This is a genomic window from Carboxydothermus pertinax (assembly GCF_001950255.1).
Classification (GTDB): domain Bacteria; phylum Bacillota; class Z-2901; order Carboxydothermales; family Carboxydothermaceae; genus Carboxydothermus; species Carboxydothermus pertinax.
In genome coordinates, this window is record NZ_BDJK01000020.1 from 92,520 (window position 1) to 142,665 (window position 50,146).

At 41.2% G+C, this 50,146-nt stretch carries 53 protein-coding genes and 1 pseudogene (1 of these 54 running past the window's edge); 7 read left to right on the forward strand and 47 right to left on the reverse strand.

The window, feature by feature from the left end; genetic code table 11:
- The 5 genes in view from cpu_RS07175 to cpu_RS07195 are tightly spaced (at most 15 nt apart) and all read right to left on the reverse strand, a layout consistent with a single transcriptional unit that may run on beyond the window.
- Positions 1–192, reverse strand: the 5' end (the start) of a protein-coding gene (locus cpu_RS07175) for a response regulator transcription factor (protein ID WP_075859343.1). It extends 522 nt beyond the left edge of the window; only the first 192 of its 714 coding nucleotides appear in the window; it begins with the start codon at positions 190–192; the stop codon falls past the left edge of the window.
- Complete coding sequence (locus tag cpu_RS07180) at positions 189–1,646, reverse strand: sensor histidine kinase (protein WP_075859344.1); 1,458 nt, start codon at positions 1,644–1,646, stop codon at positions 189–191. The genes cpu_RS07175 and cpu_RS07180 overlap by 4 nt, the downstream gene beginning before the upstream one ends.
- Before the next feature lie 15 nt (positions 1,647–1,661).
- Entirely contained in the window at positions 1,662–2,864 is a 1,203-nt protein-coding gene (locus cpu_RS07185; protein ID WP_077177230.1) for an ABC transporter permease, read from the reverse strand.
- A gap of 10 nt (positions 2,865–2,874) precedes the next feature.
- Positions 2,875–3,567 (reverse strand): ABC transporter ATP-binding protein, encoded by a 693-nt coding sequence (locus cpu_RS07190; RefSeq protein ID WP_075859345.1) that lies wholly within the window; start codon positions 3,565–3,567, stop codon positions 2,875–2,877.
- Positions 3,564–4,748, reverse strand: a complete 1,185-nt coding sequence (locus tag cpu_RS07195) for an efflux RND transporter periplasmic adaptor subunit (protein ID WP_075859346.1) — start codon at positions 4,746–4,748, stop codon at positions 3,564–3,566. The genes cpu_RS07190 and cpu_RS07195 overlap by 4 nt, the downstream gene beginning before the upstream one ends.
- Positions 4,749–5,124: 376 nt before the next feature.
- On the opposite strand from cpu_RS07195, the gene cpu_RS07200 reads away from it, so the two are divergent.
- The 3 genes from cpu_RS07200 to cpu_RS07210 all read left to right on the forward strand — a co-directional run bounded on the left by cpu_RS07200 (position 5,125) and on the right by cpu_RS07210 (position 8,289).
- A complete protein-coding gene (locus tag cpu_RS07200) occupies positions 5,125–5,559 on the forward strand; it encodes a 4Fe-4S dicluster domain-containing protein (RefSeq protein ID WP_075859347.1) in 435 nt (144 codons plus the stop codon).
- Between the two features lie 17 nt (positions 5,560–5,576).
- The gene (cooS, locus tag cpu_RS07205; protein WP_075859348.1) at positions 5,577–7,487 is read left to right on the forward strand and encodes an anaerobic carbon-monoxide dehydrogenase catalytic subunit; all 1,911 of its coding nucleotides are present in this window, start codon (positions 5,577–5,579) and stop codon (positions 7,485–7,487) included.
- A 130-nt stretch (positions 7,488–7,617) separates the two neighbouring features.
- A complete protein-coding gene (locus cpu_RS07210; protein WP_075859349.1) occupies positions 7,618–8,289 on the forward strand; it encodes a Crp/Fnr family transcriptional regulator in 672 nt (223 codons plus the stop codon).
- Positions 8,290–8,308: 19 nt separating this feature from the next.
- Here cpu_RS07210 and cpu_RS14330 read toward each other — a convergent pair whose 3' ends face one another.
- The 7 genes from cpu_RS14330 to cpu_RS07245 all read right to left on the reverse strand — a co-directional run bounded on the left by cpu_RS14330 (position 8,309) and on the right by cpu_RS07245 (position 12,863).
- Entirely contained in the window at positions 8,309–8,467 is a 159-nt protein-coding gene (locus cpu_RS14330) for a hypothetical protein (protein ID WP_439951472.1), read from the reverse strand.
- Between the two features lie 159 nt (positions 8,468–8,626).
- Positions 8,627–9,076 carry a universal stress protein gene (locus cpu_RS07220; RefSeq protein WP_075859350.1) on the reverse strand — a complete coding sequence of 150 codons (450 nt, stop codon included), beginning with the start codon at positions 9,074–9,076 and terminating at the stop codon, positions 8,627–8,629.
- Positions 9,077–9,126: 50 nt separating this feature from the next.
- Entirely contained in the window at positions 9,127–9,459 is a 333-nt protein-coding gene (locus cpu_RS07225) for a pyridoxamine 5'-phosphate oxidase family protein (protein ID WP_075859351.1), read from the reverse strand.
- Between the two features lie 8 nt (positions 9,460–9,467).
- On the reverse strand, positions 9,468–10,280 hold the full coding sequence (locus tag cpu_RS07230; RefSeq protein WP_075859352.1) for an amidohydrolase family protein: 813 nt from the start codon (positions 10,278–10,280) through the stop codon (positions 9,468–9,470).
- A gap of 8 nt (positions 10,281–10,288) precedes the next feature.
- Complete coding sequence (locus cpu_RS07235; RefSeq protein ID WP_075859353.1) at positions 10,289–10,747, reverse strand: GyrI-like domain-containing protein; 459 nt, start codon at positions 10,745–10,747, stop codon at positions 10,289–10,291.
- 110 nt (positions 10,748–10,857) lie between these two features.
- Entirely contained in the window at positions 10,858–11,772 is a 915-nt protein-coding gene (locus tag cpu_RS07240; RefSeq protein WP_088775897.1) for a pseudouridine-5'-phosphate glycosidase, read from the reverse strand.
- The gene (locus tag cpu_RS07245; RefSeq protein WP_075859355.1) at positions 11,766–12,863 is read right to left on the reverse strand and encodes a PfkB family carbohydrate kinase; all 1,098 of its coding nucleotides are present in this window, start codon (positions 12,861–12,863) and stop codon (positions 11,766–11,768) included. The genes cpu_RS07240 and cpu_RS07245 overlap by 7 nt, the downstream gene beginning before the upstream one ends.
- 435 nt (positions 12,864–13,298) lie before the next feature.
- On the opposite strand from cpu_RS07245, the gene cpu_RS07250 reads away from it, so the two are divergent.
- Positions 13,299–14,702 (forward strand): amino acid permease, encoded by a 1,404-nt coding sequence (locus cpu_RS07250; RefSeq protein WP_075859356.1) that lies wholly within the window; start codon positions 13,299–13,301, stop codon positions 14,700–14,702.
- Positions 14,703–15,039: 337 nt separating this feature from the next.
- Positions 15,040–15,216, forward strand: a complete 177-nt coding sequence (locus cpu_RS14255) for an integrase core domain-containing protein (RefSeq protein WP_077177231.1) — start codon at positions 15,040–15,042, stop codon at positions 15,214–15,216.
- Between the two features lie 155 nt (positions 15,217–15,371).
- Here cpu_RS14255 and cpu_RS07260 read toward each other — a convergent pair whose 3' ends face one another.
- The 23 genes and pseudogenes from cpu_RS07260 to cpu_RS07370 all read right to left on the reverse strand — a co-directional run bounded on the left by cpu_RS07260 (position 15,372) and on the right by cpu_RS07370 (position 38,046).
- The gene (locus cpu_RS07260; RefSeq protein ID WP_075859357.1) at positions 15,372–16,688 is read right to left on the reverse strand and encodes an ammonium transporter; all 1,317 of its coding nucleotides are present in this window, start codon (positions 16,686–16,688) and stop codon (positions 15,372–15,374) included.
- Entirely contained in the window at positions 16,685–17,047 is a 363-nt protein-coding gene (locus cpu_RS07265; RefSeq protein WP_075859358.1) for a P-II family nitrogen regulator, read from the reverse strand. The genes cpu_RS07260 and cpu_RS07265 overlap by 4 nt, the downstream gene beginning before the upstream one ends.
- A 276-nt stretch (positions 17,048–17,323) precedes the next feature.
- A complete protein-coding gene (locus tag cpu_RS07270) occupies positions 17,324–18,541 on the reverse strand; it encodes a uroporphyrinogen decarboxylase family protein (protein WP_075859359.1) in 1,218 nt (405 codons plus the stop codon).
- A 3-nt stretch (positions 18,542–18,544) separates the two neighbouring features.
- On the reverse strand, positions 18,545–19,177 hold the full coding sequence (locus tag cpu_RS07275; RefSeq protein WP_075859360.1) for a cobalamin B12-binding domain-containing protein: 633 nt from the start codon (positions 19,175–19,177) through the stop codon (positions 18,545–18,547).
- Between the two features lie 13 nt (positions 19,178–19,190).
- Positions 19,191–20,576, reverse strand: a complete 1,386-nt coding sequence (locus cpu_RS07280) for an MFS transporter (RefSeq protein ID WP_077177232.1) — start codon at positions 20,574–20,576, stop codon at positions 19,191–19,193.
- Between the two features lie 448 nt (positions 20,577–21,024).
- On the reverse strand, positions 21,025–22,227 hold the full coding sequence (locus tag cpu_RS07285) for a multidrug effflux MFS transporter (protein ID WP_075859362.1): 1,203 nt from the start codon (positions 22,225–22,227) through the stop codon (positions 21,025–21,027).
- Positions 22,228–22,249: 22 nt separating this feature from the next.
- The gene (locus cpu_RS07290; RefSeq protein ID WP_075859363.1) at positions 22,250–23,110 is read right to left on the reverse strand and encodes a uroporphyrinogen decarboxylase family protein; all 861 of its coding nucleotides are present in this window, start codon (positions 23,108–23,110) and stop codon (positions 22,250–22,252) included.
- A gap of 10 nt (positions 23,111–23,120) precedes the next feature.
- Positions 23,121–24,890, reverse strand: a complete 1,770-nt coding sequence (locus tag cpu_RS07295; RefSeq protein WP_075859364.1) for an ASKHA domain-containing protein — start codon at positions 24,888–24,890, stop codon at positions 23,121–23,123.
- Positions 24,891–25,045: 155 nt separating this feature from the next.
- On the reverse strand, positions 25,046–25,834 hold the full coding sequence (locus cpu_RS07300; RefSeq protein ID WP_075859365.1) for a dihydropteroate synthase: 789 nt from the start codon (positions 25,832–25,834) through the stop codon (positions 25,046–25,048).
- Positions 25,835–25,888: 54 nt separating this feature from the next.
- Positions 25,889–26,521 carry a cobalamin B12-binding domain-containing protein gene (locus cpu_RS07305; protein ID WP_075859366.1) on the reverse strand — a complete coding sequence of 211 codons (633 nt, stop codon included), beginning with the start codon at positions 26,519–26,521 and terminating at the stop codon, positions 25,889–25,891.
- A gap of 26 nt (positions 26,522–26,547) precedes the next feature.
- Positions 26,548–26,730 (reverse strand): hypothetical protein, encoded by a 183-nt coding sequence (locus cpu_RS07310; RefSeq protein ID WP_075859367.1) that lies wholly within the window; start codon positions 26,728–26,730, stop codon positions 26,548–26,550.
- 15 nt (positions 26,731–26,745) lie between these two features.
- On the reverse strand, positions 26,746–27,924 hold the full coding sequence (locus cpu_RS07315; RefSeq protein WP_075859368.1) for a uroporphyrinogen decarboxylase family protein: 1,179 nt from the start codon (positions 27,922–27,924) through the stop codon (positions 26,746–26,748).
- A 150-nt stretch (positions 27,925–28,074) separates the two neighbouring features.
- The gene (locus cpu_RS07320; protein WP_075859369.1) at positions 28,075–28,707 is read right to left on the reverse strand and encodes a cobalamin B12-binding domain-containing protein; all 633 of its coding nucleotides are present in this window, start codon (positions 28,705–28,707) and stop codon (positions 28,075–28,077) included.
- Between the two features lie 20 nt (positions 28,708–28,727).
- Positions 28,728–29,507 (reverse strand): GntR family transcriptional regulator, encoded by a 780-nt coding sequence (locus tag cpu_RS07325; protein WP_075859370.1) that lies wholly within the window; start codon positions 29,505–29,507, stop codon positions 28,728–28,730.
- Positions 29,508–29,569: 62 nt separating this feature from the next.
- A complete protein-coding gene (locus tag cpu_RS07330; RefSeq protein WP_075859371.1) occupies positions 29,570–30,253 on the reverse strand; it encodes a DUF1638 domain-containing protein in 684 nt (227 codons plus the stop codon).
- 10 nt (positions 30,254–30,263) lie between these two features.
- Positions 30,264–30,689, reverse strand: coding sequence for a type VII toxin-antitoxin system HepT family RNase toxin (gene hepT, locus cpu_RS07335; RefSeq protein ID WP_075859372.1), 426 nt, complete (start codon positions 30,687–30,689; stop codon positions 30,264–30,266).
- Positions 30,682–31,134 (reverse strand): type VII toxin-antitoxin system MntA family adenylyltransferase antitoxin, encoded by a 453-nt coding sequence (gene mntA / locus cpu_RS07340; protein ID WP_075859373.1) that lies wholly within the window; start codon positions 31,132–31,134, stop codon positions 30,682–30,684. Before mntA ends, hepT begins: the two co-directional genes overlap by 8 nt.
- 249 nt (positions 31,135–31,383) lie before the next feature.
- Positions 31,384–32,130, reverse strand: coding sequence for a Fic family protein (locus cpu_RS07345; RefSeq protein ID WP_075859374.1), 747 nt, complete (start codon positions 32,128–32,130; stop codon positions 31,384–31,386).
- A gap of 100 nt (positions 32,131–32,230) precedes the next feature.
- On the reverse strand, positions 32,231–33,592 hold the full coding sequence (locus tag cpu_RS07350; protein ID WP_075859375.1) for a sodium-dependent transporter: 1,362 nt from the start codon (positions 33,590–33,592) through the stop codon (positions 32,231–32,233).
- Between the two features lie 101 nt (positions 33,593–33,693).
- Positions 33,694–34,716 (reverse strand): annotated as a pseudogene (dsdA, locus tag cpu_RS07355) (D-serine ammonia-lyase); the annotation flags it as partial.
- Positions 34,717–34,966: 250 nt separating this feature from the next.
- A complete protein-coding gene (locus cpu_RS07360; protein WP_075859376.1) occupies positions 34,967–35,167 on the reverse strand; it encodes a MoaD/ThiS family protein in 201 nt (66 codons plus the stop codon).
- A complete protein-coding gene (locus tag cpu_RS07365; RefSeq protein WP_075859377.1) occupies positions 35,167–36,870 on the reverse strand; it encodes an aldehyde ferredoxin oxidoreductase C-terminal domain-containing protein in 1,704 nt (567 codons plus the stop codon). Before cpu_RS07365 ends, cpu_RS07360 begins: the two co-directional genes overlap by 1 nt.
- 21 nt (positions 36,871–36,891) lie before the next feature.
- Positions 36,892–38,046 carry an iron-containing alcohol dehydrogenase gene (locus tag cpu_RS07370; RefSeq protein ID WP_077177233.1) on the reverse strand — a complete coding sequence of 385 codons (1,155 nt, stop codon included), beginning with the start codon at positions 38,044–38,046 and terminating at the stop codon, positions 36,892–36,894.
- Positions 38,047–38,242: 196 nt separating this feature from the next.
- On the opposite strand from cpu_RS07370, the gene cpu_RS07375 reads away from it, so the two are divergent.
- The gene (locus tag cpu_RS07375; protein ID WP_075859378.1) at positions 38,243–39,751 is read left to right on the forward strand and encodes a PucR family transcriptional regulator; all 1,509 of its coding nucleotides are present in this window, start codon (positions 38,243–38,245) and stop codon (positions 39,749–39,751) included.
- Positions 39,752–39,849: 98 nt separating this feature from the next.
- On the opposite strand, the gene rlmH is transcribed toward cpu_RS07375, so the two are convergent.
- From rlmH to cpu_RS14260, 12 genes are all read right to left on the reverse strand, one after another.
- Positions 39,850–40,329: a 23S rRNA (pseudouridine(1915)-N(3))-methyltransferase RlmH gene (gene rlmH, locus cpu_RS07380; protein WP_075859379.1), complete on the reverse strand. Its 480-nt coding sequence runs from the start codon at positions 40,327–40,329 to the stop codon at positions 39,850–39,852.
- The gene (locus cpu_RS07385) at positions 40,330–40,497 is read right to left on the reverse strand and encodes a CxxH/CxxC protein (protein WP_075859380.1); all 168 of its coding nucleotides are present in this window, start codon (positions 40,495–40,497) and stop codon (positions 40,330–40,332) included.
- Between the two features lies 1 nt (position 40,498).
- On the reverse strand, positions 40,499–41,611 hold the full coding sequence (locus tag cpu_RS07390) for a S1C family serine protease (RefSeq protein ID WP_077177234.1): 1,113 nt from the start codon (positions 41,609–41,611) through the stop codon (positions 40,499–40,501).
- Between the two features lie 118 nt (positions 41,612–41,729).
- Positions 41,730–42,602 carry a BON domain-containing protein gene (locus cpu_RS07395; RefSeq protein ID WP_075859381.1) on the reverse strand — a complete coding sequence of 291 codons (873 nt, stop codon included), beginning with the start codon at positions 42,600–42,602 and terminating at the stop codon, positions 41,730–41,732.
- A 118-nt stretch (positions 42,603–42,720) separates the two neighbouring features.
- Positions 42,721–43,530 carry a 16S rRNA (cytidine(1402)-2'-O)-methyltransferase gene (rsmI, locus tag cpu_RS07400; protein ID WP_075859382.1) on the reverse strand — a complete coding sequence of 270 codons (810 nt, stop codon included), beginning with the start codon at positions 43,528–43,530 and terminating at the stop codon, positions 42,721–42,723.
- On the reverse strand, positions 43,530–44,279 hold the full coding sequence (locus tag cpu_RS07405; RefSeq protein ID WP_075859383.1) for a tRNA1(Val) (adenine(37)-N6)-methyltransferase: 750 nt from the start codon (positions 44,277–44,279) through the stop codon (positions 43,530–43,532). The genes rsmI and cpu_RS07405 overlap by 1 nt, the downstream gene beginning before the upstream one ends.
- The gene (locus tag cpu_RS07410) at positions 44,248–44,604 is read right to left on the reverse strand and encodes an initiation-control protein YabA (protein ID WP_075859384.1); all 357 of its coding nucleotides are present in this window, start codon (positions 44,602–44,604) and stop codon (positions 44,248–44,250) included. The genes cpu_RS07405 and cpu_RS07410 overlap by 32 nt, the downstream gene beginning before the upstream one ends.
- On the reverse strand, positions 44,579–45,427 hold the full coding sequence (locus tag cpu_RS07415) for a PSP1 domain-containing protein (protein WP_075859385.1): 849 nt from the start codon (positions 45,425–45,427) through the stop codon (positions 44,579–44,581). Before cpu_RS07415 ends, cpu_RS07410 begins: the two co-directional genes overlap by 26 nt.
- 55 nt (positions 45,428–45,482) lie before the next feature.
- Positions 45,483–46,286, reverse strand: a complete 804-nt coding sequence (locus cpu_RS07420; RefSeq protein WP_075859386.1) for a DNA polymerase III delta subunit-related protein — start codon at positions 46,284–46,286, stop codon at positions 45,483–45,485.
- Entirely contained in the window at positions 46,279–46,890 is a 612-nt protein-coding gene (tmk, locus tag cpu_RS07425; protein ID WP_075859387.1) for a dTMP kinase, read from the reverse strand. Before tmk ends, cpu_RS07420 begins: the two co-directional genes overlap by 8 nt.
- A complete protein-coding gene (locus cpu_RS07430) occupies positions 46,890–48,218 on the reverse strand; it encodes an aminotransferase class I/II-fold pyridoxal phosphate-dependent enzyme (RefSeq protein ID WP_075859388.1) in 1,329 nt (442 codons plus the stop codon). The genes tmk and cpu_RS07430 overlap by 1 nt, the downstream gene beginning before the upstream one ends.
- Before the next feature lie 45 nt (positions 48,219–48,263).
- A complete protein-coding gene (locus tag cpu_RS14260; protein WP_077177237.1) occupies positions 48,264–48,434 on the reverse strand; it encodes a sigma factor G inhibitor Gin in 171 nt (56 codons plus the stop codon).
- A gap of 98 nt (positions 48,435–48,532) precedes the next feature.
- Between cpu_RS14260 and cpu_RS07440 the strand changes: the two genes are divergently transcribed.
- The gene (locus tag cpu_RS07440; RefSeq protein WP_075859389.1) at positions 48,533–50,038 is read left to right on the forward strand and encodes a S8 family peptidase; all 1,506 of its coding nucleotides are present in this window, start codon (positions 48,533–48,535) and stop codon (positions 50,036–50,038) included.
- Positions 50,039–50,146: the final 108 nt, after the last annotated feature.

A 50,146-nucleotide genomic window follows, 5' to 3' on the forward strand; every position in this document is an offset into this window, starting at 1 on the left:
TAAAACCTCAAAGCCATCTATTCCGGGCAACATTAAGTCCAGTAAAATTAAATGATAATCTTCTTCCAGGGCCTTTTTTTGCCCTTCATCACCTCTTACCGCTATCTCCGCGGAAAATCCAGCCGCTTCTAAGTAGTCCCTTTGCAGCTCAGCGATAGATTTATCGTCTTCTATAATCAACACCTTTTTCATACGCCTTCCCCCAATTTTTTTAAGGTAAAGGTAATGGTAGTCCCTTTCCCTAAAACGCTTCTGGCCCAGATCTCGCCGCCGTGTTCTTCAATAATTTTCTGAGCAATCGATAGCCCCAGACCGGAGCCGGAAGTATTGGTTCTAGCCGGATCCACCCGGTAAAAACGCTCAAAAATCTTTGGCAAAGCCGTATCACTAATCCCCGGGCCGTTATCAGCAATTTCTACCAATGCTCGGTTGTTGTCATCTTTTACATTTATGACCAGTTGAGGCTTATCCTTATCCATATATTTTACCGCATTATCCACAATATTGTTGATAACTCGTTTTAGTTTTTCCCGATCCGCTTGAACAAAAATTTCTTCTTTCGGCAAATTAAGCTTAAGCTCAATTCCCTTCTTACGTAAATCAAACTCCAGTTCTTCAGCAACATCCTCAAAATAGCGATTTAGGTTCACCTTTTCAAAATTAAAGGGTAGTTTTTTTAAATCAAGTTTGGAGAAAAGAAACAGTTCATCAATCAGTCCATCCACTTCCAACACTTTGCGGTAAATGGTGTCAAGGTACCGGGATAGTTTTTCCGGGCTATCGGCTACCCCATCTCGTATCCCTTCCACGTAACCTTTAATTGCCGTAATTGGAGTCTTTAAATCGTGGGAGATGTTAGCTATAAGTTCCTTTCGGTTTTCTTCATACTGCTTTTTTATTTCTTCCGACTCTTTAAGCCTTTTCCGCATTTCCTCAAAAGAGACAAAAAGCTCCCCAATCTCATCTTTGGAGCCGTTTTTTACTGCATAATCGAGATTGCCGTTTTTAATCTGCTCTGCCGCCGTTTTTAATTGGGACAAAGGTTTTAAGATACTACGGGAAACGAAAAAAGTAAGGGTACCATTAGTTGCTACAAGGATAATTAAAAATATCACTAACATAGTAATGCTAAATCTTATCATAATTTTTCGAGCAACATCCATATCGGTAATAAAATATACACTGCCCGAAGTGTGATCCGGAAAATAGAAATCCACCTGTTTTAATAGATACCGTTTCCCATCCGGTCCCTGGATTGCCCCTTCCTCTTCCGGATTACCGAAAGTAGGTAAGCGCTTAAAAAGCTCTTCCTCCCGAACTTTCGGGGAAAGATAGATAAATTCATTTCCCTTTTTAACCGCAAGATAAGTTTGATGTTTTAAAAGCTCTTGCTGTTCTTTTACCCAAAAGCTTTGCTTAAAAGCAATTTCCGGTTCCTTTAAAATTTTCATTTTAATTTCATTTATCTTTTCCTGCCGTTCCTTAAAGACCTCCCGAAAAGCCAGGGGGCGGCGGGGAAGATTAAAAGCTTGACCGGCGTCTCCAATATAAATTATCCCAACTAAATAGCTAACTACACCCGATAACAGCACCGGAATTATTAACATTGCCAAGTAAGATAATATAAGTCTTAGTTTTAAAGACACCGGTCAGCCCTCCTCTTATTCGTAGCGTAGTGATTCAATAGGATCTAACTTGGCTGCTTTCCTTGCCGGGTAAATGCCAAAGAAAATACCCACTGCCGATGAAAAGAGAATTACCCCTAAAGCTGCCGTCCAGGATAGAGCAGGAACAACCCCCATCATGTTGCCGACAATATTAGCCCCAACTATTCCAACAACCATCCCAATTATTCCACCAATTACCGAGATAATAATAGATTCCATTAAAAATTGTACTAAGATATCAGTAGTGGTCGCTCCAATAGCTTTTCTAATCCCGATTTCCTTGGTCCTTTCGGTAACCGACACCAGCATGATGTTCATAACACCAATGCCGCCCACCAAAAGGGAAATGGCTGCCACTGCGCCAATAAAAGCGGTGAAAATTCCCAGCACGTGGTTAATTTGCTCTAATTGCTGCATCACGTTTTCTGCACTGTAGATGTCATTGCCGGCATTGTTATGCCGAGCTTCTAAGATCCGAATAGCTGCATTGCCCGCTTCCTCTACCGCATCTTTGGAAGTAGCCATGATGGTCATGGAATCAAAGACAACTTCTTCCGAGAAAAGTCCTTCCAAAAAAGTCAGCGGTACCGTAACAAATACAGGCATATTATCACCGCCGCCAAAGGGTCCGGTAAAACCTTTGGCAACGCCAATAATAGTTACCTTTTTAGGATTGGCTGGAGGACCAATTTTTAAAGTATTACCTACCGCATCTTCGTAACCAAAAAGAGCCTTGGCGGCGTTATTATCAATTATCGCCACCGGCATTCCTTCGGTAAACTCCCGTTCGTTAAAAAACCGTCCATAAAGGATTTCCACGTTATTAGTATAAAACGAATCCAGCGTTCCTCCCGAAATTACAGCCCGTTTGTTTTTCTGGTCAGTTATTGCCACCCCTTGCTTCTGAACCTCAATAGCGGCATATTTAACCGTTTCTACTTTTTCTTTAATCTTATCTAAATCAGCTAGGGTAAAATAATCGGAAGCACTGGCTTTAGAGGTATCTACCTTAATCTTGACGCTGGCAACACCAATTTTTTCAAACTCCCCGGTAATAGCATTTTGCCCGCCCTGCCCCAGAGAGACAATCGCAATTACCGAGCTAATGCCAATAATTATACCCAGCATAGTTAAAAAAGTTCGCATTTTATTGGCTAAAATACTTTCTAATGCCATTTTTAGGCTTTCAATAATCATAATAGCCCTCCTATAACACAATCCGGTTTAATACCGGTTCATCGGAAATAATCTCGCCATCGCGAAAACGCACTATCCTCTTGGTATGCTGGGCGATATCCGGCTCGTGGGTAACAATAATTATCGTAACCCCTTCATCATTTAACTTTTGAAAGATTTTCATTATTTCTTCCGAAGATTTAGAATCCAAGTTACCTGTTGGTTCATCGGCTAAAATCACCTTGGGCGAATTGATGATTGCCCTGGCAATTGCTACCCGCTGCTTTTCCCCACCGGATATCTCATTGGGATAATGCTTTATCCGGTGGGATAAGCCTACTTTAGAAAGAGCCTCTAAAGCTTTTTCACGCCGGACTTTCCCGGAAATACGGGCATAAACCATGGGCAGCATAACATTGTCTAAAACCGTCATGCGGGGAATTAAATTAAACGCCTGAAAAACAAAGCCTATTTCCCGGTTTCTGATATAAGCTAATTCTCTATCGGATAAAACCGAAACATCTCTACCATCTAAAAAATATTTTCCGGAAGTAGCCCTATCCAGTAGCCCTAAAATGTTCATCATTGTAGATTTGCCCGAACCGGACGGACCCATAATGGCGGTAAACTCTCCCGCCTGAACTTTTAGATTTACCTTTTTTAGCGCCCGAAAGCGCTCTTTGCCTACTTCATATTCCTTAACTACATCGATAAGCTCGATCACCGCATCCGCCTCCCAAGCCCACCGGCAAGGGGAAGCCTTATAGGAGTGCCGTTAGTTATTTTTAAGCTGGGATTTAGGATTACTGTCTCTCCAGCAGATAAACCAGAGACAATTTCCACTTCATTGTCCGACCAAAGACCTGTTGTTACTTCCTTTTCTTTGGCTTGCCCCTGTTCCACTACAAACACCGAACTCCGGTCTTTTTCTTGACGAATTGCTTCTACTGGTATTTTGACTACTCCAGTTTTTCTGCCAATTTGGATATCCGCATCCACATCAAAGCCAACCTTTAGGTCGGTGTTTTTATCAAGAACTTTTATTTCCACCCCGACCGTACTTTCCTGTCCAGAAGCGCTCATGGTAGTAGTGGCCACTGGTTCAATAAATGTTACTTCCCCGCTATAGGTTTTTTTACCGTTTCTTAGTACTACTTTCTGCCCCAGGGAAACTTTAGACGCATCAAACCGGCCAAGCTTTGCTACAGCCTTTAAATTAGAAAGGTCCTGTACGGTCACCGCCGGCTGCATTGAGTTAGCCATTGCTCCCTCCACCACGTTCACCGCTGTCACCACCCCGGAAAAGTCCGCGGTTATCTTGTCTTGGGCCTGGGCTGCTGCTTTTTTGGCATTATCTAAGGAAAGTTTAGCAAGCTTTACCGAGTTTTCCGCTTGCTTGATCTTTTCTTCGGATACCGGCTGGATATTATCCCGCTGTTGTTTTAAGCTTTCCAGTTTGGCCTTATCTTCCGGATTATTGCTTTTTTCTAAACTACTTATTTGGGTATCAAGCTGTTTTATTTTATCTTCGATATCTTTTTTCTGAGCATAAAGCTCATCCCGCTGTAGCACTGCATTTTCATACTGAATTTGGGCCTGTTCGATTGGAAAACTGTAATCCTGGGTTTCAAAGGTAACTAAAACATCACCTTTTTTGACCTTATCTCCTACCTTGACGTAAACTCTCTTTACCTTGGCCTGAGGAGCGTAATAATCTTTTTTGTTTTGGGACTCAATTGTCGCTGAAACCGAAAGATACGCTACCACATCACCTACGGTAGCTTTGGCAGTTTTTACATCTAATTGGCTGTTTTTTCGGACTGTTGCTGCCCGATAGGAATAGAACCCAAAAACTACTGCCGCTAAAACCAAAAGCCCCACTGCAATTTTTAACCCTTTTTTCATGACATACCCTCCGTTTTAAAGTATTTCAGTATTATTCTAACTTCTTTTTCTAAATTACGTCTTAATCCTTTCTTAAAATTTTCTAAATTACCTGCAGAACTAAAAACTAAACATGCTATAAAAAAACGGTTTCGAAAACCACAAAAGTTTAAAAACCAGTGTAAATCAAATAAAAAAATGTAAAATGCTTTACGGAACTAAAAATTTTTCTCAAGTATACTTAAAGTAGTCAAAATCGGAAAGGTGAGGAGGTATTATGAGTGTGGCGTAGGAATTTTGGTATTCGCGAATTATTCAGAAAAGCCAAATTTATTTCACAATATTGTCAATTTAATTGAATTACAGGCCGGTGAGTCCAGCCAGGGAGGAAGGAAAAATGAACAAGGTAATTTTTAATAAAAACCTTTGTGTAGCCTGCCATAGCTGTGAAGTTGGCTGTTCAATCATCCATTCTTCGGAAAAATCACTAATTTCCGCTATAGTAGAGGTTATTAAACCAAGATTACAAATTGTTTATACTTCCGGCGACAAGACAAGTGAAATTACCGTAGAACAATGTAAACATTGCAAAAAAGCCAAATGCATTGAAGCATGTCCTAACGGAGCGCTTTTTTATGACGAAGAAGGCCGAGTAGTTTGTTCGGAAGAAAAGTGCACCGGTTGTGGGCTTTGTGAAAAAGCCTGCCCGTTTCACGCTATCAGGGTTGATGACCGCTGTGTAAAATGCGACTTATGCAAAGATGTCTCCGACTTTCCGGTCTGCGTTACCTCCTGCCCCGTTGGTGCACTAACGGTAAAAGAAATCCAATAAAAAGGAGTGAAGATTTAATGACTAAGCAAAATTTAAAAACTACCGACCGTGCCGTCCAGCAAATGCTGGATAAGGCAGAACGCGAAGGTATCCAAACGGTCTGGGACCGGTATGAGGCTATGAAACCTCAGTGTGGCTTTGGTGAAACTGGTTTATGCTGCCGCCACTGTCTGCAGGGTCCCTGTCGCATCAATCCCTTTGGTGATGAACCCAAAGTAGGTATTTGCGGAGCAACTGCCGAGGTGATAGTAGCCCGGGGATTAGATCGGTCCATTGCTGCTGGAGCAGCAGGACATTCCGGGCACGCTAAACACCTGGCCCATACTTTGAAAAAAGCAGTTCAAGGTAAGGCCGCAAGTTATATGATTAAAGACCGGGCCAAGTTGCACTCCATTGCCAAACGCCTTGGTATTCCCACCGAGGGACAAAAAGATGAAGATATCGCTTTAAAGGTAGCAAATGCCGCTCTGGCTGATTTTCACGAAAAAGATACCCCAGTGTTGTGGACAACTACGACCTTGCCTCCCAGCCGCGTCAAGGTTTTGTCGGACCATGGTCTGATTCCTGCCGGTATCGACCACGAAATAGCTGAAGTCATGCATCGTACGTCCATGGGCTGTGATGCCGATGCTCAAAATTTATTACTGGGCGGTCTGCGTTGTTCCCTTGCCGATTTAGCCGGTAGTTATATGGGTACCGATTTAGCTGATATTCTTTTTGGTACCCCCGCGCCGGTAGTTACCGAGAGCAATCTTGGCGTACTCAAGGCCGATGCGGTCAATGTGGCCGTCCATGGGCATAACCCGGTTCTGTCCGACATCATCGTCACGGTAAGCAAAGAAATGGAAAAAGAAGCGCGCGCAGCTGGCGCTACCGGTATTAACGTGGTGGGTATTTGTTGTACGGGCAACGAAGTTTTGATGCGCCACGGCATCCCCGCCTGCACTCACTCGGTAAGCCAGGAAATGGCTATGGTCACCGGCGCCCTGGATGCCATGATTCTTGATTATCAATGTATTCAACCTTCCGTGGCTACCATAGCCGAATGTACCGGAACCACCGTTATCACCACTATGGAAATGTCAAAAATTACCGGGGCAACACACGTGAATTTTGCCGAAGAAACTGCCGTTGAAAATGCCAAGCAAATCCTTCGCCTGGCCATCGATACTTTTAAACGGCGCAAAGGGAAACCGGTAGAAATTCCCAATATAAAAACTAAGGTAGTTGCAGGATTTTCTACGGAAGCCATCATCAATGCTCTCAGCAAACTGGACGCCAATGACCCGTTGAAACCGTTAATTGATAATGTAGTTAACGGTAATATCCGGGGTGTTTGTCTCTTTGCCGGTTGTAACAACGTCAAAGTTCCCCAAGACCAAAATTTCATCACTATCGCCCGCAAACTTCTCAAAGAGAATGTCCTCGTAGTAGCCACCGGCTGCGGTGCCGGTGCTCTGATGCGTCACGGCTTTATGGACCCGGCAAACGTAGAAGAGCTGTGTGGTAACGGCCTTAAAGCGGTACTGACTGCCATTGGGGAAGCTAACGGTTTAGGTGGCCCTCTGCCCCCGGTCCTCCATATGGGTTCCTGTGTGGACAACTCCCGGGCAGTAGCTTTAGTGGCCGCTTTAGCCAATCGGCTGAGTGTAGATATGGATAGGCTTCCGGTTGTAGCCTCAGCCCCTGAAGCTATGCATGAAAAGGCTGTGGCGATCGGCACCTGGGCCGTAACCATAGGCCTACCTACTCATATCGGTGTGATACCGCCAGTTACAGGCAGTTTACCGGTGACCCAAATCCTTACGAACAGCGTCAAAGAGATAACCGGAGGCTACTTTATTGTCGAACTCGATCCCGAAGCAGCAGCCAATAAGCTCCTTGCAGCTATCAACGAACGCCGGGCCGGCCTGGGATTACCATGCTAGAAATTTTAGAAACGGTTTTGGGCCATAACATTGTTATATCCCTCCGCTAAGGAGGGATTTTTTTGCAAAGCTATACTGAGTACCTAGGAAGTCAAACAGGGTGGTATAATAGCTGCAGGGGGCGATTTTAATGCGCAGTTTTGGTTTAATAACAAATAATAAATTGCTCGGTAAATTATCTATAGACCAGCTTAAGGAGTTTATCCCCAGTTTTAAAGAGATTTACCTTAAGAAAAAAGAAATAGCCTTTTCCCCAGGAATCTATCCCAACGATATTTTTCTAGTTACCAAAGGCCGAATCAAGGTCTTTCTCACTTATCCCGACGGTAAGGAGTTTATCCTAACGATACTGGATACGGGCGATATTTTTTGCGGCCACACCCGTGCTTTTGGCCAGGCTCTTGAGGACTCGGTTATACTGCTGGTACCGTTAGAGGCATTCCAGGAAATGTTGCTAAGGTATCCTGAGCTAATGTACGGGTTGGTCCGGGTATTGGGAGACGCATTAAAACACTCCTTGGATGTAATTGAGCGAATGGTTTTTATGGAAGCCAAAATTCGCTTGGCCAATCTTTTATATCAATGGGCACTCAACCGGGGCGTACACCAGGATGAGGGCATTCTGGTGCCTACCGGTTTGACCAGGGAGGAACTGGCCTACTTGATTGGAACTACCAGGCAAACGCTGGCTACTTTAATAAAAGATTTTGAGGCCCAAAAAATTATTAAAGTAAGCAAAAAGAGCATTTTTGTAAAGGACTTAGAAGCCCTAAAAAAGGTAATTTTTCAAATGAGTTTGTGACCTGCAAAATTTTCAAACGTTAAGTAACGTAAAAAAACGAAACAGTTCTTATTCGTAAAATTGCCATAATGGCCACCCCACTCGCAACCCAAATATCTGTAGGACCCCTTTCTAACGCCATCACCGCGCAAACCCCTGCTGCCTCAGTAATTTTTGCTTGTTCGGGAGTCATATCCATGGTGACGCCACCTTTTAGCATTTCAGTAAGACCTTTTTTAGGGTCCAAGTCCCTTTTTGCGCATTCGTTATTCTATTCTCCCTTTATAAATCAGAGAAGTGGTCACCAAGACCACTTCTCTAAATATACCCTCATAGAACCTCGGTTACTCATTACTAACTACTTTACAATCAAAATCGGACAGCGGGCAAGCTGGGATATTTTATGGCTCACGCTTCCCAGCATCAATTCCTTAACCCCGGAAATTCCCCTACTCCCAACTACTATCAAATCTATTCCCTCCTCCTGGGCAAAACTAGCAATGGCACTGGCTGGCTCCCCTTTTAAAACCTTAATTTGCCCGGTAACTCCCTTTTCCTTTACTTGGTTAAGTCTTTCCTCAAGAGTTTTCTCCGCTTTTTCTTTAATCTCCCGGGTTAAATCCTGCAAAACCGACTCGGGCACATATGCAATCGCCCCCGGAGGAAAAACATTGGGTAAGGTAGGCATGGGCATTACATGAACCAAAAATAGTTCTGCTCCCCACCCCTTAGCAAGCGTTAAAGCAGTATTAAAGGCTTTATCGCCCATCGCCGAGCCGTCAATCCCCACTAAAATTTTTTTAAACATCTTTTTCACCTTCTTGGTGTAAAATTTTTAAAATAAACCCTTTTATTTTTTCAACAATATTTAAACACTCTTCTATTTCTTCCAAACTTACAATCAATAGATCTAAGGCCGGATATCTCCTTTAAAATCACTTTCTGCTTTTTTAAACCATTCCTGATAATTCTTTGTGTCTTTACCCGGGGATTCTCTTTTAAAAGGTCAAGTTTCTGCCCCTCCAAAGCTGAATGAAAATAAATTGCCCCATTTTTATAAACATAATTTAACGGTACCGCATAAGGGTATTCCTTTCCCGCTGTAGCCAAAACCCCGTATTCTCCATCCGTTAATATCAACTCTGCCAGAGCTTCAGGCAAAGCCCGGTCTTTACGCCGTAATTCCCGCATGCTATAACCTACCTCCCCATAAACTCTTCGGCATTTTTATATAAGATTAAATCTTCTTTTTCCTGGCCCAGATTAAAGGAATAAAGCTCCTCTAAAGCGCGCTTGGGAGAATAATCCATAATGGGAAAGTCACTGCCATAAATAATCCTTTCCGCATAATTAAGAAAAACCGTTCGTAAGCCCTTATTATTAAACTTGGGATTTCCCAGCACATAAGCCGTATCCAACCAGAGGTTTTCATATTTATCGACCAATCTCAAATACTCTTTTAAATAATCGGGCAAACCCAGATGAGCTACCATAATTTTCATCCCCGGAAAAGCTTTAAGAAGTTTTTTTACCTGATCCGGATTAACAAATTCCGCTGTTATCGGCATACCGCTGCCATGAAGGACCAACCCCTTTTCTTCTTCCGCTAAAATTTTAAATACCTCAAAAAACCTGGGGTCATCGGCTCCCACTTTTTGCACAAAGCAGTGAACTTTTACCCCTAAAAATCCTTTACTTAAGTATTCTCGAACCATTTTCCCTTTTTCCAGGTCATCCTGGTGGACAGCTAAGTAAGGCCTAATCCAGGGATACTTTTCTTTAGCGTTAAATAACCACTCATTTAAACCCCCGCTCATCCCCGCTTTATGGGCATACCCTAAAGCCATTACCTCAGATATTCCCAATTCTCCTAAGTAGCTAAGGTAACCTTCAAGGTCATAGTGAAAAGGCATTTCCCAGCCCAAATTTTCCTCAAACCACCGGTAAATTGCCCTTAATAATTTATCCGGCAGTAAATGAACATGGCCGTCAATAATTTTTTGCTTACTCATAAGCCTATTTAACCTCTTTTTCCATATTCTATCGGTACATAAAAATATATCAAATCTTTACCGGTATAAAACTCAAAATCATAATTGCCAACAGGTTTAAGACCATGTTTTTTTAAGTGGCGACAGTAAATATCATGAATCAATTTTGGTAACTTCTCCCGCTGGCCCGGCAAGGTAAAGACCGCATATTTAGCTGGGTCTAATGCTGCCACTGCCATGCCCTCAGGCACTTCTTCTATTTTTTCAACTGCCACCGCAGCCAGGTAAGTAAATTCTCCAGTGGCTAAAAATTTTTCACCATAAATATTAAGGCCAAAACGTTCATTATTGCTAACCTTACTTTTTATCTCGGAAATCCGCAAATTAAACTTTTTCCACAATTCTGAAATCTCTTCGTTTTCATTACGCCCCTCATATTTTATTCCCACCAGGTAAAACCCTGGTTTAAAAACTATTTCAGGTATCATTGTATTTTCCCCCTTTTAAGCCTATTATAAAACAAAAACTCCAGGGTAAAAGAGGTAAAAATAGGGACAGTCCCTAAAATTACCGTACAAGGATAATTCGGGGACTGTCCCTAAATTCTACTTAAAGCTACGGCAATTTTTGCAGCCAACCGGGCATTGTTTAACACCAGCTGAATATTAGCTTCCAAGCTTTTACCACCGGTAATGTCTTTGACTCTTGCCAAAAGATAGGGTGTTACTTCCTTACCTTTTACCCCTTTTTCGGCCGCTTCCAAAACTGCACTGTCTATAGCCCGGGAAATCTCCTCATTATCTAAAGAGTATTCTTCGGGAATAGGGTTAGCCACTACCACACCACCCTTTAAGCCTAAGTCCCACTTAACCTTAATAATTCGGGCGAGTTCTTCAGGGGTATCGGCAGTAAAATTTACTTTATAACCACTTTTCCTGGTATAAAAAGCCGGAAACTCATCGGTTCCAAAACCAATCACCGGTACCCCGTAGGTTTCCAAATATTCAAGGGTAAGACCAATATCCAAGATTGACTTTACCCCCGCTGAAACTACAGCAACGTTAGTCTTAGACAACTCCTGCAGGTCCGCCGAGATATCAAAGCTTTGTTCTCCTCCCCGGTGCACCCCACCTATTCCTCCAGTAGCAAAAACTTTAATTCCACTCATTTCAGCAATTATCATGGTAGAAGCAACTGTGGTTGCCCCATCTAAGCCTTTTGCTACCACATAGGGAAGATCTCGACGGCTTACCTTTAAAACTTCCTGTCCTTTTTTGCCAAGATATTCGATTTCCCTGGCGGTAAGCCCTGCTTTAAGGCAACCACCAATTACCCCAATGGTCGCCGGCACAGCTCCATTTTCCCGAATTATTTTTTCCACCGTCAACGCCGTTTCAACATTTTCCGGATAAGGCATACCGTGGGAAATAATTGTAGACTCTAAGGCAACTACTGCCTGCCCATTATTTAAGGCATCCTGAACTTCCTTACTTATTTCAAGATATTTTAACATAATCCCAACACCTCCATTTTATTTATTATTTTTTCTTCCGCTATTTCTGGATTTACCGCCTCTTCTGCCATTAAAGTTAATACAGCCATTGCCGCAGCAAACTTCGCTGTTCTATCTATATCAAAACCACGTAAATAACTGTAAACCAAAGCGGCAGTAAAGGCATCCCCTGCTCCGGTAGCATTTACCGGCTCTACCTGTGGTAAAACTACCTTTTCCTGGCTTTCCCCATTGCTGTAAAACACCCCTTCAGCCCCAAGGGTAAAAAAGACTTGCTTAACCCCTTTTCGTAAAAAATAGTTTGCTGCCTTTCTAAGTCCCGCATCACGATCTAAATCTTCTCCGGTAACCTCAGCTGCTTCTATTTTATTTAGTTTTACGGCAAAATACTCTCCTCTTAGCTCCTTAAGTTTCACCGCCTTGGCCGCAGACACACCATCTACAAAAAAAGCTGTTCCGCGGACATTTTCTAGTAAATACTCCAGGGTTTTAAGAGGAAGATTAGTATCAACCACACAAACTTTCGATGACCCTATAATGGGTAGCTTCTTTTTAAAATAATCTAAAGTTAAATGCTCCAAAATTTCCATCCCGGCTACCGCTACTGCCATATCCCCCTGCCCATCCATGACAGAAAGATAAACCGAAGAGTTTTCCCCTGCGATGATTAAAATTTCGTCGGTATTTAACCCCACTTCCCGGCATTTTTCCAGGATGTACTTTCCGTAAAAATCACCGCCTACGGCAGTAATTAATCTTGTAGTCACGCCAAGACGGGCAAGGTTTTCCGCAATATTTCGCCCTACACCCCCCAAACTCATTTTTACCAAGCCGGGATTAGAGTCCCGCATTTTAAGTTCTTTAAAAGGGTAACCGCAAATATCTATGTTGGCACCGCCGATTACCGTTACTTCCGGCTCATCGGAGGCTAAGATATAGCCCCGTCCTTTAATTTTACCCTTTTTCATCAAGTTAGCAATATGCACCCCTACACTGGATCGGGCAATTCCTAAACTGCGGGCAATTTCTTCCTGATTGATAAAAGGATTCTCTCGAATCAACGTGAGTATTTCTTCTTCCCGCCTGGTCATAATTCCTCCTAAACTTTTGCTTATAAATTTTAAACATCTACATTATGATTATAAGCAATCAAGCTTATCATTACCACTAATTAACGCTAAATTCCCAAAATATTCTAATTTAATATATTTTTTATTTTCTTAAAATTTAGATAATAATTAAAAAGATTGTTATTGTATGTGCAAAATGAATTTAGAATTACTTAATTTTTAAAAATCCAAACTTTACACAAAATTAAACGCTCATTAAGACATTTTAATTTAAATTTTTAAATAATAATGAATATATTTAAAGTTTTAAAAATTTTATTTTTATGTTAATATTGTGTTAAGTAAATTAAATTTATTTTAAATAACTTACAAAGGAGGTGCTTTACCAAGCATAAAAAATGTTTTTTCGGGAAAGGTTAAGCTTAAACAAAAATTTAGCAAGGGGGAGGAGAGAAAATGGATATTTTTCGCAAAAAAACAATTGAACAAGCAAAAGAACTGGCTGAAGAAGAAAAGTATAGGTTAAATCGTGCCCTTGGTCCATGGGAGCTATTACTGCTGGTTCTTGGGGCTACAATCGGCGCCGGAATTTTCGTTTTACCAGGAGTAACCGCTGCCAAACACGCAGGTCCTGGTGTTATCGTATCATTCTTAATTGGTGGTATTATCTCTATCGCAGTAGGCCTAGCTTACGTTGAATTTGCTTCCCTCGTACCCGTTGCAGGTAGCGCTTATACTTACTCATATGTAGCATTGGGTGAGATTATCGCCTGGATTGTTGGTTGGGACTTATTATTTGAATTTACCGTTGTTACCAGTACGGTTTCTGTTGGTTGGGGTGGGTACGTAACTTCTCTCCTTAAATCTATTGGCATAAATATCCCTACAGCCTTTAGCCAAGACATTGCTCATGGAGGAATAGTTAATATTCCTGCCATAATCGGTATTCTTATTGTTGCAAGCATTGCTTTAAGCGGTATTAAAGCCGTCGGACGTTCGAACGCTTTATTTACCGGAGCCAAAGTCTTGGCAATTATCGTCTTCCTGGCAATCGGTATTTTCCATATTAAACCTGAAAACTGGCATCCTTTCACTCCGTTTGGCTGGGGAGGCGTTTTAACCGGAGCAGCCCTTACCTTTTTTGCTTACACAGGTTTTGACGGGGTAACTACCGTTCTTGAAGAAGTTAAAGACCCACAAAAAAGTATTCCCTTTGCTTTAATAGGTGGTATTGGTGCTATCACCTTCCTTTATATTGCAGTGTCAACTGTCTTAACCGGTATGGTTAGCTTTACCAAACTTGATGTTCCCGATCCTGCCGCCTTTGCCCTTCAACAAGTTGGCGTACAGTGGGGCGGAGCTATGATTTCCGTTGCAGTTATTTTTGGTTTGATTGCTACAATGCTTGGTAATGGTTTAAGTTCGACTCGGATTCTTTTTGCAATGAGCCGGGACGGTCTTTTACCTGAAAAATTTGCTACAGTTCATCCCAAAACTCGGGTTCCAATCGTTTCTTCCATAATAATTTTTGGAACAGCACTGATTTTAGGTGGCGTTTTATCCATCGGCGAATTAGCAGAATTAGCTAACATTGGTGGCTTAACCGCCTTTGCCTTAACAACTTTAAGCGTAATGGTCATGCGCTATACTAAGCCTGATGCCAAGCGCCTCTTCCGCGTTCCGGCCATCTGGATTATTGGACCAATCGGTATTTTGGGCTCATTAGCATTAATTATAAGCTTGCCAAAAATAACAATAATTCGCTTCATTGTTTGGTTAATAATTGGTTTAATAATTTATCTTGGTTATGGCAATAAACATGCTCGCATTAAAAATTTAGAACAAACAGCCAAAAACTAAAAAGCGAGGATTTTGCTTGAACTGGTATAAAGATAGTAGACATAAAAAGTCTACTATCTTTTTTTGTATAATAGCCCAACGAAAGAAGTAAAGCGGTATTATTTTAGCTGCATCAATAAACTAAAAGAAAAATTCTCAGTAGAATGGCTTTGCGAATTATTCGGTGTATCAAGATCAGGCTACTATAAGTGGTTAGGTAGAAAAGATAATTTAAACCGCTACCAACTTCAACAGGCTAGTCTTGATAATCTAGTTAAAGAAATACATAGTAAACACTCATCTTATGGCTATCGACCAGTTAGAGCTGTAATACTCAAATCTAAGAGACAATGCTGTTATGGAAAGTTTTTTTGGGTTGGTTTATATCCTAAAATACGATTTTAATTATTCCCATTCTAATGATTTGCGTAAAACTATAGAAAAAGCTATTAATTTTTATAATACAGAAAGACCTTCGTTTGCCCTAAATTACAAAACCCCCGTTCAATACAAAATTGAACAGGGGTTTGTCTGAGAACTTTTTGTGTCTACTAAGTCTTGACCAGTTCAAAAAGGCGGAGGGATTAAAGGTGTACACCGTAAAAAAAGTATCCCAGATACGCCGCCAAATTAATGTAAAAGGAGATTTGGACGTGTATAAACCCACTGTTTTTGCCTGCCTTTTATTTATTATAAAAACGGCACAGATTTCCCGGAAAAAACCAAATCTTTATACGCATCTTCTCCGTGAACAGTAAGGTCCAAACCCATGCTTTCCACTTCCTCCTTTACCCTAAGCGGCAGGAAAATACCAATTAGCTTTAAAATTATGGCCGTCCCAACTACCGCTAAAGCTATCGCTAATCCTACTCCAGCTAACTGGTTCAATAGTTGACCAAAATTTCCGTAAAGTACTCCATCGGCTCCCGCCGGGTTTACAGCTTTGCTGGCAAAAATGCCAGTTGCAATTGCTCCCCAGATACCTCCAACCCCATGACAACCAAAGGCATCTAAAGAGTCATCATAGCCAAACTTTGTTTTTAAGATACCAACCGCTATATATACTAATACCCCACCAATAAATCCAATTACCACGGAAGATGCTGGAGTGACATAACCCGCTGCCGGAGTTACCGCCACCAGCCCCGCCACTGCCCCGGTGGCGATACCTAATACTGTTACTTTCCGCCGATGGAGCCACTCGGTTAAAGCCCAGGCCAATGCTGCCATTACCGCCGAAGTATTGGTGTTAATAAACGCCAGCGCCGCAAGGTTATTAGCCGCCAGCGCACTTCCCGCATTAAAGCCAAACCAGCCAAACCAGAGAAGCCCTGCTCCTAAAATAGTAAGGGGTAAGTTGTGCGGCATAAGTGGAGCCGTTTCTTTTTCTTTTCTTTTTCCTAGAATGAGAGCAGCTACCAGCCCCGACACTCCCGAACTTATATGCACTACCGTTCCTCCAGCGAAATCCAATGCCGGAAGCTTAAAGAGGATCCCACCACCCCAGACCATGTGGGCAAGGGGGTCATAGACTAATGTCGTCCAGAGAGCAATAAATAAGATCCAGGCAGCAAAGCTCATCCTTTCTACCACCGAACCTGAAATAATAGCTGCGGTTATGATGGCAAACATTAACTGAAACACTGAAAACACATATCCCGGAAGATTAGAAACGGTAATATTCATTACATTTTTTAAGCCAAGGTAAGAAAAATCTCCAATAATTCCTTTTACATCATTCCCAAAAGAAAGGGTATAGCCTATTAAAATCCATTGCAGTGAAACCACCACTATCGCAATAAAGCTCATCGCTACCGTATTTAATACATTTTTCCGGCGTACCATTCCACCATAAAACAGGGCAAGTCCCGGAGTCATTAAAAATACCAATGCCGCTGAAAGTAGTACAAAGGTAACATCCCCGGGGTTATACCCTGGCTCTCCCGCCAAAGATAATCCAGGTAAAAAGATTAGCCCCAAAAGCAAAGTTAAAAATTTTTTCTTCATCTTTCCCCCTCCTTTGGCGAAGTTATAGCAGCAATACCCCGTTCACCCGTTCTTATGCGTACCGAATCTAAAACGTCATAAACAAAAATCTTCCCATCACCAATTTCTCCCGTTCTTGCCACATCGGATATTATGCGTATTATTTCTTCCACCATATTATCTATGGTTACAATTTCAATTTTTACTTTAGGCAGAAGGTTAATCTCGTACTCAAACCCCCGGTAAATTTCCTTCTGCCCTTTTTGTTGCCCGCAGCCTACCACTTCTGTTACCGTCATTCCAGAAATACCCAATTTATTAAGAGCCTCTTTTACTTCATTAAGCTTCTGGGGTCTTATTAAAGCTTCAATTTTTTTCACCAAAACCACCTCCTAAAAAATTTAGCCCCTGATAAAGGGCGGCGCCGGACCCTTCATCAGAGGCTTCACTGCCTGTAAATGCAAAAAAGCCTTTTGGAACACTCTCCAAAAGGCTTCATCGCTCTCGATGCAGCACTGCATCGTTCTTAATTTTTATTTTGCCATGAACAGTTTTTCACGTCAACCGTAATAGATAAGGTATACAATATTCCTTCAAATTGCCCCGCAAGCTGTTTTTAAGGGCACCGACGTTAAATTAAACGGTTCCCCGTCAATTTAACCATATTTTTCTACAGCTTCAATTAATGCCCGAATATTTTCTAAAGGAGTTTCCCGCGGAGCCGTTGCCACGCCTGGCGCTAATATAAAGCCACCTCCGGGCTTAACTTGTTCTAAAAGATTCCGAATATATTCATCAATTGAAGCCGGGGTACCACCAACGATTAAACTTATCGGAATGCCCCCCATTACACAAGTATGCCCTTTTAACAAATTATTTGCTTTAATAATGTCAGTCTTTTCAAAATAAGCAATGCCCCAACCTTTAGGAAGTTCAAGAATCGTTTCTAAATGGGCATCATGACGTCCTTCAAAGAAAACTAACGCCTTCATGCCTGCATCAACAATTCTTAAAATAACTTCTTTAAGAGTCGGCCAGTAAAATTCTTTATAAAGTTTTGGGGAAAGATATTCATTTAAGTGTAAAGGAATTAATAGCAAATTCATGCCAAACTTTTTATGCGCCAATGCATAATTTACAATTGGTTCCACCAGAGCCTCAGTAGCTTTTTTCACCTTATCCGGATATTTCCTAATATCCCGCAAAAGATTTTCCACCCCGCGTAAATAATCACTGATGATATCTAAGGGTGCATAAGCCCCACCTATAGGAATCGATGGGTAGCCCAATTCAGCCGAAATCCCACCAATTCTCATTACCGCATTGAAAAAACGATCAATTTCCACTCCAAATCTAACTAATGCTCCCTTAGCTTTTTCCGGAGTTTCAAGATTTGTGCATGCTCTTGGTAAAACCGTTTCCGCAATAAATTTTACGGGATTTTCAATTAACTTGTCGTATTCACTCTCTTCCATAAAAGTTCCACCAATAAATTGCGGCGAAGAATCTACACTTATTTCTCTTCCAGGATAGCGGTAGTATTTATCTCCTAAGGCATCATGCATTGGCCCGGTAATAAAAGTAGTGTTCACAGTAATGTCTTCAAAATCCGAAAAGGCCACACAAAATGGCCTTCCATCCAAGCCTGGAATCATCGCTAAAGACCAATCAAAGGGGAAATCCCGTAAAAATTTTTCTATGGCCACAGCGGCCTTTTCGTAATCATAACAAAATTCATATTGATTGATACCAGCATATGCCGCAACTACATCTCCTCCAAAACCAACCACCGGAACTTTATCTGGCACTTCAAGATTAATAGCTTTCATAATACGCTCATATCGTTTATTAGCCAATTCCTGTGGATTTTTCATCTCCTATCCCTCCAGCCCCAATAATTCTTTACAAAGCCTTACTCCTTTAGCCGCATCATCAGCCCAAGCATCTGCCCCGGCAAATTCTTTTACTCCCTCATCTACTCTCCCACCGCCGATTATAATTTTAACTTTATCTCTAAGACCTGCTTCCCTTAAAGCATCAACCGTTTTTTTCATGGAACTTACACCCGCAGTTATCAAGCATGACATTCCAACTATATCTGGTTTATGTTCTTTAACTGCTTCGACAAACTTTTCTGGCGGTGTATCAATGCCAATATCTATAACCTCAAAGCCTGACGCTTCTGCAAATACTTTAAAGATGTCCTTACCAATATTGTGTACATCTTCATGCACGGTACCAAGGACCATTTTCCCAACTTTCGTCACTTCTCCTTGTTTTAGCTTGGGTAACGTAAATTCCATAATGCTCTTAAATATGTCTCCAGCAAGAATAAGTTCTGATAAAAAATATTCCCCTTTTTCAAACCTTTGTCCAATTTCTCCCATGGCATTTCCACATGCTTCAAGAAGTTTTTGCGGGTTACCCCCTTCCTCGATATACTTTTTAGCAAGTCCTATCGCTTCATCCTCTTCCAATTCCACAATCAAATTAAATATCTTATCTAACATTTTTACACCCTCCTTATGTTATTTTTTGTAATTTTTGATTTATTTCCTTTTGGAATTGAATTACTTGTTCCTTGGTTAATTTATAGCCCAAAGCCAAAATTAAACCAGCCACCAACGACAATACTCCCGGAATAAATACAAACACATTGATAACAGCATTTTTTAGTTCTAAAGTTGCGGTTGTCGGATCAGTCCCTGCCACAAAACCCGCCGCTCCTAAAACAAACGGTATTACCGTCCCGCGGGAAATAACGGCTGCTTTTAAGGCTAAATTCATTAAACCCATAACAAAGGGCGATGTATCTTCTCCGGTTTTCCACTGAGCATAAACTGAAACTTCCGAATATAAACTTACAATAACTGAATAAACAATCCCCAGGAAGATATTTGCAACCAAAGCAAAGACAAAGAACAAGACCAAATTTAATCCCACAAATTTACAAATTATCAGCCCAATCCCCGCAAAAACTAAACCAAAAATTGAACTTGTTCGTGACGAAAATTTCTGTCCCAGGAAACCGGCTAGATACGAACCAACAGTTTGGGCAATCCCCGCTAATAGTAAGTAAGTTGGTAATAACGACATATTATTGGCCACATAGGTAAAGTAATACGCCGTAGCTGCCGTCGTAATGAAAAGACCCATATTTCTAAGAAAGTCCACAATTAGCAGGACAATAAGAGGCGGGTTTTGTAAAAGGCTATTTAACATACTTTTAAACGAAACTTTTTGAACCGGAACATTACTACTACCCTCATTATCACCAGCTAATTCATAGCCATCGGTAATTTTAAAAACTATCCAATAACCTATCAACATAACCAAAGCCATAATCCCTGCTAATAATGTATACCCCATAATTTGGTTTCCGGTGACTTTACCAAGATAAATTGCCAGCGGAGGCCCTGTATAGGAAAATACAATGCCAGCCATTGCTGTATAAGTAGCCCTACGAGATGCTAGGAGGGCACCTTCATCCGGATTATTGGCTAAAACCGGAATTAACGAAACATTTGCAACCCAGGCAATATTCCAAATAATGTGGCTTAAAATAAACCCTAAACAAACAATTACAGCTGCTGTAGATTCTGGTCCAATTTTTGTAAATTGAAACATATATAGTAAAACTACAATTGGCGGTGCAATTAATAGCCAAGAACGATTGCGCCCCCACTTAAGAGGCTTTGTCCCACTTATTATCGCCCCATAAAAAGGTGATAAGATAGCATCAACAATACTTGTAACCGAGCCAATTAAAGCAACTGTAGATAGTGAAAATTTTGCGACATCCGTTAGAAAGAATACAAAAAGAAAAAGTTCAACACTGGCCATCAATGTAAACCCAAGATCCCCAATCCCATAAAACGTTTTTATCGCTTTACTTAAGGGCTTTTTCACGTTTTCCCCCCTTGGAAATAATGATAAGATTTCAACAAATTTTTGCTTAACTTTTCATTCTCCCCCCCTTTTAATTGATCTTTCAAAAAATTTTAATATTTTCCAAAAAACTTTACTGCCTCAATATTCCGGGGCGCTGCGATACGGAATTACAAAATGTTTCACATTATTTATGTACTTATATATTAATATATATTTGTATATACATCTTAGTATTAAAAATGTACTCTACATGTATAGACATTATTCTTAATTTAAGCATACATTATAAATTTATTTCTGTCAATAAAAAATATTCATAATTTTGCGTAGAATTATCCATAATATTTTTTGTTAAATTAAGAATTAAAAAAGGGGGCATCCCTCGAGTGTTATTAAAGTGGAATTGACTAAAAAGCCTAAAAAGAAGGACACCCACAATTTCTTCTCGCTCTTGGAATTTGTTACCTCATAATTTAGATCTCCGATTTATATGATATAATCCAAGGGAAAAAGTTTCTAAAACCATAATAACTATCGCCATCGAAAAATCCATACGCTTTCCCCCAAGCCCTACCAAAGGAGCAGCCGCAGCCCCAAGGACAAACGCTAATAATCCCAAAAAGGCCGAGGCACTTCCGGCAAGTTCCCCATAATTTTCCAATGCCAGGGCCGAACCCGCAGTACCTACAACACCAACCATACTTACCACAAAAAACAAAGGTAGCAAAACGAAAAATAATTTCGTTTTGATTAAAATCGCAATTAAAAGTCCCATCCCGCCACCAAAAGCCCCATACAGCCCCAGTTTATAAAGTCTTTCCCCGCTTATTTTTCCAGCAAGTCTACCGGCAAGCTGCCCCGCTAAGATTATCCCCAAGCCGTTCGTAGCAAAAATGAGGCTAAAAAACTGCGGCGATGCACCATAAATGTTTTGAATGACAAAGGGAGATCCCGCAATATAAGCAAACATCGCTGCAGAAACCAAACCCTGTGGCAAGGCATAACCGAGAAAACTCCTGTCCTTTAATAGCTTTTGATAAGTTTTTAAAGTAGTTCCCAATCCAGCTTTAAGCCGCCGATCCGGTGGTAAGGTTTCCGGAAGATACCAATAAACCGCCAAAAGCATTAACAAACCAACTAACCCAAGAACCACAAATACACCCCGCCAGGAAGTAAATCTCAAAAGTTCCGCCCCAATAACCGGAGCTGCGATGGGACCAAGACCATTTATCAGCATCAGATTTGCCGTAAACCGCATCATTTCCACTCCGTTGTATAAATCCCGCACCACCGCCCTGGCAATCACTATCCCCGCTGCTCCTGTAAAGCCTTCAACAAAACGTAGAGCTATTAAAAAGTAAACCGAGGTGCTTACGGCACACAAAAAGGAAGAAAGGGTGTAAAAAAACAAACCCCAAATAAGCAAGGGCCGGCGGCCGTAAATATCACTTTGGCTGCCAAAAATAAGCTGCCCTATTGCTAAACCTACCAAACATGCAGTTAAACTTAGCTGCACCAGTGAGGCATGGGTATGAAGATCCCGTGCCAGTGACGGCAGGGATGGAAGGTACATATCTATGGATAAAGGAGCAAACGCCGTAAGGGTCCCAAGAATAAAAATCAGCCCAATATTCCGGAACCTTAATGAGGTTAATTGTTCTGCTTCCATTTTTTTATAACTCCCCCTTTGCCTAAAAACTTCGATAAAGAATTTTAATTCCTTCCAAATCTATCCCATCGTACAAGCCGGTATTTGTACCTAAGATAAATCTTCCTCTATACCCTAATTCATCAATCGAAAACTTTAGCTGCTCTTTTTCCCGGGGGTTTTTAGCTTTAACGATATCTTCAGTTGTAAGGTGGCCCCAGAGACACAGCGCTTCTCCAAACTCCTTTTGGATTTCTTCCGCTTCCATCCCCGCCTGCCGCTCCAAGCAATGAATCCCCGCAAAACCAAGGTTAATTAAATCTGGTAGGATAACCCGGTAATTGCCATCGGAATGAAAAAAGTAAAATAACCCTTCCTTTTTTCCAAATGCTATAATTTTTTCGTAACTTAACCAAAAATATTCCTTTAAATCCTGAGGACTAATTAGAAGCCCCTTATTATAAGCTACATCATCGGCTAAAACAATCCCATCAACTTTCATTTTCCAAAGCTCATGTATTTCCCTTAAAGCTTTTTCTTCCCACCTCCCGATAAAGTCTTTTAATTCTTTCCTTTCTTTTTTAAACATCAAGAAATACCTTTGAAAACCATAGTTCTTTAAACCCGTCTCAAAAGGACCATCAAGAAGGGCAAAAACAAATAAAGAAGTATTAACCCATTTTTTTATTTCCCCTAAAACCATCTCATCCAGATCGCTGGCTACAATAGTTACTAAATCAAGCTCCAGTTCATTAATAAACTTATATCGCTCCTCAAAACCAACTCTATCCTTCCCCAAAAACTTTTTTATAACCCGCTCCTCAATTAGAAGTTCCCCTTTGGGAATTTTATCGGGTACTTCACCTTTAATCGCTTTTGCTACTCGTTCCCGGGAAGTTGTCATCAGAATCCTCCTAAAATCTTAACCTGTGCGCAAAAATCGCTGTAAAATCACTGCGAGCACTAAGCTCAATATATTTAATTTTTTGTCCCAGGGAAACCGCCCGCTGAAACTCTTTTTCCGACAACAGGGCAAGCTTTGCCCCCGCACCAGCAGCATTACCTATTCCCTTAATTTTCGCCTCTAATTCTCGGGGAATTAGCCCTGTACGGCAGGCACTCCGTGGTTTTAAATAGTTGCCAAATGCTCCGGCAAGCTGTACCTCTTCAATATCTTTTACATCGGCACCATACTCCTTTAGCAATATTTCAATTCCTGCCGCTATTGCTCCCTTGGCTAATTGAAGCTCCCGAATGTCTTTCTGGGTAATGTAAATTTTTTCTCCCCGTGGTCCATTTGCAACCACAAAAGCACGTATTCCATTAATTTCAATAATTCGTTCCCGGTATCTTTGCCCGATGGGATCGCTTATTTTCTCCGGCGGTAATAGTCGACCATTTTCGTCAATAATCCCAATATTAAGAAGCTCCGCTACTATGTCTAAAAGTCCAGAACCGCAAATGCCCAGGGGCTCTACCTCCCCTATTACGCTATAAAATAATTCTTCACCTATCGTCAGATGATCAATAGCCCCTTCTGCTCCCCGCATTCCGCAGGCAATCTGGGCACCTTCAAAGGCAGGTCCTGCTGCTGCAGAACAGGCAAAGAGCTTTTCACCGGTTCCTAAAACCATTTCACCGTTGGTTCCGATATCTATTAAGAGAGTAAGTTTCTCTTTTTGATCCATCTCAGCGACAAGGGCCGCTGCCACCGTATCAGCTCCAACAAACCCGGCAATATTGGAGAGTACAAATACCTTTCCTGCCGGATTAATATTAATTTTTAACTCCCCTGCGTCGGCCCTAATCGGTTCCTTTACCACCGGCACATAGGGAGCTTTTGCTAAATTTTCCGGAGGTATTTTTAAAAACAAATGATGCATGGTGGTATTTCCCGCAATAGTAATGGCATAGATATCTTGTGGGGTATGTCCAGCTTGCTCTGTAGCTTTTGCTACTAAATTATTAATTTCATTAATAATTTCCTGGTGTAATTTTTCTAAACCATCTTTTTCCTGTGATGCAAAAGTAATCCGCGAAATAACATCCGCGCCGTATTTGGTTTGCGGGTTTAGAGCGGAAACATGGGCTAACTCCTTACCCGTATTTAAATCCAAAAGATATCCCACTACAGTTGTAGTACCAATATCAAAAGCCATCCCCAGCAATCTATCCGTTGTATCCCCGGGCTCCACCGCTAAAACTTCATCCTCGGTTAAGACAATAGTAGCTTTAAAGTCGCTTTCCCGAAGCTTTTCCGGTAGCTCTTGCAGCAAATTAACCTTGGTTTTTAAATCTGCTCTACCCAGGGTCTCTTTGAGGCGGGTCCAGTCAGGGCGATTATCTTCTAATGTGGGTTTAGGTAATTCCACGTAAATTTTCCTTACCAGAGGCTTTAACTCAATTTGCCGGTTAACCCCTTCGTTTAAAATATGGTGTTTTTGTTCCCGCTGTTGAAGGTTAATTACTAAGTCACTTTCTACCTTTGTTTGACAGGCCAAAACCTCTTCTTCCAAACCGTTATTCTTTAAAATTTTTACCTTGCATTTTTTACATTTCCCCACTCCGCCACAGGGAAAATCAAACTTTATACCATTTTCAATAAAAACATCTTTTAGCGTAGCATTTTCTTCCGCTTGTAGCTCAACATTCTCTGGATAAATTTTAATAGAAAATTTTTTCATTTTCTCACCGCCTGACTTATATTTCGCTTATTCTTGTAAATTTCCTTGTGCCGAAAAATACATGCCCTTAAAAGCAATCCGACCGGACTTAATAAATTTTAGTCCGGTCGTCATTATATGACACTTTTACATATTTTACCGTTCTTAAGACTACCTTACTCCTCCAGAATTCCTTCCCGGTGGGCTTTTAAATATTTCCGGGCAAACCTATCTTTACCCATTAAAAGTTCAGTTGTTAAGATAGCAGTAATTATTTTCTTATCCAGCGGGTCTAAGATTGCGGCATCCATCCCCCGGCTGATACAAACCGTTAGAAAGTGCCGGTTAATTATTTTCCGCTTGGGCAAGGAGTGGGAAACATTACTTAAACCGGATACGGTTTTTAAACCGTATTTTTCTTTAATTTGGGTTAAGCTTTCAAAAAAGATTACTGCATTATTGGTATCGGTAGCTACCGGCAGTACCAGGGGATCAACATAAACTTTGTCTAAATCATAATTATGCTTTTGCAAGATTTCTACCATCCGGTCTAAAATCCTCATCCTATCTTCAACAGTTTTAGGAATCCCGTTATCATCAATGGTTAAGGCAATTACCGGACAACCGGAATCAATTACTATCGGCAAAATGTCCCGGATTCGTGCCGATTCCATATTGATGGAGTTTATCATTGCTTTCCCTTCAGTTAGTTCCAGTGCTTTTTTTACCGCTTCCGGATTGGTACTGTCAATGCATATAGGAACATCCACTACTTCTTTAATTGCTTTAATCATCCATTCCATGTCGTTTACTTCATCTTCTAAGGCTGTGTTAACATCAAGATAATCAGCTCCCGCTTCCACCTGTTTTATTGCTAAATCCTGTATAAAAGCTTTATCTTTATTATGAATGGCTTCTCTAACCTTGGGAATACTGCTGTTTAATTTTTCTCCGATAATCAGCATTATTTTTCCTCCCCCGTTTACTTTTAATATTCTAGGGACCGGGAAGGCCCCGATCTAATTTCTCCTAAATACCTCCTTCGCTGCTCTTACCCCATCACTGGCATTGGTCGTATAAAAGTCAGCACCGCAGTACTCTTTTACCTTTTCATCCATAAACGGTCCGCCAATGATTACTTTCGTACCTAATCCGGCTGCTTTCACTGCCGCTACCGTTTCTTTCATTGATTCCAAAGCTGCAGTAAGAAGCACACTCATTCCTACCAACGGCGCATTATATTCTTTAATTGCTTCCACAAACTTCTCCTTCGGTACATCCACTCCGAGGTCAATTACGTTAAATCCTGCTCCTTTTAAAAGCATAACAACAATATTTTTCCCTAAATCATGCACGTCCCCTCTTACGGTACCAATTACTATATTACCCCGGTATTCACCAGCTCCACCCGCTAAGTGAGGCTCCAAATCAGCCATAACTTCTTTCAGGATTTCCCCGGCCATGATGAGTTCACTTAAATAATACTCTCCGGTTTCAAAAAGTCTTCCTACTTCGGTCATCCCTTCTTGCAGGGTTGCAACAATTTTTAAGGCCGGCACTCCAGATTCCAATCGCGTTCTTACTAACTCCACAACTTTATCCTGATCGAGGTCAACCACCGCTTGAGCCAGTTCATCTTGTAAAGTTACCATTATCCTCACCCCATATTTTTATTTTCTTAACGGTGTACCCAGTACCAAATGTAAAGATAAGTAAACATCTCTAATTTATCCCATTCTTTTTTTATGGTGTTTACATCACCTTTTATTTCCCCAAGGTCTTTAAGTTTTTCTTCCCAGGGAATGCATACCCCTGGTGGTAAATTTTTAAACACATTTTTTTTTGGGCTTTCACCGGTCATCGCCTTTACCCCCTTTTAATATTTTCCATACAAGTACACTGCTTCTATCATTGCCTCAACATTTCTTGGGTTCGAATCCGCCTGAAGTACCGCTGCCGAATCAACAATAAAACCACCATCAGCCGCGTAGGTATCTATTAAACGTTTGACATAATCTTTTACCTCTTCCGGTTTCCCTATAGACAACAGCGAATTGGGAACGTTTCCTTTAAGGCAGAAACGACCACCGAGAATTTTCTTTGCTTTATCCATATCCGTTCGATCTACATGAAAGACAATACTTTTATCCGGAAGTTCGGCAATCTTCTCTAAATAAGGAGTCCAATCACCTTCGGCATAAAAGAGGGTTCTCTTACCTCTTTCCCATAAACCTTCAATAACTCTCTTTAAAGTCGGCCAATAAAATTCATCCCATTGTTTGGGATTTAAAAAGGGAAACGCCCCCCGGTGCAACGGGATAAATACGGGAAACTCCGTATCACCACCGGCCGTTGCCAAGCCGTAATATATATTATGAGGAACCAGTACTTCCATTGCCGCTTTAACTTTTTCAGGTATCCTTCTAATATCCATCATGATTCCCTTTAATCCCCGTAAAGTATCGCCCAAGGTGTCAAAGGGTGCTTTGGAAAGCCCGGTAATTGCAGTGAAGGAGCCGTATTCTTTAGCCCATTTTTCCGCCGCTTGAGCAAGCACTTCAAGTTCCATAGCCCTTGCAATCGCACCTTTAATTAATGCTATGTTTGCTCGATAAGACCCCGGCTCAGTAAATTCTTTGTGAATTCTTGGTAAAAAAGTTGTTAATATCCACTCTGTTGGGTTCTCAATAAACGCATCATAATCCTCGGGAAGCATATACTCTCCTTCTATATATTGAAACTGGGTGTTAACATCCAATTCTCTGCCCGCAAATTTTAAATAAACCGCTCCAACTGCATCATGCAAACCGCCCCACCAAAGCATGGGCGCTCCAAAATGGGCATCAACATCAAACCTTTGTAAAAATGCATCCATTGCTTTAAAATAATTGACTTCAGGATCGTAATAAATGTCTTGTAAAGTAAATCCAGCAAACTTAATTATAAACTCCGCACCTGTTATAACTACCGGCACTCTATCTGGCTTTCCACAATCAAGCGCTTTAAGATATCTTGTTTTCCGTTCTTCATAGAGTTTCAATTTGTCAGTGCTCATCCAAAACCCCCCAAATTTTTAAAACTTTTAAATTGTCCTAATTGGATACTTTTTTAAAAATTTTCCAACTATTCACCTCCCGATATTATTATAATATAATAATGTCTATACATGTTATAGAATAAACTTAATTAAATTCTTCTTTTAACTTTATAATTTCCCCTCAGCAATTCTCTTAATTAACTCCACTGCCTTAACCACATCATTTTCAAAATAGTCCGCCCCGGTATACTCTAAAATTTTCTCATTTACCGGATAACCGCCAATAATAATTTTAACCTTATCCCTCAAACCTGCTTTTTTAATTAAATCCACCGTCTTCTTTACCGAACTAATAGAAAAGGTAAGGAGTACTGAAATCCCAACAATTTTTGCCCCAGTCTTAACTATATTTTCTACAAAAACTTTAGGCTCCACATCGACACCCAAATCAATTACTTCAAAGCCCGCAGACTGCAAAAGGTAAATCACAATGTTTTTCCCCAGATCATGAATATCACCTTCTATGGTACCCATTATGATCTTAGTTCCTTGACTTGGATTTTTTGGGGGAAAATACGGCTTTAGAATTTCCATTACCCCACGCAATATTTCCTCGGACATTATTAAATCCGAAAGATAATAGGTACCATCGTTATAGCGCCGCCCTACAATTTCTACCCCCCGGCGGCAATCCTCCACAATCTCTAAGGGCTTTGCTCCCGCTTTTATTCTCTCTTTAACCAAAAACAAAGTTTTTTCTTCATCAAGCTCCGCCACAGCATTAATTAACTCATTATCCATATTAATCCCCTTTTTCTTCCTTATTCCCCGTATTTCGTCCAGCCAATAAAACTGGTAAATTTAAAGCGGTCCCCACGAAACACCGACTTACCCCAGCCAATCGGCTTTTTATTATTATCGTATAAAGTTTGCTCTACTATAAACACCGGTGTATTTAATTTAACTCCTAAAATTTCTGCTTCTTCTTCCGTAACAATCGAAGCATGGAGTACCATTTTACTCATTACCGGAAAACTCTCACCGTGAGTAGCTACTAAATTTGTAAAGTTAGCCAAAGACGGGTCTTTTAATTCAAATTCCAAGATAGGCTTTTTCTTGGAATAGACAATATACTTGTTTTCGTAAATAAGTGGAGCATCGTTTGCGGAGATAAGAAGACGTAAATAAAGGCAGGTAGTATTCAGCGGTATTTCAAGTTTCTTTGCCAGAAGCTCATCTGCCCGGACAATTTTGGTCCCTAAAAGTTTAATCCCGGGTTTCATCCCCCGCTTTTTGATTTCCTCGTGAAAATCCCCCAGTTCAAACACCATATTTTCCAGTTGGGGTTTAGCAACAAATGTGCCCTTACCTTTCTGTGTGTAAACGAGTCCGGAATTAATAAGCTCTGCAATCGCCCTTCGTACCGTCATCCGGCTAATGCCATAACGGCGCACCAGCTCATTCTCCGGCGGTATCGCATCTCCAGGCTTTAAACGACCTTCAAAGATATCCCTTTCAATTATCCGCGCCAGCTGGTAGTACACTGGTATAACAGAATTTTTATCTATTTGGTTATTATCTCCTGCAAAGTTTATTTTCATCGCCCTCAACCTGTATATACATCTTTAGTTTTTTTTATAGTAACATGAAAATTTAAACCCCGTCAACCGGAAATTTGCAAAAAATTTTGATTTATAAAACCAAACATTTCAAAGGTAATTTTTTCTCCCCGTTCAACCACAATAAAATCTTCATCCCAGGGTCCGGTAAAAAGCTTTTTTAAATACGAAAGTGTCCCAGGTACTACCTGGAAGTCAAGACCCACATTTCCTGCAAAACTTTTAACGTTAGCCTCGATTTCGTTTAAGGAATAAGCATTGGTATCCAGTAAAATAACCTTTCGGTAATGAGCTAAAATTGCCTTAAAAATTTTTTGTCCCCGCACTTCCCCATACTTTTCCAAACAGCGCTTGTGCTCTTTTATAATGTTACTTTCATGAACAAGCCAGCCCCGGGTAAGAAAGTAGCTGTGGGCTTCCCGGGATATCTCCATCCTTTTTTGCACCGAACCCAAAAGTAGAGAAATGCAGTCGTCAATTTTGGGCAGTACCAGCCTTCCCGAGGTAGCTCTAATGCCATTTAAGGCATTCCCGCAATTGCCAAAAACAAGAATAAGGTTTTCAATGTTTGAAATTCGGTCAATCTGCTCTTGAAGTTTTGCTCTAAGTTTATCAGGAAAATTGTGAAGCCCCGAGTCAATCCAAAGCACCGGATACTTTATCCCTGTATCTTTTAAAGCTTTTTCCACTTCATCCCGGAGGGTTTGGCAGGCAATAATGATATTCATAGCTCTTCACCTACTTCTGTATATACTTTAAAACAATTCTTAAAAATTCTTCGATATCCATTAAATTCTTCTGCAGAATATCATAAACCAAAGTATCATCAATTTCCCAATATATATGAACAAGCTTATTCCGAAACTGAGCCATCTTTTTTAATTTATTACCTAAGTTTTCCCCGATTAGGCCGATTTTTTGCAGCTTTTCAAATACCTCGGCATAAGTTTCCGGAGGAGTTAAATCATATTTAAACTGTTCGAGGGAAATAATTCTATTGCCAATATTGATACAGCATTCAATGGCAAGCTGTAAATATCTTTCGGCTGCCCCTCGATAGATAGAGTCAGCTAAATATTCCTGTTTACTCTTTTGAGCTATTTCCTTTAATAAGGTAAGATATTTCTTTAAAAACCTTATCTGGGTTAGTAACTTCTCATCCAAGATAGTCACCTACTTTTTTAATAAACTCCCGGTTAAATTCATCCCGTAGCGGTTTTATATCCAAATACCTTTTAACTACCTCCGTTTCAAAATCCACTAATTTTTCTTTATCGGAATAGTACAAAATCTTTTTATCTTTTAAAACCCCGTACTGCATACTGAGCGGAACATCATTTAAAATAATTAAATCGATCTCCTCCGTCCCAAGAAATTCAATTAAATCATCTAAAAGTTCGATTTGTATTTCCAACCGTTCAGTCTTAGAAAGATTTCTATCCAGCAGTACTGCCAGATCAATATCGCTTAAAGGCCTAATCTCTCCCCGCCTATACGAGCCAAAAACATAAGCTACTACAATTTTAGAGCCATACCTGGCAAAGACATTATTAATATCCGGGAAAACTTTATTTACTTTTTTAAAATCAACTTTTTTATACTTAATCATAATTTCACCAACCTATATCTAAACCTCACCACCAAAAATATCCTTTTCCTTATTTTACCTTACATAAGAAAACCAAGCAATTATAATTATTCCTCATGATATCTTATCTCCAGTTCCACAATTTTAATTAGGGAGCAAAACTACTTAAACAAAGAGTATTTTGCTATCTTTAAAAAGGAATACTTTAACACATTAAATTAATGCAAAATTAAAGGAGAATACCCTCCAAAGGGCATTCTCCTTTTTGGTTTAGTTTTCTTTTACTCCTAACGCATATAAGTAAATGTCTAAACTTCTCTCCACCGCTTTAGCTACGATATTTATAAAGTCTGAAAGGTCGTTTTCAGTACTGGCTTTTTCCAGAGCTTCCATATACTCTTTTCGTTCTTCAAGCTTTATTACGGCCGGGGGATAGCCGTGCCTTAATAAAATTAAATTCATAAGAAGCCTGGCACAGCGACCGTTGCCGTCGACAAAAGGATGGATAAAAGTAAATTTGTGGTGAAATTTTGCTGCTAAGATTATTGGATGCAAGTTATTCTTGTTTTCCTGGTACCACTTTATTAATTCTTCCATCTTTTCCTGAACCAGATAATGCTCCGGTGGTCGATAGCGACTTCCGCTGATTAGGACGTTTATATTTCGGTATTTGCCGGCATTTTTATTGTCTATGGTCTTCAGGATAATGTAATGGAGCTGTTTAATAATTGTTTCATTAATATCAAGGTTTCTATTAACAATGTCCTCTATATAATCAAGAGCTTCTTTATGGTTTATTACCTCTAAATGTTCCTTTAAAGTTTTCCCGTGACCTACGGTAAGTCCATCCTCTAATATTACTTTGGTTTCGGTTAAGGTTAAGGTGTTACCTTCAATAGCGTTGGAGTTGTAGGTTAATTCCAGATCAAAATATTTTTTTAAATTTAAAGCAATTTCCCGGGGAAGGGGTCGATAACGGTCCACTATTGCTTTTTTTCTATCTATTTCTTGAAACATAACATCACCATCCAAGGAAAGTAAACCTGATTTTTTAATTTTTATTTTGATAATTCCATTATATACCAGACAAGTGGACCTGTAAATTTCCCTTTAAAAACTACCCCAAAAGCCCCAGGGAATTTAAAAAGATTACAATAACCAGGATTGGAGTTACGTATCTTACAATAAGATAGAAGACATCGATAATCCGCTGGTTGTTTATTAAGCCAAAGTTACCGAGTTCCTGGTATAAATCTTCTTTTTTTACAAAATAGCCAACAAAAATTGCAATAAATAAGCCACCAAGGGGTAAAAGGATGTTTGAAGATACATAATCAAATAAATCAAAGATGTTTTTACCAAATAATTTAAAGTTGCTTATTACCGGGCTTCCACCCATGGATAAAGTAGCAAATACCCCAAAGACAAAGATTATTGCAGTGGTTAAAAGCACCGCTTTCTTTCTCTCCATACCTTTTTCTTCGGCAAAATAAGCTACCGGCACTTCTACCATGGAGATCATCGCCGTAGTCGCTGCGATTGAAGTTAGGATAAAGAATAAAGTTAAAAGAACAGTTCCCAAAGGTAATTTAGTAAAGACCAAAGGAATAGTGATAAACAAAAGTCCCGGTCCGGCTGCCGGCTCCATATTAAAGGTAAAGACTACCGGAAAGATAGCCAAACCGGCTAAAAGGGATACCAGGGTATCGGAAAAGGCCACTTTTGCCGCTGTGGCAGGCATATTGTTTTCCCTGGTAAAGTAACTGCCGTAAGTGATCATCGTGCCCATACCTATGGACAATTTAAAGAAAGCAAGGCCTAAGGCAATGAGAATACTGTCTCGGGTTATTTTAGAAAAATCCACGTTAATTAAAAAGTTAACCCCTTCCCGGGCACCATCTAAGGTTAATGCCCGGATGTCAATGATTAAAATTAAAAGAAATAAGACCGGCATCAAGGTTTTGGTAACCCGTTCTATTCCTTTTTTCACACCAAAAATTAAGATTATGGCTACAACCAAAAGAACAACAAACTGCCAAAGGATCGGATAAAAAGGATGAGAAATTGTTAGGTTAAAAAGTTCTTTGGATTTTTCAACGGTTATATTGTTAAACTCGCCAATAATACTTTTAAAAACATAAGAATAAACCCATCCTGCTACAGAGCTGTAAAAAAACATAATTAAAAACGAAGCTCCAACTCCCATCAGCCCTATAAATTTAAAGTTGGAATGGTTTAACTTTCTAAAAGCTCCTACAGCGTTACTGCGAGTTTTTCTTCCGATGTAAAATTCACTAATCATGATGGGTATACCCACAAACAAAATACATAAAAAGTAGATTAAAAGAAAGCCGCCGCCACCGTTCATGCCGGTAATGTAGGGAAATCTCCAGATGTTCCCAAGGCCTATGGCGGAACCCAATGTTGCAAAAAAGACCGCAAGGCTTGAAGAAAAAGTTTCCCGTTTTTTCCCTTCCATACTGCTCCTCCTACTGCCATAAATTTTAATAAAAAAGAAAACGCCCATTAATATTTGGGCGGTCAAACCGTGCATAATTCTACATAAAACCTTATAATTTGTCAATACACATCTTTAAGGTAACTCTTACCCCTCATATACATTTCCCGGTAAATCTCTTCCGGAATAAATATTCCTCCGGTTGCCCAGGAAATATGGATCGCATTTGCCCTGCTATTGACTAAAAGCGGCCCTTTTAGCGAGGCTGCTGCCGATGGCTCAACTTTAATGTTTTCGCTGTCTTTTAATAGAGCTAACAACTTAAAAAGTTCCTCATCTTCGATGGTATAAATCCCGTCAATTAAAATATTGGCTATTTCCGCTACGAGCTTGGAAGGAGACCCCACCGCCAGTCCGTCCGCTTCGGTAATGTTATCGAGACCAAAATCCCTTACGTGGATAGCGGAAAATTTCTGGGTAACCAAGCCCAAAAGCATGCAGGGTGAATGGGTGGGCTCCACAAAATAACAGTAAACATCGTCTTTAAAGATGGTTTTTAGCCCAAAGGAAATACCTCCCGGGGCCCCACCTACACCGCAAGGCAGGTAGACAAAAAGGGGGTTTTCTTTATTTACTTCAATGCCAAGCTCCGTTAACTGGTCTTTTAGCCGTAAAGCCGCAACAGAATAGCCCAAAAACAAATCCCGGGAGTTTTCATCATCGATAAAATAGGTGTTCTTCTCCGCCGCCGCTTTTTTCCGGCCTTCTTCTACCGCTTTAGAGTAATCCTCCCGGTATTCGATCACATTTACGTCGCGGTCTCTTAGGATTTTTTTCTTCCACTCTTTAGCATCATGGGACATGTGGACATCTACTTTAAAACCTAAAGCTGCCGCCATGATTCCAATAGATAGCCCCAAATTTCCGGTAGAACCCACCGCTACTTTGTAGTTACTGAAAAATTTTTTAAACCGCTCCTCAGCGACTTTGGAGTAATCATCCTCCAAGGTAATGAGTCCATTTTCTAATAAAAGGGTTTCGGCATGCTTTAACACTTCATATATACCGCCCCGGGCTTTGATAGAACCGGCTACTTTTAAGTAGTTGTCGCATTTTAAGAAAAGACGGCCCTGAATTTCCCCGCCGTAAAAAGGGGCATCAAGTTATTGCCCAAAAAATTTATAACTACGTAAAAGAAAACTACCCCCACTTACTGCGGAAGTAGTTTTTCATTTGACACATAAAACTACAACAATTATAACAAAAGCGTTTGGGAATACCGCTCTTACTACTATCTTTGCCGCTAAGGAGTCTCACCTTACGGGCAACACACTCATACCGGGCGTACATACAAAAAGCCACCCAGATAATTACCATCTAGGTGGCTTTCAAAATTTATCCTCCCGCAAGTACCATCATTAATTTAATTTCATCGCCATCCGCCAATTTGTATAAGTTTAATTCTCCGGGGGTAAGAACCCAACCATTTATTATCACCAGAGTTAACGGATCAACCTCAACTCCGGCTATCTTTAACGCCTCTGCTGCCGTCATTCCTTCTTTAAATTCAATTTTTTTCTTCCCAACCGTAACCATTAGAATTCAAATATCGTATCCAGCTCCACATCATTGGTATCAAATTGCGAACCAGTGGCAGCAGAGCGCTCCTTATAGAAAAACTCTGGTAAACGATCATCGGCAGTCGTCATACCCGCCAGTCGGTTAAACTCTCTCTCGGTAAGTAAGGTTTTAATTCCCAGGGCCGCTAACCTAGAGGCCGAAGCTTCGCCCCCGTACAGTGCTGCCATCATTTCCGCCAGATACGGCAGGCCATTTACCGCATGGGCAAAGGCAAAAATACACATCATACTATCAGCAAAAGCCATCGCTACCTGCAGCTTATTGGAAGCATAAGCTTGAGCAGCCCGGCCGGTATCATCAAAAGCCCGCCCCATTGTCAACCCTGCTGTGTGATCGGCACCCATCGGGCTCGTAGCATAGGTTATTCCTGTTCCCTTTGTATTCCGGGGATCGTAGCCGGGAAGCGATTGGTGTTTCACTACCGGAATGCGCTTGCATCCTAAGTGCTTACCAACCGCTTCGCAACCCTGGCCCAAAAGCTTCCCAAAATCCGTACCCTCAGCCATTTCTTTTAACAATCCCAAAGCCGCCTCTGCATCACCCCACGGTATTTTACCTGCTTCCATGCAAACCGCGATCGTGTTGCCTACCTCAATCGTGTCGACGCCAAGATCATCACAAATGCGGTCCATCGCAGCAATCGCGTCTAAATCAGCTATGTGGCAATTAGGGCCCATAATTGCTACCGTTTCATATTCCAATGCCGAAGTCAGATAGTTGCAATCTTTATCGTTATAAATATTTGAACATTTTACCACGCACCCCGGCTGACAGGCACATTTATTACGGCCATTACGGGATTGTAAATTGGTCATAAACTTATTGGCTCCAACCTCGGTATACTGCGGAAACAATCTCCCGGAAAAATTATCTACAGGTAATATCCCAGTTGCTCCTGTAACTTCAATGGTTGCAATTGTACCAATATTGTGGAAGGGGTCGTTTTGCGCACCTTCGGCAATTAGTTTGTTTAGTTTTGTGCAGGCTTCGTCAAATCTGTTTTTATCAAAATACTCGACTTGATATTTAACCTCCGGTTTCTCAATAACTATTGCTTTTAACTTTTTGCTGCCCATTAAGGCACCAAGACCACCCCGCGCTGCTGCCCTGCTGGGATGCCCAGAAGTAAAGTCCGTAATTTGAATGGAAGCACATTGATAAAGCCGCTCTCCAGCACTGCCAATTGAAATGGTAGCTATATTGTCACCGTATTGCTCCCGCATTTTTTCACTAAACTCATAATTATTTACCCCGCGATATGCCGTTGCATCTTTTAACGTAGCATTGCCCCGAGCGTCAATATAGAGATACCATAACCCATCTTTTTCCGGCAGGTCTTTTACCACAATAAGTTTAATCCCTTGCTCGGCCAGTAAAGTTGCAGCATAGCCTCCGGAATTACTTTCTTTAATTCCTCCCGTTAATGGGCTCTTTCCACCTATGGACAGTCGATGAGCCGTTGTTAACTTGGTCCCTGCAAAAAGGGTAGTACAGACAATTAACTGATTTTCTCTTCCCAGCGGGTCACACTGTGGTGGCACATTTTTTATCATGTACTGAGCAATTAAAGCTCTTCCCCCTAACTCCCGGTACTCTTCTTCAAGGGGTTCCTTTTTGGCCGCTAAATCTCTCATATTTACCGTTATTTTAGACCACATTGTATTTACCTCCCTTCAATTTTACGCATCATAAGCTGACTTAAGCATTTGGGCTACTTTAGCTGCAGAAATCCGATAAGGAACAATGGCAAAACCGTTGTCCGCTACCACCTTGGGTGCTAATTTTAAAACCGCTTCCAGCGGTAATCCTAATTCTTTCATATTGGGAATGTCCAGGGATTTAATAAAGGAACGAATAGCCTGGCGAGCAGTAGTCCCAATTTCCTCCGGTGAAGCATCTTCCTTCAACGGTACGCCCATACTCTCACAAATCATTTTCACCTTTTTATACTCCGTTTTTGCGGTATATTCGATAACTTCTGGTAAAGCAACTGCACAGGCAATCCCGTGCGGGATATGAAAATTAGCCCCGAGAGTATGCGCTATCGAATGACCGAGATGCACAAGGGCATTGGTAAAAGCCATGCCGGCATACGTTGAAGCTAAAAGCATATTTTCTCTGGCTTCTAGGTTTGAACCATCCTTATAGGCTATCGGTAGCCACTTTACAATTAGACGAATGGCCTCCCGGGCCAGAGCATCCGATAAAGGATTTGCCTGTCCTCCCGTTAAAGATTCCACGGCATGAGCAAACGCATCAATTCCCGTTGCGGCGGTCATTTTGGGGGGTAAACCTAAGGTCAAATCCGGGTCTAAGATAGCAAGCTTGGCCACACAAACCGGACTTACTACACTATCCTTTGTCCCTAAGGAGGTGCAAGAGATTACGCACATGTTGGTTACTTCACTACCCGTTCCGCTGGTTGTGGGAATAAAAACCATCGGAACTCCCGGCTTTAAATTTTTCTGGACGCCAAAATATTTTCTAAGGGGTGGTTCGTTATTTATTAAGACGTTTATTCCTTTAGCCGTATCGATCGAGCTTCCCCCTCCAACAGCTACGATCCCGTCAATTTTTTCTTTTCTGGCAATTTCCGCTGCTTCTTCCACCATCGTATCCGGGGGATCGGGCAAAACACCATCAAATAAAACTGTTTCTATCCCGGCATTTTGTAAGTTTTCGATGATTTGATCCGCTATTCCCACCTCTTTTATCCCTTTGTCGTAAACCACCATTACTTTTCTACAACCCAGCTCCCGCACCTTCAGTCCCGTTCTCAGCGAGGAACCGCTTCCCATTAAAAGCGGTACAAAAATATTAAACGAAGTAATCACTATTAGCCCACTCCTTTCTTTATAGTTTTATTTCTTATTTTAACAATTGCTTTTACCTTAAAATTTGTCCTAAAAGCACAAAAAATAAGCATAATTTTTGTGTTATTATTACAATTCAGAATATTACATTTTAATTTATTTAATTGAATCTTCTCAATTTTTTCTTTATTATTAAAATTGTCAGGAGGTAACTTTTATGACCTTTCATGAAGTTGTGGAAATGCTGGCAAAAAAATTTACCATAGAAACTCATTTAAGCGAGACTTCCCCTGAAGTCAAGGATTTTAAACTGGTAAGCGAAACCGAAACTTCCTGGGATGAAAATACCATCTACATTGGAAATCTTAATAAGATAAACAGTTTACCCCCAAACCCCATTATGCTTATTTGTTCTACTGAAAAAATTTCTCTGCCAAAAGGGAGCAACTATATCATCGTTCGAGAGCACGAACTGGCAGAAATTTTCAACGAGGTAAAAAATATAATTTTTGATGATTTAACAGAAGCAAACAAATTAATCGAACTTGCAACTATGGCCTTAAAGGGTAAAAGCCTTCCTTCACTCATTAACTTTGCTGCTTCCCATCTTGGCAACGCTTTGGTTCTTATCGATGCCAGTCAGCGCGTCCTCGCCTATTCAACCAATTTTGAAATTGTTGATCCTTTGTGGAAGCAAAATGTAAGTAGGGGATATTGTTCGTATGAATTTATTCAAAAAGTGCGTGCCAGTAAAGATATGACCGAGTGGAGTAAGTATGGGAGTGACACCCAAATTATCACTTTAGCAGGAGATAAGCAACCAAAACTGGTAACCCGCATCACCCAAGAAGAACATGTGGTTGGCGCCCTGATTATGATTGAACATCACACTCCATTACAAAGCTATCATTTTAAACAACTACCTATTGTCGGTCGAATTTTATTTGATGTTTTTTTCCGAGAATCTGGAGGAGGAACTTTTAATCGTTCCCTTTATAGTACACTTCTTTTTAAACTTTTAGACGAGAGCGATCTCCAGGATACTTATGAACAAATAAATACATTAGATATTCACTTCCCCGCTAAAATGCATATTGTTGTTGCTCGTTTCGTCCAAAACATCAATAACCGCTATTTGAAATACACCTTTAGCCTGGAATTAGAAAGGATTTTCCCCAAAGGGTATGCCGTAATTTATAAAGGTTACATTGGCATCCTGGTGCCGAATGTTGATAAAAACCACCTGCTTGAACTGACCAAACTTGCTCAAAAAGAAAATGTCAGTATCGGTATCAGCTGGCCTTTTTACAATATTAGGGAGTTTAAACAGCAATTTTATCAGGCAGTTGCTGCCATTAAGCACGCCGAAAAACTTGGCTTAACCAAGCAAGTCTTTAGTTACAGCGATTTTCACTTTTTTGATTTTCTTAATAATTATATCGGGAAAATGCCCCTTGAAAATTACTGTCATCCAGCTTTAACTATCTTAAAAGAGTACGACAATAAAAATCATACCGAACTTTACCTGACTTTAAAAACTTATTTTGAGTGCAATAAAAATCTCAAACTAACTTCGGAAAAATTGTTTATTCACAAAAATACGCTGGTTTATCGTCTCAAACGGATTCAGGATCTTATCCAGCTGGATCTTGACGAGCTCCCTGTGGTTTTATCCCTTCTGCTTTCGTTTCAAATCGATACTTACGTGCAAAATCGACTTTATTAGCACAGTAAAAAACCTTCGGCACAACCACGGAATAACCAAGCTCCTTTACCGGAAATTTCTCTGGAGCTGTTGCGAAGAACCTGCTAGCAATAAACTCTCTACTTATGATACGGTTCCCCCCGGATTATCTTAAACGCCCGGTAGATTTGTTCTAAAAGAATTAAGCGCATGAGCTGGTGAGGGTAAGTCATCCGCCCAAAGGAGAGTTTAAAATCGGCACGTTCTAAAACCTCCCGGGAAAGGCCAAGGGAACCGCCAATTAAAAAGGTAAGTTTACTTTGTCCGTAAAGGCTTTTTTCGGAAATAAAAGAGGCGAGCTCTTCGGAGGAAAGGTTTTTCCCTTTAATATCAAGGGCAATAATAAAAGAAGAAGGGGGGATTTTGGCTAAGATCCGCTCCCCTTCTTTCTTTACTACCTTTTCGGCCTCGGCCAAGAATAAGTTTTCCGGAGCGTTTTCGTCGTCTACTTCAATTACCGTTAAACGGGCATAAGGGGATAGCCGCTTTAAATATTCGGCTATCCCCTCTTTTAAATACTTTTCTTTGATTTTTCCTACGGCAACAATAGTTATCTCCATTTACACCACCAGATAAACGGGCATAAGATCGCAAAAGTCACAAGTTGCCGGAGCAGTCCAATTGGAAAAATGTAATTCCTTTAAAAGGTAGATATCCGGCGGTTGCTCGTAAACTTCCACAAACTCATCAATAGCTCTTTCTAAATGCTCGCGGCAAACGGTATACATTTTACTCCACCGGCATTTCGCCAAGTTTTACTTTAAAGGTCATCTCTTTATCGCCCCTTATGACTTTAACTATCACTTCATCGCCAACTTTGTGTTTTAATATTGCATTCCGTAAGTCTTCAAACTTCTCTATTTTTACCCCGTTAAACGCAATGATTATATCGTTGTCTTTTAATCCTGCCTTATCCGAAGGACCATCTTTTACCACCCTGGCTACATACACACCGCTCTTTTGTTTTAAACCTTTGTACTGGGCAAATTCTTCGTCAATGGTTTGCCCTTCAATCCCCAGCCAGGGGCGGATAACTTTACCATTCTTAATGAGCTCTTCGACTATGGGTTTGGCGATATTGCTCGGGATGGCAAAGCCTAAGCCTTCAACACCGGAAAGGGAAATTTTAATTGAGTTGATGCCTATTACCTCGCCGGCAGCGTTAACCAGTGCTCCCCCGGAGTTGCCAGGGTTAATAGCGGCATCGGTCTGGATTAGCTCATATTGCTGTCCGTCCATGTTTAAAACACGGTTTTTTGCCGAGATAATCCCGGCGGTAACGGTCCGGGCAAAGTCAAGGCTTAAGGGGTTACCGATAGCTACCGCCAGCTCCCCAACTTTTATTTTATCCGAATCTCCCCAGCGGGCAACTGTAAGTTTTTCATTACCAGGGTCAATTTTTATTACTGCTAAATCTGTTCGGGGGTCTTTACCGACTACTTTGGCCGGAAATTGCTTTCCATCGGCTAAAGTTACTGTTAAATCAGTAGCATTGCGAATTACGTGCTCGTTGGTAACGATATAGCCCCTGGCATCTATGATTACCCCGGAACCGGTGGCCTGTTCCACATCGTTATGCGGTACATCTCCAGCCTGAAAGGTTACTTTGTTGGAAATCCCCACAATTGCCGGCCCTACTTCTTCAGCTACAGTGATTACCGGGCTTTTATCTTCATACACAATTTTCTTTTCTATTGTTCCCGTGGTGGTAGTATCCCCTTTTACCAAACTTGGTACAAACATCACCACTAAAAGGCCGCCAATGATTGCGGATATCAAGGATACCAGGACATAGCTTAAAAAAGATGGTTTTTTATCCATATCGCTATAATGATAATACATACCACACAACCCCGCTTTTTTAAATTTTTGAAGTATAATTTCGCCTTTGGGCGGGGTAATTCCTGCTTTAAATTGTTAAGGATTTGTGGAGAAGTTTTTAAGATTTTTTGAGTTTTGATTAATGAACCGTTATGTAAATAGCATTATGCACTTCTTTTATTCCTTCAATTTTCGAAGCTACTTCTTCGGCCCGGTGACGTTGATCGGGAGTACCAACTTTCCCGTGTAAAAAAGCAATCCCATCTACCACCGCTGCCCGCACCATGGCAAGGCCGGCTTTACCTAAGGCTTCTCTTAGTTCATTGGTAAGTTTTTTATCCCCTTTGTCTTCCCCGTGACGGAATTCAAATTCTTTTTCAACGCGTTTTACCCCTTTGACAGAAAGAGCAATTATCTCCGCCTGGAGAGCCTGTTCGGGGGTATCCAACACTCCTTTTAACGTTACCTCACCGTTTACCACTTCTACAATTATATCCCGGCGGTTAACGTGTAAAGAATTATTGAGCTGCCGCGAGATTTCATTGGCAATTTTGCTGTCATCTATCTCCATTTCCGGCAATACTTCTACCTGACTTCGTACTTCCACCACTCCTCGGGTCCTTTCGGCTACCTGCCGGGCCCAGAATTCTTTAATTGCAGCATCTACTCTGCCCTGTAAAGTAACTATGCCATTAGAAACTTTAGCTCCGATTTCCCCTTCAATCCGCGGGTCGTTGGCAAGCTTATCGTTTAATTCTTCTTCTATTTCCCGGTCGCTGTAATGGCCATTATCTAAAGAAACGGTAAGCTCGTTTTCTACCTTCTTAACCCCGGGAAGCCGATGGATTATTTCCTCCGCTGCTTTTTTCTCCGCCAGCACATCCACCACGCCATGAACCTTGACCACCCCATCTTTCACATCGATATTCATACCAACGGCACTTTCTTTTAATTTAACTAAGAGCGCTTCTTCAACCCGCTCCCGAAGCCCCCGATCAAAATCTTCCCGCATAATCGGCCTCCTTTCCTTTTTATTAGCCTTTACCAAAAAGGCTGATTTTATAAGGTAAAAATAGGGACAGTCCCTAAAATTACCGTACCAGGATAATTTGGGGACTGTCCCTAAATTACTACTTCAACTGCAAGTAGAGATTATAAATTTCATTCTTCTTAAAGCCAAGTTCGCGACCAAGAGAAACGGCTTCTTTTTGGGATAAGCCTTTTTCTATACATTCCCGCACAAATTCCTCGATGTTTTTTTCTTTCGGCGGTGCCCCTTCAACTACTAAGACAAACTCCCCTTTAGGTTCGATTTCATTAAAATGGGAAAGAATCTCGACTACCCTTCCCCGCAGGTATTCCTCGTGGATTTTCGTAAGCTCCCGGGCTACCACTATTTGGCGGCTTTCCCCAAAATGCTTAGCTAGGTCTTCTAAGGTTTTAAGAAGCCGGTGGGGGGCTTCATAAAAGATTAATGTTCTTTGTTCCCGGGCAAGTTCTTTTAACACTTTTTCCCGCTCCCCTGCTTTTCTGGGTAAAAACCCTTCAAAACAAAAACGGGAGGTATTAAGGCCGCTTGCGGCCAAAGCCACAATTAAAGCCGAAGCTCCCGGTAAAGCTTCGACTTTATGCCCCCACTCTAAAGCTTCCCGCACAATATCCTCTCCCGGGTCAGATATGCCCGGAGTTCCGGCATCGGTAACTAAGGCTCCTTTTTTGCCCTGGGCTAAAAGTTCAAGAATTTTTTTTCCCGCTTCCCGGCGGTTATGTTCGTGGTAGGAAAGAAGAGGCTTTTTTATTTCGTAATGGTTTAAAAGCTTTAAGGTATGGCGAGTATCTTCGGCAGCGATAAAGTCGACTTCTTTTAAAGTTTCTAGAGCTCTAAGGGTGATATCCTTTAAATTTCCAAGGGGTGTTGGTACAAGGTATAAAATTCCCATTACTCTTCCCCCTCAAAAATCCGGCGAACCATTTCTGAATACTCCCCATTTTTTTCATATATCCATAAGGGAGCATTAAAAACAAGCTTTTTGCGGCTACCTTTAACGGCTTTTAGTAAGATAAGGTTCACCTTTTCCCCGGGCCTGGGCTGTACCGGCAATAAAACTTCGGGATTTAAACCATAGCTGGAAAAAAGAAGAAAAATTTCCGGCATCCTTTCGGGAATATGCACCAGGTAAAAAGCTCCCCGGGGCTTTAACAATTTAGCTGCCGCAGCCACCACTTCTTCTAAAGTCGTTAATAGCTCATGCCGGGCTATTGCTACTTCCGGGATTGGATTTAAACGGCCATCGCCTTTTTTCCGGTAAGGAGGATTAGCGGTAACTACATCAAACCCGCTACCAAGAATAGCCGGTGCCTCTTTTAAATCGCCCAGGACAATCTCAATTTTGGCCTGTAAATTGTTTAACGCTACCGACTTTACCGCAAGCTCATAAAGCTTTTCCTGAATTTCGATGCCGTAAATTTTTTCTACATCGGGGTTTCTTCCATATAAAAGAAGAGGGATTACCCCATTACCAGTGCCTAAATCTACTACCCGGTCCTTAGGATTAGTCCTCGTAAACCAGGCCAGTAAGACGCTGTCTACAGCAAAACAAAAAAAAGCCGGGTTCTGGTAAATTTTAAGCCCGGCCCTTTTTAAATCATCTACCCGCTCAGGGGGCAGTTTTTCTAATTTCTTCGTCAAGGCTTTCCCCTCGCTCGTTGTTTCTTCCTTTGATAAAGGTAATGCACCATAGGCAGTCTTCATCTCCCCGGGCTTCGCCAAAATGGGCATGGCAAACGTGGAACCCCTCCTGATAGAGGCGGGCTAAGTTTTTAAACCCGGGCCCGGGCTTTCTTTCCTTTTTGGCTTCTTCCTGTAAGGGCTTATAAAACTTAATGACCTCCTGGCGAAGTTTCTGGTTTTCCTCCTCTAACTGGGAAACGTAAGCTTTTATTTCTAAATACTCTTCTAAAAGCTTTTTGACCTTTTCTTCAAAGTCATTAAGAAGGGTTGTAAGATTGTTCAAATTCCTCACCCTCCTGTACTTCCTCTTTGGCCACTACCTCTTCCGCCGGAAACTCTTTAACGTGCTTTAGTTCTTTAAGCTCCACATATACGGTTTTCCTGAAGATATTAACTCCAGTAACCTTTCCTTCTCCCATTGGCGTAAGCACCGTTTCGCCAACTTCCGGATAATCGTCTTTAACCTGCTCGTAAGTATCGCTTTCATATTTTAAGCAGCACATGAGCCGGCCGCAAATACCGGAAATCTTGGTGGGGTTTAAGGTAAGGTTTTGCTCTTTGGCCATCTTAATCGAAACCGGCGCAAATTCCGAAAGCCAGGAAGCACAACAAAGCTCCCGCCCGCAACAACCAAGGCCGCCGATCATTTTAGCTTCGTCTCTAACCCCGATTTGCCGAAGCTCAATCCGGGTTTTAAATACCGCCGCTAAATCCCTAACTAACTCTCTAAAATCAATCCGGCCATCGGCAGTAAAGTAAAAAATTACTTTATTGCGGTCAAAGGTGTATTCTACCCCTACAAGCTTCATCGGAAGGCCATGCTGGGCAATTTTTTCTAAGCAAATGGAAAAAGCTTTTTTCTCTTTTTCCTTGTTTTCCCTTAGAATTTCTAAATCTTCCGGTGTAGCTTTGCGAATTACCGGTTTTAAAGGAAGGACCAGCTCCTCTTCGGAAACATATTTGGGAGGTATGATTACTTCCCCGTATTCTACTCCCCGGATAGTTTCTACAATAGCCCCATCACCTGGTTCAAAATTTATGTCAAGGGGGTCAAAGTAGTAAATTTTCCCCGCTCTTTTAAAACGAATCCCTACTACTTTTTGCATATTGCTCCTCCAAAATTGTAATTGTTTTTATTATAAATTATTTTATTAAAGTTTACTACTTATAAAAACTAAAGTTAAGGTAAAGGTTTTCTAATACAAGCCTTGGATTTAGGTTTAGTCTGTTTTTCGCTAAAAATTCCTCCAATCGGTTAAATAGGCGGTAAATTTCCTCTTCACCTAAACGGTTTAATTCCTTTGCTTTCTCTGAAAGCTCCGGATAAAATAAATTTTCCAAGCCCTTACCAACGATCAGTGCATCCCGCAGAATTAATTCGCCCGCCAGCAAGAGATTATTTAGCTCTTCGCGGGTAAGCTTCTCCGTCTTTTTATAAAACTCCTCCCAAGGTAAAGTTAAAAGCTCATAAAATCTTTCCGCATACTCTCTGTACTGGTTTGTAAAATCTTCGGCTGAAACTTTAACTTTTTGGCAGCGGGAATGGATAGTAGAAAGCACCTTTTCCGGCATGGTCGCAATTAGTAAATAAGTAACCCCTGCCGGCGGCTCTTCTAAAATCTTTAAAAAAGCGTTAGCCGCGTCAATAGTCATTTTATCCACTTCTTCTAAAATCACAACCTTACGTCTACCCTTTTGGGGAGTCAGGTAAACTTTTGGGATTAACACTTCATTTACCTGCCAGATTTTAAAGGAGTTGCCATCGGGCGAAAGCCAGAGAAAGTCCGGATGGGTTCCCGCATCCACAAGCGTTGTCGCCTCCACCGGATCATGGGCAGATTTAATAAGAATTTCCCTGGCCATTCGCCGGGCAAAAGCTACTGCTGCTTCCAGAACTGGAGATATAAGTAAATAAGCATGGCTTAGCTTGTCTTGATTTAAAGCCTCTATAATTAGATTATCCATTTAGCTCCTCCAAAAATCTTTTAATTTCCAAAAAAATTTCCTTGGGCTTTTTTTGGCCATCTACCCGCCGAAAACGGTAATCTTTAGCAATTTCCAAAAAGCCTTCTCTTACCCGCCGGTGAAATTCCAGTGCTTCCCGTTCTAAACGGTCAAACTCACCCCGTTTTTTAATTCTAGCTAAACCCTCTTCCGGGGGAACATCAATTAAAATGGTGAGATCTGGAACTAAACCTCTGGTAGCAAAAGTAATAAAAGTTTTTAAAAGGTTAATATCAAAGCCCCGACCGTAGCCTTGATATGCCAAGGTCGAGTCAAAATACCTATCAGAAATAACCCAAACTCCCTTTTCTAAGTGAGGAATAATTTTTTCTCCCACATGCTGGGCCCGATCGGCAAGGTATAGAAGGATTTCCGCTTCCGGCACTACTTTGTATCCAGGATTTAAAAGAAGCTCCCGGATCTTTTTTCCCAGCACTGTGCCCCCCGGCTCCCGGGTGATTAGATGGGGTATATTTTTCTCCTTCAGGTACTCTTCAATATATTTAATCTGGGTAGTTTTCCCCGATCCCTCTATCCCTTCAATAGTAATAAATTTGCCGCGCATTAGCGTATCACCCTTATTCTACCGTCTTTAATACCTGTAACTGTTAATCCTAATTTTAAATGATAGTTTATATATGCTACCGCTTCTCGGGTAATTTCTTCCCCGGGGTATAAAACCGGTGCCCCCGGGGGATAGAGCGTAACTCCATCCCGGGCGATTTTACCTGCAGCATCCTGTAGCTCAACCCATTTTTCTTTGGCATAATAAGCTTCTCGGGGAGTGAGTTTTAACTTGCTTTGGCCCTGAAAAGGGTTTTTCGGAAGCATTATTCTTTGTTTTGTCCCCTTAAGCGAATCAATTACCTTTAAAAGCTTTTTTACCTCATTTTCCGTATTTCCCGGAGAAAGCATAAAAAGGACATAGCCCGGGCCGTAAGCTTCGGGAAATATTCCCTTTTTCATTAAAACATTTGCAATTTTTTCCCCGGACATCCCTAAGTCCTGGGCTTTAAGGGTTACCTTTAATGGTTCGGCTGAATATTTAGCCTGCAAAAAACCAATTCCCCGCTTTTTTAAACTTTCTTTAAACAACTGAGCCACTTCCACCGCTTTCTGCATAGCTCTTCTGCCAGACTGTAAAAGCATGTCCACTCCCCCCTCGGCTGCCGCCATTAGGGGGTAAGAAGGGCTCGTGGTCTGAACTAAGTTTAAAGCCCTCTTTACCTCAACTTTTTCATCCCAATAAACTACGGCTGCTAAAGGATTGGGAAAAGGCCCGGTTTTATGAAGGCTTACCGCAAAGCCATCAATGTTCTGAAAAAAATCTTTTCGCCAGAGGGGGATTAAACCGCCGTGGGCGGCATCTAAAAAGATTTTGGCAGTTTTTAATTCGGACAAGTCCCGGACCAAGCCGTGATAGTCGGGGTTTGTTAGAAAGTAGGCTTTAGCGTTTGTGTTTGGATTTTTATTTACCGGTAAACCGTATTCGTCATCCCAATCCGGGTAGATAAACTCCGGCAGAAGGTCTCCCAAAACCATCCCATGGTAAAGGGAGATATGAGACATCCGGTCCACCACTACTTTTTCTCCCGGTTTAAAAAAAGAAAGCATTAGGGCAAGAACCGCTGCCGTTGAACCGTTTACCGAAAGGTGGGCCCGGGGAAAGCCAAAATAACGGGCAATCTTCGCCTCAAGGTTTAGTAAAACACCTTCGGGCGTAAAAAGGTTATCAAGCCCTGGAAGTTCGGTGACATCGGCTGAAAAGTATTTTTCGCCCAAAAGATTTTTTACTTTCTTGGGCAGAAAACGGCCGTTTTTATGCCCGGGCATGTGAAAGGATACGGGTTTTTTATTAAGGTGTATTTTAAGCTTATTGATTAATTCTGCCATTTTGTCCCCTTTAAATTTTGCCTTTTATTAATAATTTTATCATAATTACTGGTATTTGAATAAAAAGTTTCGAAACCTTTTGACGATAAAAGAATAGACGGGATTGGCAGCAGTAAGGTGGGTTAATATTTTTTCACATTCCTGGCATAAAAATTTCCCCCCGAGGCGGATTCCCCTGTCTTTAGGTGCATGGCAGAAATTACAGTACATAAACATCACCCCTAATATTGTTGCCGAAAACCGCAAAAATTAAAGGTTACCTCTAAACTTGCGGCTTCATATTTTATTAAGAGAAATTAAAAGAGGTGACAAATATGGCAGGGATAAAGAAGCTTGAGCGAGGTTTAAAAGAAAAAATTTTAAGTTTAAAGCCAGGGGAAACAATAGAAGTTTTTGTTGTATTAAAAAATCCTGCCCTAAGGGGGCAGGAACGGGAAGAAATCATAAATGCTTTTGAAATGGAAGTCAACCGTAAAGTCCAGGAGCTGGGCATTAGAAGCAAAAACCTTAGACCCTACTGGCTTTTGCCGGGATTTGCCGCCGCCCTTGACCCGTCAACTATTGAAAAGCTTTTAGACGACCCCGAGGTGGAAAAAATCGCTCCAGCCCAGGAAAAGGTAAAAATCCCTGTTAATCGGCGGAAAATTTACCGCCCTACCCGGGCCCTATTTAAAGATGCACTATGGCAGTATAAACCGGTTAAAGCCTCGGCCCTTTGGGAAAAGGAGCTTTGGGGCAGTGGTGTAGTTGTTGGTCATTTAGATACGGGGGTTAATTCCAAACATCCAGAGCTTTTAGGAAAAATTAGCGGCTGGGCTCGGGTTGACCAGTACGGTAATGTTTCCCCGGAAAAGCCGGAAAATGCGTTTGATGATAACGGCCACGGAACTTTTACCGGAGGGCTAATTGCTGGTGGGAGTACAAAAAATCCGCTGGGACTTGCCCCTGAAGCCAAACTTATTTCGGTGAAAGTACTGGATAGATACGGTTCGGGAAGTTTAGAACAAATAATTGCCGGGCTTCAGTACATTGCTTCCAAAAAAGAAGTTAAAGTGGTTAACATGTCCTGGGGTGTGGACGGCTATTTTTCAATTTTAGAAAAACCGCTAAATAACGTACTCCTTTTAGGTATACTGCCGGTAGCAGCTATCGGTAATGATGGACCTGAGACCAGCTCAAGCCCAGCCAATATCCCAGGAGTACTGAGTGTCGGTGCCTTAGATTTTTATCCCAGAACGCTCAACTATAAATACCTCTATCCTGCTCCTTTTAACGATACCCAGTTTGTGGTTCCAAAGAGCAGTCTTTTCCGCTTTCCCTACTATCTAAAGCCGGATCTGTTAGCCCCCGGGGTTGATGTGGTCTCTACCGGCATTAAAGGCTACCTAATCCAGAGTGGCAGCTCCGCAGCTGCCCCAATAGTTACCGGATTGGTTGCAGCCCTAAGTCAAAAGCATAAGCTTTTGCCACAAACCATGATAAGCCTTCTTAAAATTTCTGCAACTAACGCTGCAAAGCCTAATTATGGCTGCGGTTGGGGTATTCCTGATGCCGAAAAGATTTTAAGCTACTTAGAAAACGCTGCTTTTCTCGAAATTGTTGGAAAATCCGCCGCCGATAGACCGTTAGAAGCAAGAATTTCTATGGATGTATCAGGACACTACTTTGGAGAAGTAGGCTACATCCATCCCCTGCTTGGCCGTTTAACTTTTCCTGTACCGGCCAATACTTCAATTAAGTTAACCGTTCAAAAACCTAAGGGTTTACCTAACACCATCGAAATTACCACTTTAGGGACAGTCCCTATTATTACCGTATAAGTCGAATCTAGGGACAGTCCGAGAGGACTGAAAAAGTAACATTTTTTAGGCGCAAATTGGCTTTTTATAGCTGTAAAATCTTCCTTTAAACAAATATTTATGTAGTAA

Bases quoted from the DNA above. Each gene is read 5' to 3' on its own strand.
- cpu_RS07325 (WP_075859370.1), bottom strand. From the start codon at position 29,507: ATGAAAATAAACTTTGCAGGAGATAATAACCAAATAGATAAAAATTCT.
- cpu_RS07225 (WP_075859351.1), bottom strand. From the start codon at position 9,459: ATGCGGGAATTACGGCGTAAAGACCGGGCTTTGCCTGAAGCTCTGGCA.
- cpu_RS07305 (WP_075859366.1), bottom strand. From the start codon at position 26,521: ATGGTAACTTTACAAGATGAACTGGCTCAAGCGGTGGTTGACCTCGAT.
- cpu_RS07330 (WP_075859371.1), bottom strand. From the start codon at position 30,253: ATGAATATCATTATTGCCTGCCAAACCCTCCGGGATGAAGTGGAAAAA.
- cpu_RS07415 (WP_075859385.1), bottom strand. From the start codon at position 45,427: ATGCAAAAAGTAGTAGGGATTCGTTTTAAAAGAGCGGGGAAAATTTAC.
- mntA (WP_075859373.1), bottom strand. From the start codon at position 31,134: ATGATTAAGTATAAAAAAGTTGATTTTAAAAAAGTAAATAAAGTTTTC.
- cpu_RS07220 (WP_075859350.1), bottom strand. From the start codon at position 9,076: ATGTTTAAAAAAATTTTAGTGGGGATTGACGGCTCGGCGATGGGCGAT.
- cpu_RS07230 (WP_075859352.1), bottom strand. From the start codon at position 10,280: ATGAGTAAGCAAAAAATTATTGACGGCCATGTTCATTTACTGCCGGAT.
- cpu_RS07235 (WP_075859353.1), bottom strand. From the start codon at position 10,747: ATGATACCTGAAATAGTTTTTAAACCAGGGTTTTACCTGGTGGGAATA.
- cpu_RS07375 (WP_075859378.1), top strand. From the start codon at position 38,243: ATGACCTTTCATGAAGTTGTGGAAATGCTGGCAAAAAAATTTACCATA.
- cooS (WP_075859348.1), top strand. From the start codon at position 5,577: ATGACTAAGCAAAATTTAAAAACTACCGACCGTGCCGTCCAGCAAATG.
- cpu_RS07420 (WP_075859386.1), bottom strand. From the start codon at position 46,286: ATGGATAATCTAATTATAGAGGCTTTAAATCAAGACAAGCTAAGCCAT.
- rsmI (WP_075859382.1), bottom strand. From the start codon at position 43,530: ATGGGAATTTTATACCTTGTACCAACACCCCTTGGAAATTTAAAGGAT.
- cpu_RS07240 (WP_088775897.1), bottom strand. From the start codon at position 11,772: ATGTTAAAATATCTTGAAATAAGTAAGGAAGTTCAGGATGCCTTAAAT.
- cpu_RS07430 (WP_075859388.1), bottom strand. From the start codon at position 48,218: ATGGCAGAATTAATCAATAAGCTTAAAATACACCTTAATAAAAAACCC.
- cpu_RS07260 (WP_075859357.1), bottom strand. From the start codon at position 16,688: ATGAAGAAAAAATTTTTAACTTTGCTTTTGGGGCTAATCTTTTTACCT.
- tmk (WP_075859387.1), bottom strand. From the start codon at position 46,890: ATGCGCGGCAAATTTATTACTATTGAAGGGATAGAGGGATCGGGGAAA.
- cpu_RS07245 (WP_075859355.1), bottom strand. From the start codon at position 12,863: ATGACCAGGCGGGAAGAAGAAATACTCACGTTGATTCGAGAGAATCCT.
- cpu_RS07295 (WP_075859364.1), bottom strand. From the start codon at position 24,890: ATGAAAAAATTTTCTATTAAAATTTATCCAGAGAATGTTGAGCTACAA.
- cpu_RS07275 (WP_075859360.1), bottom strand. From the start codon at position 19,177: ATGTTAGATAAGATATTTAATTTGATTGTGGAATTGGAAGAGGATGAA.
- cpu_RS07440 (WP_075859389.1), top strand. From the start codon at position 48,533: ATGGCAGGGATAAAGAAGCTTGAGCGAGGTTTAAAAGAAAAAATTTTA.
- cpu_RS07210 (WP_075859349.1), top strand. From the start codon at position 7,618: ATGCGCAGTTTTGGTTTAATAACAAATAATAAATTGCTCGGTAAATTA.
- cpu_RS07385 (WP_075859380.1), bottom strand. From the start codon at position 40,497: ATGTATACCGTTTGCCGCGAGCATTTAGAAAGAGCTATTGATGAGTTT.
- cpu_RS07300 (WP_075859365.1), bottom strand. From the start codon at position 25,834: ATGCTGATTATCGGAGAAAAATTAAACAGCAGTATTCCCAAGGTTAGA.
- cpu_RS07365 (WP_075859377.1), bottom strand. From the start codon at position 36,870: ATGTGGTCTAAAATAACGGTAAATATGAGAGATTTAGCGGCCAAAAAG.
- cpu_RS07395 (WP_075859381.1), bottom strand. From the start codon at position 42,602: ATGCGGGAAGATTTTGATCGGGGGCTTCGGGAGCGGGTTGAAGAAGCG.
- cpu_RS07310 (WP_075859367.1), bottom strand. From the start codon at position 26,730: ATGACCGGTGAAAGCCCAAAAAAAAATGTGTTTAAAAATTTACCACCA.
- cpu_RS07200 (WP_075859347.1), top strand. From the start codon at position 5,125: ATGAACAAGGTAATTTTTAATAAAAACCTTTGTGTAGCCTGCCATAGC.
- cpu_RS07290 (WP_075859363.1), bottom strand. From the start codon at position 23,110: ATGACAACTTCCCGGGAACGAGTAGCAAAAGCGATTAAAGGTGAAGTA.
- cpu_RS14255 (WP_077177231.1), top strand. From the start codon at position 15,040: ATGGAAAGTTTTTTTGGGTTGGTTTATATCCTAAAATACGATTTTAAT.
- cpu_RS07185 (WP_077177230.1), bottom strand. From the start codon at position 2,864: ATGATTATTGAAAGCCTAAAAATGGCATTAGAAAGTATTTTAGCCAAT.
- cpu_RS07285 (WP_075859362.1), bottom strand. From the start codon at position 22,227: ATGGAAGCAGAACAATTAACCTCATTAAGGTTCCGGAATATTGGGCTG.
- cpu_RS07390 (WP_077177234.1), bottom strand. From the start codon at position 41,611: ATGTATTATCATTATAGCGATATGGATAAAAAACCATCTTTTTTAAGC.
- rlmH (WP_075859379.1), bottom strand. From the start codon at position 40,329: ATGGAGATAACTATTGTTGCCGTAGGAAAAATCAAAGAAAAGTATTTA.
- cpu_RS07195 (WP_075859346.1), bottom strand. From the start codon at position 4,748: ATGAAAAAAGGGTTAAAAATTGCAGTGGGGCTTTTGGTTTTAGCGGCA.
- cpu_RS07315 (WP_075859368.1), bottom strand. From the start codon at position 27,924: ATGAGCACTGACAAATTGAAACTCTATGAAGAACGGAAAACAAGATAT.
- cpu_RS07270 (WP_075859359.1), bottom strand. From the start codon at position 18,541: ATGAAAAATCCACAGGAATTGGCTAATAAACGATATGAGCGTATTATG.
- cpu_RS07350 (WP_075859375.1), bottom strand. From the start codon at position 33,592: ATGGAAGGGAAAAAACGGGAAACTTTTTCTTCAAGCCTTGCGGTCTTT.
- cpu_RS07345 (WP_075859374.1), bottom strand. From the start codon at position 32,130: ATGTTTCAAGAAATAGATAGAAAAAAAGCAATAGTGGACCGTTATCGA.
- cpu_RS14260 (WP_077177237.1), bottom strand. From the start codon at position 48,434: ATGTTTATGTACTGTAATTTCTGCCATGCACCTAAAGACAGGGGAATC.
- cpu_RS07360 (WP_075859376.1), bottom strand. From the start codon at position 35,167: ATGGTTACGGTTGGGAAGAAAAAAATTGAATTTAAAGAAGGAATGACG.
- cpu_RS07320 (WP_075859369.1), bottom strand. From the start codon at position 28,707: ATGGATAATGAGTTAATTAATGCTGTGGCGGAGCTTGATGAAGAAAAA.
- cpu_RS07250 (WP_075859356.1), top strand. From the start codon at position 13,299: ATGGATATTTTTCGCAAAAAAACAATTGAACAAGCAAAAGAACTGGCT.
- cpu_RS14330 (WP_439951472.1), bottom strand. From the start codon at position 8,467: ATGGATATGACTCCCGAACAAGCAAAAATTACTGAGGCAGCAGGGGTT.